Source organism: Mycobacteriales bacterium, from assembly GCA_035995165.1.
Lineage (GTDB): Bacteria > Actinomycetota > Actinomycetes > Mycobacteriales > CADCTP01 > CADCTP01.
Map to the genome: position 1 here is coordinate 1 of DASYKU010000061.1, position 57,671 is coordinate 57,671.

51 protein-coding genes and 1 pseudogene (1 of these 52 running past the window's edge) are annotated in these 57,671 nt (G+C 74.6%); 31 read left to right on the forward strand and 21 right to left on the reverse strand.

The genetic code is table 11. The annotated features are described in order from the left end of the window. Positions 1-793: hypothetical protein (locus VGP36_10120; GenBank protein HEV7655067.1), on the forward strand; the 793-nt coding region annotated here is incomplete at its 5' end. 6 nt (positions 794-799) lie between these two features. Here the strand turns inward: VGP36_10120 and VGP36_10125 are convergent. Continuing rightward, positions 800-1,063 carry a hypothetical protein gene (locus VGP36_10125; protein ID HEV7655068.1) on the reverse strand — a complete coding sequence of 88 codons (264 nt, stop codon included), beginning with the start codon at positions 1,061-1,063 and terminating at the stop codon, positions 800-802. Between the two features lie 408 nt (positions 1,064-1,471). Here VGP36_10125 and VGP36_10130 point away from each other — a divergent pair, with 408 nt between their 5' ends. The 6 genes from VGP36_10130 to VGP36_10155 are packed head-to-tail and all read left to right on the forward strand — an operon-like array spanning position 1,472 to position 9,358. Continuing rightward, on the forward strand, positions 1,472-1,729 hold the full coding sequence (locus tag VGP36_10130; GenBank protein ID HEV7655069.1) for a hypothetical protein: 258 nt from the start codon (positions 1,472-1,474) through the stop codon (positions 1,727-1,729). 34 nt (positions 1,730-1,763) lie between these two features. After that, positions 1,764-2,684 (forward strand): hypothetical protein, encoded by a 921-nt coding sequence (locus VGP36_10135; protein ID HEV7655070.1) that lies wholly within the window; start codon positions 1,764-1,766, stop codon positions 2,682-2,684. Continuing rightward, on the forward strand, positions 2,684-5,344 hold the full coding sequence (locus VGP36_10140; protein HEV7655071.1) for an ATP-binding protein: 2,661 nt from the start codon (positions 2,684-2,686) through the stop codon (positions 5,342-5,344). Before VGP36_10135 ends, VGP36_10140 begins: the two co-directional genes overlap by 1 nt. Continuing rightward, positions 5,341-7,536 (forward strand): hypothetical protein, encoded by a 2,196-nt coding sequence (locus tag VGP36_10145; GenBank protein ID HEV7655072.1) that lies wholly within the window; start codon positions 5,341-5,343, stop codon positions 7,534-7,536. The genes VGP36_10140 and VGP36_10145 overlap by 4 nt, the downstream gene beginning before the upstream one ends. Beyond that, positions 7,533-8,210: a hypothetical protein gene (locus VGP36_10150; GenBank protein HEV7655073.1), complete on the forward strand. Its 678-nt coding sequence runs from the start codon at positions 7,533-7,535 to the stop codon at positions 8,208-8,210. Before VGP36_10145 ends, VGP36_10150 begins: the two co-directional genes overlap by 4 nt. Beyond that, positions 8,207-9,358 (forward strand): bifunctional lytic transglycosylase/C40 family peptidase, encoded by a 1,152-nt coding sequence (locus VGP36_10155; protein HEV7655074.1) that lies wholly within the window; start codon positions 8,207-8,209, stop codon positions 9,356-9,358. Before VGP36_10150 ends, VGP36_10155 begins: the two co-directional genes overlap by 4 nt. A 168-nt stretch (positions 9,359-9,526) precedes the next feature. Here the strand turns inward: VGP36_10155 and VGP36_10160 are convergent, their stop codons facing one another. Continuing rightward, positions 9,527-9,724, reverse strand: coding sequence for a hypothetical protein (locus VGP36_10160; GenBank protein HEV7655075.1), 198 nt, complete (start codon positions 9,722-9,724; stop codon positions 9,527-9,529). Between the two features lie 268 nt (positions 9,725-9,992). Between VGP36_10160 and VGP36_10165 the strand changes: the two genes are divergently transcribed. After that, positions 9,993-11,375, forward strand: a complete 1,383-nt coding sequence (locus VGP36_10165) for an MFS transporter (protein HEV7655076.1) — start codon at positions 9,993-9,995, stop codon at positions 11,373-11,375. Positions 11,376-11,527: 152 nt separating this feature from the next. After that, positions 11,528-12,115 carry a hypothetical protein gene (locus VGP36_10170; protein ID HEV7655077.1) on the forward strand — a complete coding sequence of 196 codons (588 nt, stop codon included), beginning with the start codon at positions 11,528-11,530 and terminating at the stop codon, positions 12,113-12,115. A 28-nt stretch (positions 12,116-12,143) separates the two neighbouring features. Here VGP36_10170 and VGP36_10175 read toward each other — a convergent pair whose 3' ends face one another. Further along, positions 12,144-12,371 carry a WhiB family transcriptional regulator gene (locus VGP36_10175; protein ID HEV7655078.1) on the reverse strand — a complete coding sequence of 76 codons (228 nt, stop codon included), beginning with the start codon at positions 12,369-12,371 and terminating at the stop codon, positions 12,144-12,146. A 355-nt stretch (positions 12,372-12,726) separates the two neighbouring features. On the opposite strand from VGP36_10175, the gene cofD reads away from it, so the two are divergent. The 4 genes and pseudogenes from cofD (at position 12,727) to VGP36_10195 (ending at position 15,909) form a co-directional block, all read left to right on the forward strand. Beyond that, positions 12,727-13,683, forward strand: a complete 957-nt coding sequence (gene cofD, locus VGP36_10180) for a 2-phospho-L-lactate transferase (protein HEV7655079.1) — start codon at positions 12,727-12,729, stop codon at positions 13,681-13,683. An 85-nt stretch (positions 13,684-13,768) separates the two neighbouring features. Further along, a pseudogene (locus VGP36_10185) lies at positions 13,769-14,503 on the forward strand (coenzyme F420-0:L-glutamate ligase). A gap of 108 nt (positions 14,504-14,611) precedes the next feature. Beyond that, the gene (locus tag VGP36_10190) at positions 14,612-15,076 is read left to right on the forward strand and encodes an NUDIX domain-containing protein (GenBank protein ID HEV7655080.1); all 465 of its coding nucleotides are present in this window, start codon (positions 14,612-14,614) and stop codon (positions 15,074-15,076) included. After that, complete coding sequence (locus VGP36_10195; GenBank protein ID HEV7655081.1) at positions 15,076-15,909, forward strand: serine hydrolase domain-containing protein; 834 nt, start codon at positions 15,076-15,078, stop codon at positions 15,907-15,909. The genes VGP36_10190 and VGP36_10195 overlap by 1 nt, the downstream gene beginning before the upstream one ends. Here VGP36_10195 and VGP36_10200 read toward each other — a convergent pair. The 5 genes from VGP36_10200 to VGP36_10220 form a co-directional block, all read right to left on the reverse strand. Then, a complete protein-coding gene (locus tag VGP36_10200) occupies positions 15,906-16,829 on the reverse strand; it encodes a DNA-3-methyladenine glycosylase 2 family protein (GenBank protein ID HEV7655082.1) in 924 nt (307 codons plus the stop codon). The genes VGP36_10195 and VGP36_10200 overlap by 4 nt on opposite strands. After that, complete coding sequence (locus tag VGP36_10205; protein HEV7655083.1) at positions 16,826-17,887, reverse strand: NDP-sugar synthase; 1,062 nt, start codon at positions 17,885-17,887, stop codon at positions 16,826-16,828. Before VGP36_10205 ends, VGP36_10200 begins: the two co-directional genes overlap by 4 nt. Positions 17,888-17,933: 46 nt before the next feature. Further along, positions 17,934-18,818 (reverse strand): glycosyltransferase family 2 protein, encoded by an 885-nt coding sequence (locus VGP36_10210; protein HEV7655084.1) that lies wholly within the window; start codon positions 18,816-18,818, stop codon positions 17,934-17,936. Next, positions 18,815-19,888, reverse strand: coding sequence for a glycosyltransferase family 1 protein (locus tag VGP36_10215; protein ID HEV7655085.1), 1,074 nt, complete (start codon positions 19,886-19,888; stop codon positions 18,815-18,817). Before VGP36_10215 ends, VGP36_10210 begins: the two co-directional genes overlap by 4 nt. A gap of 177 nt (positions 19,889-20,065) precedes the next feature. After that, positions 20,066-21,172, reverse strand: a complete 1,107-nt coding sequence (locus VGP36_10220) for a glycosyltransferase family 1 protein (GenBank protein HEV7655086.1) — start codon at positions 21,170-21,172, stop codon at positions 20,066-20,068. A 107-nt stretch (positions 21,173-21,279) separates the two neighbouring features. Here VGP36_10220 and VGP36_10225 point away from each other — a divergent pair, with 107 nt between their 5' ends. Further along, the gene (locus VGP36_10225; GenBank protein ID HEV7655087.1) at positions 21,280-22,233 is read left to right on the forward strand and encodes a lysylphosphatidylglycerol synthase domain-containing protein; all 954 of its coding nucleotides are present in this window, start codon (positions 21,280-21,282) and stop codon (positions 22,231-22,233) included. Between the two features lie 118 nt (positions 22,234-22,351). On the opposite strand, the gene VGP36_10230 is transcribed toward VGP36_10225, so the two are convergent. Further along, positions 22,352-23,554: a glycosyltransferase gene (locus tag VGP36_10230; protein ID HEV7655088.1), complete on the reverse strand. Its 1,203-nt coding sequence runs from the start codon at positions 23,552-23,554 to the stop codon at positions 22,352-22,354. Between the two features lie 30 nt (positions 23,555-23,584). On the opposite strand from VGP36_10230, the gene VGP36_10235 reads away from it, so the two are divergent. Then, on the forward strand, positions 23,585-24,472 hold the full coding sequence (locus tag VGP36_10235; GenBank protein ID HEV7655089.1) for an NAD-dependent epimerase/dehydratase family protein: 888 nt from the start codon (positions 23,585-23,587) through the stop codon (positions 24,470-24,472). 75 nt (positions 24,473-24,547) lie between these two features. Here VGP36_10235 and VGP36_10240 read toward each other — a convergent pair whose 3' ends face one another. Beyond that, entirely contained in the window at positions 24,548-25,360 is an 813-nt protein-coding gene (locus VGP36_10240) for a class I SAM-dependent methyltransferase (GenBank protein ID HEV7655090.1), read from the reverse strand. 109 nt (positions 25,361-25,469) lie between these two features. Here VGP36_10240 and VGP36_10245 point away from each other — a divergent pair, with 109 nt between their 5' ends. Further along, positions 25,470-28,349, forward strand: a complete 2,880-nt coding sequence (locus VGP36_10245; protein ID HEV7655091.1) for a YfhO family protein — start codon at positions 25,470-25,472, stop codon at positions 28,347-28,349. A gap of 42 nt (positions 28,350-28,391) precedes the next feature. Then, positions 28,392-29,462 carry a lysylphosphatidylglycerol synthase transmembrane domain-containing protein gene (locus VGP36_10250; GenBank protein HEV7655092.1) on the forward strand — a complete coding sequence of 357 codons (1,071 nt, stop codon included), beginning with the start codon at positions 28,392-28,394 and terminating at the stop codon, positions 29,460-29,462. On the opposite strand, the gene VGP36_10255 is transcribed toward VGP36_10250, so the two are convergent. Then, the gene (locus VGP36_10255) at positions 29,463-30,446 is read right to left on the reverse strand and encodes a GDP-mannose 4,6-dehydratase (GenBank protein HEV7655093.1); all 984 of its coding nucleotides are present in this window, start codon (positions 30,444-30,446) and stop codon (positions 29,463-29,465) included. 71 nt (positions 30,447-30,517) lie between these two features. On the opposite strand from VGP36_10255, the gene VGP36_10260 reads away from it, so the two are divergent. Then, the gene (locus VGP36_10260) at positions 30,518-31,267 is read left to right on the forward strand and encodes a class I SAM-dependent methyltransferase (GenBank protein HEV7655094.1); all 750 of its coding nucleotides are present in this window, start codon (positions 30,518-30,520) and stop codon (positions 31,265-31,267) included. Here VGP36_10260 and VGP36_10265 read toward each other — a convergent pair. Beyond that, a complete protein-coding gene (locus VGP36_10265) occupies positions 31,254-32,354 on the reverse strand; it encodes a glycosyltransferase family 1 protein (GenBank protein ID HEV7655095.1) in 1,101 nt (366 codons plus the stop codon). The two genes, VGP36_10260 and VGP36_10265, sit on opposite strands and share 14 nt — an antisense overlap. A 107-nt stretch (positions 32,355-32,461) precedes the next feature. On the opposite strand from VGP36_10265, the gene VGP36_10270 reads away from it, so the two are divergent. The 5 genes from VGP36_10270 to VGP36_10290 all read left to right on the forward strand — a co-directional run bounded on the left by VGP36_10270 (position 32,462) and on the right by VGP36_10290 (position 40,043). Beyond that, positions 32,462-33,271: an ABC transporter permease gene (locus VGP36_10270; GenBank protein HEV7655096.1), complete on the forward strand. Its 810-nt coding sequence runs from the start codon at positions 32,462-32,464 to the stop codon at positions 33,269-33,271. A 49-nt stretch (positions 33,272-33,320) separates the two neighbouring features. After that, positions 33,321-34,541 (forward strand): ABC transporter ATP-binding protein, encoded by a 1,221-nt coding sequence (locus VGP36_10275; protein HEV7655097.1) that lies wholly within the window; start codon positions 33,321-33,323, stop codon positions 34,539-34,541. 127 nt (positions 34,542-34,668) lie between these two features. After that, entirely contained in the window at positions 34,669-36,045 is a 1,377-nt protein-coding gene (locus tag VGP36_10280) for a glycosyltransferase (protein ID HEV7655098.1), read from the forward strand. Positions 36,046-36,063: 18 nt separating this feature from the next. Then, on the forward strand, positions 36,064-39,654 hold the full coding sequence (locus tag VGP36_10285; protein ID HEV7655099.1) for a glycosyltransferase: 3,591 nt from the start codon (positions 36,064-36,066) through the stop codon (positions 39,652-39,654). Positions 39,655-39,806: 152 nt separating this feature from the next. Then, positions 39,807-40,043, forward strand: coding sequence for a hypothetical protein (locus VGP36_10290; GenBank protein HEV7655100.1), 237 nt, complete (start codon positions 39,807-39,809; stop codon positions 40,041-40,043). A 29-nt stretch (positions 40,044-40,072) separates the two neighbouring features. Here VGP36_10290 and VGP36_10295 read toward each other — a convergent pair whose 3' ends face one another. After that, positions 40,073-40,453: a VOC family protein gene (locus VGP36_10295; protein ID HEV7655101.1), complete on the reverse strand. Its 381-nt coding sequence runs from the start codon at positions 40,451-40,453 to the stop codon at positions 40,073-40,075. Positions 40,454-40,475: 22 nt separating this feature from the next. Here VGP36_10295 and VGP36_10300 point away from each other — a divergent pair, with 22 nt between their 5' ends. Then, positions 40,476-40,622: a hypothetical protein gene (locus VGP36_10300; GenBank protein HEV7655102.1), complete on the forward strand. Its 147-nt coding sequence runs from the start codon at positions 40,476-40,478 to the stop codon at positions 40,620-40,622. Here the strand turns inward: VGP36_10300 and VGP36_10305 are convergent. After that, positions 40,607-41,722 carry a phosphatase PAP2 family protein gene (locus tag VGP36_10305; protein HEV7655103.1) on the reverse strand — a complete coding sequence of 372 codons (1,116 nt, stop codon included), beginning with the start codon at positions 41,720-41,722 and terminating at the stop codon, positions 40,607-40,609. The two genes, VGP36_10300 and VGP36_10305, sit on opposite strands and share 16 nt — an antisense overlap. A gap of 308 nt (positions 41,723-42,030) precedes the next feature. Between VGP36_10305 and VGP36_10310 the strand changes: the two genes are divergently transcribed. Together VGP36_10310 and VGP36_10315 are read left to right on the forward strand one after the other, a co-directional pair. Further along, positions 42,031-42,954, forward strand: a complete 924-nt coding sequence (locus tag VGP36_10310; GenBank protein ID HEV7655104.1) for an aminoglycoside phosphotransferase family protein — start codon at positions 42,031-42,033, stop codon at positions 42,952-42,954. After that, positions 42,951-43,562, forward strand: coding sequence for a class I SAM-dependent methyltransferase (locus VGP36_10315; protein ID HEV7655105.1), 612 nt, complete (start codon positions 42,951-42,953; stop codon positions 43,560-43,562). The genes VGP36_10310 and VGP36_10315 overlap by 4 nt, the downstream gene beginning before the upstream one ends. A 162-nt stretch (positions 43,563-43,724) precedes the next feature. Here the strand turns inward: VGP36_10315 and VGP36_10320 are convergent, their stop codons facing one another. Further along, positions 43,725-44,603, reverse strand: coding sequence for a methyltransferase domain-containing protein (locus VGP36_10320; protein ID HEV7655106.1), 879 nt, complete (start codon positions 44,601-44,603; stop codon positions 43,725-43,727). Further along, positions 44,591-45,541 (reverse strand): glycosyltransferase family 2 protein, encoded by a 951-nt coding sequence (locus VGP36_10325; GenBank protein HEV7655107.1) that lies wholly within the window; start codon positions 45,539-45,541, stop codon positions 44,591-44,593. The genes VGP36_10320 and VGP36_10325 overlap by 13 nt, the downstream gene beginning before the upstream one ends. Before the next feature lie 150 nt (positions 45,542-45,691). Here VGP36_10325 and VGP36_10330 point away from each other — a divergent pair, with 150 nt between their 5' ends. Next, positions 45,692-46,813: an iron-containing alcohol dehydrogenase gene (locus VGP36_10330; GenBank protein HEV7655108.1), complete on the forward strand. Its 1,122-nt coding sequence runs from the start codon at positions 45,692-45,694 to the stop codon at positions 46,811-46,813. Between the two features lie 4 nt (positions 46,814-46,817). Here the strand turns inward: VGP36_10330 and VGP36_10335 are convergent, their stop codons facing one another. After that, positions 46,818-47,816 carry a polyprenyl synthetase family protein gene (locus VGP36_10335; protein ID HEV7655109.1) on the reverse strand — a complete coding sequence of 333 codons (999 nt, stop codon included), beginning with the start codon at positions 47,814-47,816 and terminating at the stop codon, positions 46,818-46,820. A gap of 87 nt (positions 47,817-47,903) precedes the next feature. Between VGP36_10335 and VGP36_10340 the strand changes: the two genes are divergently transcribed. From VGP36_10340 to VGP36_10350, 3 genes are read left to right on the forward strand one after another with little or no spacing between them, the layout of a single operon-like run. After that, entirely contained in the window at positions 47,904-48,878 is a 975-nt protein-coding gene (locus tag VGP36_10340) for a glycosyltransferase family 2 protein (protein ID HEV7655110.1), read from the forward strand. 15 nt (positions 48,879-48,893) lie between these two features. Next, positions 48,894-50,651, forward strand: coding sequence for a hypothetical protein (locus VGP36_10345; GenBank protein HEV7655111.1), 1,758 nt, complete (start codon positions 48,894-48,896; stop codon positions 50,649-50,651). Between the two features lie 60 nt (positions 50,652-50,711). Then, the gene (locus VGP36_10350) at positions 50,712-52,496 is read left to right on the forward strand and encodes a glycosyltransferase family 39 protein (GenBank protein ID HEV7655112.1); all 1,785 of its coding nucleotides are present in this window, start codon (positions 50,712-50,714) and stop codon (positions 52,494-52,496) included. Between the two features lie 9 nt (positions 52,497-52,505). Here VGP36_10350 and VGP36_10355 read toward each other — a convergent pair whose 3' ends face one another. Together VGP36_10355 and VGP36_10360 are read right to left on the reverse strand one after the other, a co-directional pair. Then, complete coding sequence (locus tag VGP36_10355) at positions 52,506-53,189, reverse strand: glycosyltransferase family 2 protein (protein HEV7655113.1); 684 nt, start codon at positions 53,187-53,189, stop codon at positions 52,506-52,508. Further along, positions 53,186-54,154, reverse strand: a complete 969-nt coding sequence (locus tag VGP36_10360; protein HEV7655114.1) for a UDP-glucuronic acid decarboxylase family protein — start codon at positions 54,152-54,154, stop codon at positions 53,186-53,188. The genes VGP36_10355 and VGP36_10360 overlap by 4 nt, the downstream gene beginning before the upstream one ends. Before the next feature lie 108 nt (positions 54,155-54,262). Between VGP36_10360 and VGP36_10365 the strand changes: the two genes are divergently transcribed. Continuing rightward, positions 54,263-54,430 (forward strand): hypothetical protein, encoded by a 168-nt coding sequence (locus tag VGP36_10365; GenBank protein HEV7655115.1) that lies wholly within the window; start codon positions 54,263-54,265, stop codon positions 54,428-54,430. Positions 54,431-54,501: 71 nt separating this feature from the next. On the opposite strand, the gene VGP36_10370 is transcribed toward VGP36_10365, so the two are convergent. Together VGP36_10370 and VGP36_10375 are read right to left on the reverse strand one after the other, a co-directional pair. Beyond that, positions 54,502-56,931 (reverse strand): tetratricopeptide repeat protein, encoded by a 2,430-nt coding sequence (locus tag VGP36_10370; protein HEV7655116.1) that lies wholly within the window; start codon positions 56,929-56,931, stop codon positions 54,502-54,504. Continuing rightward, positions 56,928-57,671, reverse strand: partial view of an ABC transporter permease subunit gene (locus tag VGP36_10375; protein ID HEV7655117.1) — the final stretch only. Its footprint extends 1,062 nt past the window's final position; 744 of the gene's 1,806 nt are visible here — the last part of the coding sequence; the start codon falls outside the window, past its right edge — the gene reads right to left on this strand; the stop codon is at positions 56,928-56,930. The genes VGP36_10370 and VGP36_10375 overlap by 4 nt, the downstream gene beginning before the upstream one ends.

Genomic DNA, 57,671 nt, shown 5'->3' on the forward strand with positions numbered 1-57,671 from the left:
CGTCCAGCAAGGCCCGCCGGTCCAGCAGAGCCCGCCCTTCCAGCAAGGCCCGCCGGTCCAGCAGAGCCCGCCCTTCCAGCAAGGCCCGCCCTTCCAGCAGAGCCCGCCCTTCCAGCAAGGCCCGCCCTTCCAGCAAGACCCGCCGGTCCAGCAAGGGCCGCCGGTCCAGCAAGGCCCGCCGGTCCAGCAAGGCCCGCCGGTCCAGCAAGGGCCGGCGGGTTCGCGGGAGCAGGGGGGGCTGGGTTCGGAGGGGGCGGCGGAGGACGAGTGGGCGGCGCGGTTCGGGCAGTTGGCGGCGCAGTTCGACGATCCGGCGCAGGTCGGCGGTGCCCCTGACGTCGCGACGCCCGAGCGCGGCGCCTCCGTCCGCCCGCCATGGGCGGCCGAGCCGCTCCGCGCGGTCCCGGACCAGCCGAACCAGCCCCAAAGGGGGCCCCGCGACGAGCCGCGGCGCCGCGACGAGCCGTTCGGCCACCCGTACGGGCAGCCGCAACCGCCGCCGGGACCCGGCGCGACCGGCCCCGACCCCGGTGAGTCCCAGCGCGCCGCGTCCCGCCAGGCCGGCACCCGCAGCCGCCGCGGCCGCCCCGAGGACCCCCGCCAGGCTGCCGTCTACGACGCGCTGGCGATCAACGAGCAGGTCCTGGACGAGGTCTGGACCAGCCCGTCGGTGGACGTGCTCAAGGTCGTCTCGAGCATCGTCGTCAACGCCCTCGACGCGTACGAGGACGACCCGGCGGAGTACGCGGACTGGGTCGCCGTCCACCGCACCGGCAACTGCGACTGCCACTGAGAAGGATCAGGCCTCCCGCCGGCGCGGCACCGTGACCCCGTTACGGATCCGCTCGACGCCCGCCGGCCCGGGCCCGGGCGGCACCGAGTCGACCGGCGGGAACGGCTGTCCGGCGTTGTAGCGCTCCTCCAACCGGCGCACCTCGGCCGACAGCACCCGACCCGCCAACTCGCTCAGGTTGTACGCCTCCCCCGGTTGCCGGGACGTCGCCTGAACTGCGGCGCGGGCCCGATCGACCAGCTCCCGGGACAGGTAGAAACTGCGCTGCACCCGATCCGGGCTGGTGCGATTGCGTCGCCGCGGCTCAACCTGGTGCGGATCCCCCGTGTCGGACCCCATCCGGCGTCCACTCCTCCCCCGCTCGGGGCCGGCGCCCGCGACGAGGTCTTCGCTCGGGCACCGTCACCGCACCGGTACCGGTGCGACAACGGCGTACCAGCCGCCAAAAGTAGTATAAGTGCAGCAAAACCCTGGTCCGGGCTTCGCCGTCGTCCCCGGCGTCACGAGCGCGTATTCTCGCCAGTGATACGTGCCGGTCCGGGACGGTACGGCAGTCTCGTGGACACCGTCACTCGGCCGGCGTCATAGGAAAGTCGCATTAGACTTCCTCTCACGAGATCCCAGCACGTGCCGTAGTGTCGTCGCAGCGTCGCGTTACCGCCGAAGGGAGCACTGGGCGTGCAGCATCTAGCCGTCCACGTCCTGGCCGCCGAGCCTACGATCAACACGACCGGCGTAGTGGCGTGGATCGTGAAGTACATCATCCCACTGCTGTTCGCCTTCGCGGCCGTGGTCATCATGTCTCGGGCCCACCAGGGTCGGACCCGCGAAAACGCCGTCGTCGCGGTCAACCTCTTCCTCGGGATCGTTCTCATCGCGGCCGGCGGCGCGCTGTTCGCCTTCGGCCAGCAGTTCGTCGACCTGATCCTCGGCTGATCCCGAGCACCGATCGGCCGGCGGAGGGAGAACGATGGCGCTGACCGTACGCCCGGACGACGAGGTCTATCAGTTCGACACCGTCTGGCTCGGGCCGGACGAGTACACGTTGCCGATCCAGGCGCGGTACGTGGCCTGGGGCACGTGGTTGGCCTGCTTCATGGTCGCCGCGGTGATCCTCATCCCGCTCGGCGGCGGCGGGCCGGCCGGCGTGCTCGGCTCGGTGGTCTGGTCGCTGGGCCTGTCGGTGGTGCTGTCCCGCGCGGTCATGCTGGTCGTCGACCACGAGCGGCCGCTGCGGTCGCTGCCGGCGCTGTTCAACGCGGAGGCGCGGGCGGCGCTGCAGTCCCGCCGCCGCGGGGAGCGGTCGCTGCTGATGCGGGCCGGCAAGATCCACGTCCGCGACACCCCGCCGAAGGTGCTCGCGATGCGGGAGCGGCAGCGCAGCCGGGCCGCGGCGAAGGCGGCCCGGGCCGAGCAGGTGCCGGAGCCGAGCGCCGAGGTCGTGCAGCCGGTGCCGGCGGACGAACCGGCGCGGACTGCGGAGCCGGCCGGCGAGGGGTGGCGCGCGCAGCACCCGCCGGCGTGGAGCATCCACGTCGACGAGCACGACGTGTACGAGCCGGTGCCGGTGCCGGTCGAGGACGCCGTCCGGGAGTTCGTCCGCGCACCGGACCCGGAGCCGGTCCCCGCCCCCGCACCCCCGGTCCCGGTGACCGCGGCGGTGGCCGAGCCGGCCCCGGTACTGGCCGAGCCGGCGCCCGTGCTGGCCGAGCCGGCGCCCGTGCTGGCCGAGCCGGACCGGCGGCCGCCGCATCGGGCCGCGGACGATACCCAGGACCGCCCCGCCCAGGACCGCCGGGCCGCCCGCGCCGCCCGGGACGAGCACGCCGCCCGGGACGAGCACGCCGCCGTCGAGGCGCGCATCCTGCTCCCCGCGAGGAAGGACCGCTGATGGCCCGCCGCGAGGAGCCGCGCCCGGCGCCGCTCGCGCTAGCCCTGCGCGAGATCGCCGGCAACATCACCCTCACCAAGCGCAGTGCGTACGCCTGGTATGTGGTGCCGCCCGCCCGCTGGGCCTGGCGCGCCGACGGCGACCGCCGCGGCATGGTCGACGCCGCCGGCATCGCGTACGCGGGGCTGGCCGGCCGGCGGCTGCGCATCCGCGTCACCAGCCGGCCCTACCCGGTGGCGGCCTGGGCCCGCGGCCTGCACGCCCGCACCCCGTCCCCGCTGCCCGGCACCGAGGACAACACCTGGTCGGACAACCTGCTCGCGCAGCAGCGCTACCTGCGTACGTCGGCGACCGCGGAGAAGGAGGTCTACCTCGGCGTCGAGATCGCGCCCCGGGGCCGCCTGACCGCGATGATGGAAAGCCTGATGGGCAAGACCGGCAACCGCGAGCTGGCCCACCTCGACCGCGACGTCGAGCTGATCAGCGAGATGGTCGCCTCCCCCGGCATCGGCGGCGCCCCGGCCGACCCGCGCCGGATGGAGTGGCTGCTGCACCGCTCGGTCGGCCTCGGCCTGCCCGCGCCCGGCGGCCTGATGTCGCCGCCCGGGCTGTCGGCGGAGTGGGAGACCACCGACCTGCACGCGTTCACCGAGGGGGTCGTGGTTCGCCCGACACCCCTCGGCCGCTGCGTGCAGATGGTCGACCGCCGCCCCGACCACGACCCGCTGACCTCGTACGTCGCGGTGGTCACCCTGGGGCGGATGCCGGAGATGATCATCCCGGACCCGCGCGGGCCCTGGCTGTCGGCGACGGACGCGCTGCCGTTCCCGGTCGAGGTCTCCGCGACCGTCGACATCCTGGCCGGCACGGCGACCCGGACCGGCGTGACCAAGGCCCTGCTGCGCATCCGCGACCAGCAGCGGCAGTACCAGATCCACGACGTCGACGAGCCGGCCTCGCTGACCCGGCAGGCCGACCACGCCCGGCGCATCGAGGACGAGATGAGCCACGGCGACGACCTCGTCTCGACCCGGACCGAGGGCTGGTACCGGCTGGCCGTGGCCGGCCGGACCGAGAACGAGTGCATGGAGCGGGTCCGGGCCGTGCGCGACCTCTACAAGCGCCGGCACATGGACGCGGTGCTGACCAAGGGCCAGGCCAGCCTGGTGCGGGAGTTCGTGCCGGGCGAGCCGGTGGCATCCACCGCGTACCGGCGACGGCTGCCGATGCGGTATTTCGCCGCCGGCCTGCCCCAGGTGAGCACCCGGCTCGGCGACCGCCGCGGGCCGCTGATCGGGATCATCGCGTCGAGTGTCCGGCGCCCGGTGATGTTCGACAGCCACTACTCGACCGAGGTGAAGAAGGCCTCCGGGCTGGTCCCGATCGTGGGCCGGCAGGGCGCGGGCAAGTCCGTGCTGGAGGCCGCGATCTGTTACCAGGCCGCCCGCCGCGGGATCCGTACGGTCATGCTCGACCCGTCCGGGCCGCTCGCCGCCCTCTGCGACATGCCGGAGCTGCGGGAGTTCTCCGAACACATCGACCTGGCCAAGGCCCCGCCCGGCACGCTGTCGCCGTGGGCCGTGGTCCCGGAGCCGCAGCCGGGCCACTTCGACAACCAGGAGCAGTACGACGAGGCGATGGACGAGGCCCGCGCCGAGCGCAAGACGCTGGCCATCGACATCGCCCGGATGCTGCTGCCGGCCCAGATCGACGGCAACCCGCACACCGAGCCGCTGCTGCTGCGGGCGATCCGCGAGGTCGGGGCCGAGCCGACCAGCAACTACTGGGCCGTGACCTGGCGGCTGCGGGAGTACGCGGGGCTGCGCTTCGACGGCACCCCGATGGCCGAGGACGACGAGGGCTACAAGCGGCTGCGGGACGAGGGCGCCGCGATGCACGCCCAGACCCTGGCCGACCTGCTCTCCGACACCGCCGAGACCCGGCAGGGCCGGCTGTTCTTCCCGCCGCTCACCCCGTACGGGCAGGAGCTGGCCGCGCGGCCGCCGCACACCGAGGCCGTCCTCACCGTGATCACGATGAGCGGGCTGGTGCTGCCGAACCCGACGGTCCCGCGCGAGCACTGGTCGTTCACCGAGCGGATGAGCGTCCCCGCCCTGCACCTCGCGTCCTGGTACGCGACCCGCGCCGTCTACGGCCTGCCCCGGCACGTCCGCAAGGTGCTGGCCCTGGACGAGTGCCACTTCCTGGCCATGTGGCCGGTCGGCCGGGCGCTGTTCCAGCGCGTCGGCCGGGACACCCGTAAGTACAACGTCTGCTGTCTGGCCGCGTCCCAGGACCCGTCGGACACGCTGAACATGGACGTCGCCAACCACGTCGCGGCCAGCTTCGTCGGCCGGATCGAGGACGAGCGGGTGGCCGCGGACGCGCTGCGGCTGCTCGGCGTCCCGACCGATGCCGGCTACGAGCACGCGATCGGCACGCTGTCCCAGCCCGGTCCGGACGGGACCCCGCCGGACTACCGGGAGTTCGTCTTCCGGGACGCGGACGGCAACGTGGACCGGTTCGTCGCCGACCTCTCCTACAACGAGGGGCTGCTCGCGGTGGTCAACACCGACGCCCGGCAGCCGGGGGAAGGCGACGCCGACCCCTCGACCGTGGACGACTACGCGGACTTCACCGACGACAAGGTGAACGCGTGAGGATGCTGCGCCCGCTCGACCTGCTGGCCGGCCGGGCGGACCTCCCCGACGCTCCCCCACCCGTCGCCAGAGCAGTGCTCGAGCGGCCCGAGAAGCCCACCCGCCCGCGCTGGGTGCGGCTGACCGCGCGGGTGATCAGCGTGTTCGCGCTGGCCGGGGCGACCCTGTTCGTCGCCCCCGGCACGGCCTCGGCGTTGCCGATCGTCGGCGGCTGCACCACGCCGCCGGCGCCGGAGTCGCCCCAGCAGGGCATCTCCGGCTTCTTCATGAGCAAGCCGGACCCGGTCCCGGCCACCGAGGACCCGTTCGCCGCGAACGCCAAGACCACCCCCTTCGAGCAGTACGGCCTGGCCGGCCTGTCCTGGTACACGTACGACCTCGGCTGCGGCGGTGCCGCCCGCGACCCGTCCGGGTCGATCTCGACCTGGGCCGCCCGGCTGATGTTCATCCCGGCCAAGGCCACGGTCGCGGCGCTGACCGGCGTCTCCGAGGCGGCACTGAACCCGACTTACCTCTCGGCGTTCGACCCGCTGCTGAACAGCCTGGTGAGCAGCTTGCGCAAGGCGATCTACACGCCGCTGTTCCCGCTCGCGGTGATGCTCACCGGCCTGTTGCTGATGGCCCAGGCGACCCGGCAACGGGTCTCCGAGTCGACCACCGCGATCGGCTGGTGCCTGCTGGTGACGGTGATCGCGGCCGCCTTGTTCGCCTGGCCGGTCCGGGCCGGGCACGCCGCCGACACCGTGATCAGCAAGGGCGTCGGCGCGGTCTCCTCCGGCATCACCGGCGAGGGCGGCGACCCCGGCGACCAGGTCGCCAACCTGCTGTACGGGCCGTTCCTCTACCGCATGTGGCTGATGGGCGAGTTCTGCGACCCCGATTCGGTCGGGGCCCAGCAGCACGGCGCGGCGCTGCTGCAGGCCCAGGCGCTGAACTGGCAGGAGTCCGAGCAGGCCCGGACCCAGGGCGCCAAGGTCACCGACGCCAAGCAGAAGACGTTCAGCGACGTGGCCGGGCAGGTCAAGAACGACGACCCGTCGGCGTACGAGTGCGTGGCCGGGCACGGCAGCGCCTCTCTGGAGGCGTCGATCCTGGCCGACGTCGGCGTGCTGCTGATGGCGCCGTTCCTGCTCATCGGCGGGCTCATACTCATCGCCGCGTACCTGGTCGTCCGGTTCGCGGTGATCTTCGCGCCGGCCCTGCTGACCGCGGGCGCGTTCTTCCCGCTGCGCGGCATCGTGGTCGCGGCCGGCCGGGTCGTCGCCGCGGCCGTGATCAACGGCATCCTGTTCACGCTGGCCGTGCTCCTGGTCATCCGGGTGGACTCCGCCATCCTCGACCCGTCCACGGCCCTGCCGTCCTGGCTGCGCCTCGTGCTGGTCGGCGTGATCACCGTCGTGATGTGGTACCTGACCAGGCCGTTCCGGAAGCTCACCACGATGGTGACGACCGGCCGGCTGGCCTGGGCGATGGGCGACCGGTCCTACTACGAGCGCGGCGGCGGCTTCTTCGGCCGGCGGCGCGGGCTGGACGCGGCGATCATCGAGGACGACGGCACCGCCGCCGTGCTGTCCCGGGAGGAGTCCCGCGGGCCGGCCGGCGTCCTGCGGCGGGTGTCCGCCGGCGCCGTGGCGTCCCGGCCACCGGCGGCGATCTCCGTTCCCTCGACCCGGCTGGACGGGCCGGCCCCGGTCGGCGCGGCCGCGACCGGAGCAGCGGTCTCCGCCGGCGGGAGTTCCCTGTCCGGCGGCGGCGGATCCGGCGGCGGCTCGTCCGGCAGTGGTGTGTCCGGCGGCAGCCCGAGCCGGGGACCGGCCCCGGCCGGGGCGACCCGGGCCGGCGGCGGCAGCGGCAGTGGCCGGCAACCCCGGCCGACCAGCCCGGCCGCGCGCGGCCCGGGAACAGCGGCTTCGGGTGCAGCGCCGGGCGCGGCGTCGAGCCCGGCCGAGAGCGTGCCGGTGCACTCGCCACCGCCGCCCGCCCCACGTCGCCGGCCCACCCCGAGCCCGGTCCGCGTGAGCAACCGGCGGCTGGACGAGGGCCTGTTCGACGCGGGCGCGCCCGGCCGCCCGTCCCCCGAGGACGACTCCCGCGGCTACCTGCGCCCGGTCCGGGTCGAGGTCGCCGACGACGAGCTCTACCGCCTCTTCGACCCGGCGAGATCGCCTCGCAGCGGGAGCGGCCGACCGTGATCCGGCTGCTGCGGCTGGTGTCCTGGCTGGTCCACTGGGGCACCCGGACACCGCGCCGGGTGATCGGCCTGCTCGCGGTCCCGGTGCTGGTCGGCATCGCGCTCGCGGCCGGCCCGATGCGGGACCGGCCGCAGACGACCCCGGACGTGCTCGCGACTGGCCCGACCACGGCCGCGCCGACGCCGACCGGCCCGGTCCCGACCGTGCTGCCCGGCACCACCGGACCGCCCACGCACGTCCGGCCGGTGCCGGTGTACGGGCTGAGCGCGGAGCAGAAGGCGGCCGCCGTCGGGTACGTCGTCGCGGCCAACACCCACGACGCCCGGCCCGGCGGCGACAAGGCCTTCACCGACTCCTACGCCCGCACCCGGCCGTACGTGACCGACGCGGTCTACCGGTCGGTCACCGCCGACTCCCGCCGCGGCGACTACGAGTGGTCCCAATGGCTGGCCGGCAAGGCGATCGTCAAGGTCGACGTGCTCGCCGCCGGCGTCCCGGACGGGGCCCCGGCGCCCACCGCCACCACCGCGTACGCGCGGGTGGCGTTCCGTCAGATCGTGACCCCGACCGCCGGCGCGGGAGGTCCCACCATGACCACCGGAGCGCTCAACCTGCTGCTGAGCCGTGGCAGCGACGGCCGCTGGCTCGTCTCCCGCCTGCTGGCGGACGTGTGAGCGCGCCCAGCCGGGTCGACACCCGGCCGGAGTCCGGCGCCACCCGCGCGCCCGGCGGCCCGCCCGGGGGCGGCGGCAACCGCAGGACGCTGGCGCTGATCCTCAGCGCGCCGGTCGTGATCCCGATCGCGCTCATGCTGGTGGCCGCGTTCCTGATCAGCGGGCTGGCCGGCGGCGGCAGCGTCACCTCCAACGACGTGCCCGCGACCGGGGTCGTCGGCGGCACGCTCAAGGGCGGCGTCCCGGTGCCGCAGGAGGTGCTGGCGCTGATCGAGCCGTCGGTGGCGGCGACCGGCAACCCGTTCCTGACCGAGAGCGTGCTGGCGGCGCAGCTCTACCAGGAGTCCCACTTCAGCCCCGACGCCGTCTCCCCGGTCGGGGCCCAGGGCATCGCCCAGTTCATGCCGGCGACCTGGGCCAGCTGGGGCAAGGACGAGAACTCCGACGGCAAGGCCGACCCGTTCGACATCCAGGACGCGATCCCGGCCGCGGCGCGGTTCGACGCGGCGATCTCCGACCAGGTCGCGGCGGTGCCGGGTGACCGGGTCGCGAACATGCTGGCCGCGTACAACGCCGGGCCCGGGGCGGTGCTGCAGTACCAGGGCGTCCCGCCGTACGCGGAGACCCAGGCGTACGTGCAGGCGATCATGGACCTGGCCTCGGAGTGGTCGGTCACGCCCGGGCTGGTCGGCGGCGGCGTCGGGCCGATCCCGGCGCCGGAGCCGGGCGAGGTGCAGCTGACCGGCAACGCGATCATCGACACCGCGATGTCGTGGGCGGTCGCGCAGATCGGCTCCTGGTACCAGTGGGGCGGGACCTGCAAGGACCCGTTCGGTTCGGTGATGGGGCGCTGCGACTGCTCCTCGCTCATGCAGCAGGCGTACGCGCACGCCGGGGTCTCGCTGCCCCGGGTGGCGCGCGACCAGCAACACGCCGGCGTCGAGGTGCCCAACCCGGCCGACATCCAGCCCGGCGACCTCATCACGATCCCCGGTGCCGACGGGACACCGACGATCGCCGGTCACGTGGGCATGTACATAGGCCACGGCAACGTGGTGGAGGCGCCGTTCACCGGCGTCCAGGTACGGATCGTGCCGGCCCGCACCTACACCGACATCATCTCGATCCGCCGCATCGTCACCGGCTGACGCTCGTCCCGGCCCGCGCCGAGACGGGCGCCCTGCGCCCGATGCGCCGAGACGGGGCGCCCTGCGCCCGATGCGCCGAGACGGGACGCCCTGCGCCCGATCCACCCCTGCGGGCGGACGAGCCGGCCGGCCGCTCGGCTGACAGCGCCGGGCCCGCCGCGCCGCGCGCTACTCGGTGGTGCTGTCGCGGGGGAGGTTGGCGGCGACGCCGGTGGCCCGGACCGGCGGCACCGCCGAGCGCCGGCTCGCGAGCCAGCCGAGCAGCACCCCGATCGCGACGACCAGCGCGCCGCCGACGCCGAGCTGCCCGCCGCGACTCTCCCTGGTCGCCTTCACCGCGTCCCGCACCGAGCTGCCCAGCCCCATGATTCCTCCCTCGACACCGAGTCCGACAAGAGTTACTACCCACTACCTCCGGCACCTTCACTTAGTTTCCGCTTCGTTTCTTCGCATTGTCCGTGGGTATTTAGCCAGGCTAAGAAGCGCGTTTGTCGCTCCGACGCGCGAATGCAAAGCTTTCCCAAAGCAAGGAGGAACAGCGGTGGCTCTCTCATCGGCCTCCGACCAACGCGTGGTCCGGAGCCTGATCCCGGCACGCATCGACCGGCTCTCGTGGGCGCCGTTCCACACCCGTATGGTCCTCGCCCTCGGCGTGGCCTGGGTGCTCGACGGCCTCGAGATCACGATCGTCAGTGCCCTCGGCCCGATCCTGTCGGACAAGGACACGCTCGGCATGAGCTCCGGCGCGGTCGGCCTCATCGCGACGGTCTACCTGCTCGGTGAGGTCTTCGGGGCCCTGTTCTTCGGCAAGCTCTCCGACATGCTCGGCCGCAAGAACCTGTTCATCATCACCCTCGGCGTCTACCTCGCCGGCAACGCCCTGACCGCGGCGACCTGGGGCAACAGCGCGCTCGCCATCTCGTTCCTCTACCTGACCCGGTTCGTCGCCGGCGCCGGGATCGGCGGCGAGTACGCGGCGATCAACTCGGCGATCGACGAGATGATGCCGGCCCGCTACCGCGGCCGCGTCGACATCGCGATCAACGGGACGTACTGGGGCGGCGCGATCCTCGGCACGCTGCTGCAGCTGCTGCTGCTCAACACGCTCGACCACGGCCTGGCCTGGCGCCTCGGCTTCCTGGCCGGCCCGGTGATCGGCATCGGCGTGTGGAACCTGCGGCGGCACCTGCCGGAGAGCCCGCGCTGGCTGGTCATCCACGGTCGCGAGGAGGAGGCCGAGGAGAGCATCCGGATCATCGAGGACGAGGTCCGCAGGTCCGGCCAGGAGATCCAGGACGTGCCGGACGACAAGGCGATCGAGATCCACCCGCAGCCGCCGGTGCGTTTCCTGCACCTGGCCAAGGTGCTGTTCCAGTCGCACCGCAACCGGACGATCCTCGGCGCCAGCCTGATGATCACCCAGTCGTTCCTCTACAACGCGATCTTCTTCACCTACACCCTGGTGCTGACCAAGGTGTACGGGATCAGCGAGTCGTGGGCGCCGGCGTTCCTCATCGCGTTCGCGGCCGGCAACCTGATCGGCCCGCTGACGCTGGGCAAGCTGTTCGACACGATCGGGCGGCGCAAGATGATCGCCGGGACGTACCTGCTCTCCGGGGTGCTGCTGGCGATCTCGGCGGCGCTGTTCCAGGCCGGCCTGCTCAACGCGTACACGCAGACGGCGTGCTGGGTCGTGATCTTCTTCTTCGCCTCCTGCGGGGCGAGCGCGGCGTACCTGACCGTGAGCGAGATCTTCCCGATGGAGATCCGGGCCCAGGCGATCGCGCTGTTCTTCGCGATCGCGCAGTGCTTCGGCGCGATCGGCCCGTGGTTCTACGGCCACCTCATCGGGGACGGCACCAACCACGGAATGCTGACGATCGGCTATCTCATCGGGGCGGCGGTGATGATCGCCGGCGGCCTGGTCGAGACGTTCCTCGGCATCGACGCCGAGGGGAAGTCGCTGGAAGAGGTGGCGACCCCGCTCTCGGCGGCACCCCAACGCCTGGCGGCATAGCGACCACGGAGGGCCCGGCGCCCGACCGGCCGCGTACGGCGGTCCGGTCGGGCGCCCGCCAGGACGCGCCCCCTGAGCGTCTGGGCGTCGTCGGCGCCGCCAGATGGTCATGAGACGCGCCCGCTCGTACCCCGATCGGGTTATGGTCAGGCGTGGGCGGTCCGGAGTGGTACCTGACGGTGCCCTCCGGCTGGCGCCCGCTGCCGGCCGCCGGAGCGGGCCGCCTGGTCGACCGCCGGGTCGTGCTGGCCGAGCCCCCCGGCGCCTTCCGGTACGACGTGCGCGCGGTCGGCGAGCCGTACGCGGCCGAGGACGGCGAGGTCTACGTCGACGTGGTCAGCGAGCACGACTGGTACCGCTCGCGCATCCGCAAGGAACCGGTCCGGACCTCGCCGTACCGGCTGGACCGAGTCTGGGTCGAGCAGGGCGAGCACCTGACCGCGCCGCCGCCGGACGGGCCGCCGAGCGGCGTCTTCGAGCGGCTGGTCACCCCGGACGTGCCGCCCGAACGGCCGCCGCGGCGGGCCGGCGACGTGCCGGACCTGGCCGGGCGGCGGGTCGTCGTGGTCCAGCCGGGCGGCCCGGTGCGGCACCGGCGCGCGGTCAGCGAGCCGTACCTGGACGCCGACGGGGACGTGGCCGTCACCATCTGCTCCGAGCACGACTGGTACCGCTGGGTCATCACCCGGGAACCGCCGCGGGCGGAACCCTGCCCGCTCTACCTGGTCTGGGTCGAGTAGCGGCGCCGGGGACGCCGCTACCACCGACTCAGACCGCGCTGCGCTTGAGGCGGCGGCGTTCCCGCTCCGACAGACCGCCCCAGATACCGAAGCGCTCGTCGTGCTCCAACGCGTACTCCAGGCACTCGGACCGGACCTCGCACGTCGTGCAGATCCGTTTCGCCTCGCGGGTCGAGCCACCCTTCTCCGGGAAGAACGCCTCCGGATCGGTCTGCGCGCACAGGGCGCGCTCCTGCCATCCCGGGTCTTCGGGCATCCCGAAGGCATCCAGGAACTCGGCCCCCTCGTCGTATATGGGCTCGCTCATCGGGGCCTCTTCCTCACCACTCGACCCACCCCCCGTGTCGGTGTCTCCCCGCTGGTCCGGGGAATCACACCGGTGTAAGTACACCCGTGTCGCTACCGGACCGTCAAGCTGGGATCTGCTACACGATCATGTTCGGTTGTATCCGTCCCCGATCACCCGGCGTGTCGGCCGGACACGCCGTTCGGGTGATGGCACCGGCTTCCAGCCCCGGTCGCGCCGCGGCGGCACACTCTGCCGCACCGGCCCGCCCGGCCCGTTCCGGGGGTGCCGGTCGGCCCGGGCGCCGCGGTGGCAAGATGGCTTGGTGCGGCTGGTGGTTGTGGCGGGCGGGATCGGCGGGGCCCGGTTCCTGCGCGGGGTGCGCGCGGCGGTGCCGGATGCGGAGATCACCGCGCTGGTCAACACCGGCGACGACGTCACCCTGCACGGGCTGCGGATCTGCCCCGACCTCGACACGGTGATGTACACCCTCGGCGGCGGCATCGACCCGGTCCGCGGCTGGGGCCGGGAGGGCGAGAGCTGGCGGGTCAAGGACGAGCTGGCCGCGTACGGCGCGGATCCGGCCTGGTTCGGGCTCGGCGACCTCGACCTGGCCACCCACCTGGTGCGGACCCGGATGCTGGACGCCGGCTACCCGCTGTCCGCGGTCACCGAGGCGCTCTGCGACCGCTGGCAGCCCGGCGTCCGGCTGCTGCCGATGAGCGACGACCGGGTCGAGACGCACGTGCTGGTCGACAACCCCGACGGCCCGGGCCGGCACGCGATCCACTTCCAGGAGTGGTGGGTGCGCCATCGCGCCGCGCTCCCCGCGTACGGGTTCGTGCAGGTCGGCGTCGACGGGGCCAAGCCCGCGCCCGGCGTGCTGGACGCGCTCGCGGCCGCGGACGTGGTCCTGTTCGCGCCGAGCAACCCGGTCGTCAGCGTCGGCACCGTGCTCGCCATCCCCGGCATCCGGGACGCGGTCCGCGCCGCCCCCGGGCAGGTGGTGGGGTTGTCGCCGATCGTCGGCGGGGCGCCGGTGCGGGGCATGGCCGACGCCTGCCTGACGGCGATCGGGGTCGCGACCTCGGCCGAGGCGGTCGGGCGCTGGTACGGCTCGCGGTCCTGGGCCGACGGCGTGCTGGACGGCTGGCTGGTGGACTCGGCCGACGCTGGCGCGACCGTGCCGGGCGTCCGGGTGCAGGCCGTGCCGCTGCTGATGACCGACGAATCCGCGACCGCCGAGATGGCGCGCGCAGCCCTGGCCCTCGCCGGTGTCTGATCCTCCCGGCCCGGATTCCACGCCCACCGCCGGGGCTTCGCCGGCCGCCGGGACCGGGGCGGCGGCGGCCGGCACGGGTGGCGAGCTCCGGGTGATTCCGGTCCGTGGCCTCCCCGATTTCCGGCCGGGGGACGACCTGGGCAAGGCGGTCGCGGCCGCCGCGCCCTGGCTGGGAAGCGGCGACGTCGTCGTGGTCACGTCCAAGGCGGTGTCCAAAGTGGAGGGCCGGCTGGTCGCCGCGCCCACCGACCCGGCCGGGCGGGAAGCCGCCCGGCAGCGGGCGATCGACGGCGAGACCGTCCGGGTCGTCGCCGCCCGCGGCCGCACGAAGATCGTGGAGACCCGGCAGGGCCTGGTCCTCGCCGCCGCCGGCGTCGACGCCAGCAACGTCCGGCCGGGCGAGCTGGCCCTGCTGCCGCTGGATTCCGACGCCTCGGCCCGGGCCCTGCGCGAGACGCTGCGGGCCGAGCTCGGCGTGGACGTCGCGGTCGTGGTCAGCGACACGATGGGCCGGCCCTGGCGGACCGGGGTGGTCGACGTCGCGATCGGCGCGGCCGGGATCCGGGCCGTCGAGGACCTGCGCGGCAGCACCGACACGCACGGGATGCGGCTGGAGATGACCGAGGTCGCGGTCGCCGACGAGCTCGCCGCCGCGGCCGAGCTGGCCAAGGGCAAGCTGACCGCGGTCCCGGTGGCCGTCGTGCGTGGACTGTCGCCTGTGGACGATCCCCGCGGCGCCCGGGCGCTGCTGCGGCCCTCGGCCGACGACCTGTTCCGGCTGGGCACTAACGAGGCCGTCGAGCAGGGCCGGCGGGAGGCACTGTCCGAAGTGGACGAACCGGCCCCGGCCGCGCACGCCGACGCGGTCGCGCTGCTGTCGGGCTGGCGCGACCCGGACGACAGCCAGCAGTCGCTGGCCCAGGCCCTGGTGTCCTACCTGCTGGCCCGGCCGGACGCGACCCGCCGGGCCTGCCGCCCCGGCCACCTGACCGCCAGCGCGCTGGTGCTGGACGCCACCGGCGAGCACGCGCTGCTCACCCTGCACCCGCGGGTCGGCGCCTGGGTCGTGGTCGGCGGCCACATCGAGCCGGAGGACGACACCGTGCTGGCCACCGCCACCCGGGAGGCGTACGAGGAGAGCGGGATGCCCGGGCTGCGGCTGGACCCGGTCCCGATCTACCTGGGGGCGCACCCGGTGACCTGCTCGCTCGGCATCCCGACCCGGCACCTGGACGTGACGTTCCTGGCCGTCGCGCCGCCGGGCGCGCAGCCGGTCCGCAGCGACGAGTCTCTCGACCTGGCCTGGTTCCCGGTCGGCGCGCTGCCGGAGAACGTCGTGCCCGACCTGCCGCCGCTGCTGGCCCGCGGCCTGGCCCGGATGGGCGGCTCCTGATGGGCGTCCTGGACCCGATCGGGAGCTGGCCGGTCGGCAGCGCCGCGGCCGCCGTGGTCGCCGCCGACGGCACCGTCCTGGAGTCGTACGGGGACCAGGACGAGGCCTATCCGCTGGCCAGCGTGACCAAGCCGCTGGTGGCGCTGGCGGTGCTGGTCGCGGCCGAGGAGGGCGCGCTCGGCCTGGACGACCCGGCCGGCCCCGAGGGCTCGACCGTCCGGCACCTGCTCGCGCACGCCTCCGGGCTCGCACCGGACAAGAACATCGCGATCGCCAAGCCCGGCACCCGCCGGATCTACTCCAACGTCGGCTTCGACGCGCTCGGCAACCACCTGACCGCGGTCACCGGCATCTCGTGTGCCGAGTACCTGCGCCAGGCCGTCTGCGAGCCGCTGGGGCTCGGCACGACCGCGCTGGTGGGGCCGCCGCACCGGGGCGGCGTGGCCAGCGTGGGCGACCTGGCCCGGGTCGCGGCCGAGCTGCTCGCGCCCGGGACCGTGGTGCACCCGACCACCGTCGCGGCGCTGGCCACCGTCCAGTTCCAGGGCCTGTCCGGGGTGGTGCCGGGCTTCGGCCGGCAGGCCACCAACGACTGGGGTCTCGGCTTCGAGATCCGGGACTCGAAGAGTCCACATTGGACCGGCGCGGCCAACTCCCCCGCCACGTACGGGCATTTCGGCCGGTCCGGCACGTTCCTCTGGGTCGACCCGGTCGCCCGGCTCGGGCTGGTCGTGCTCACCGACACCGAGTTCGAGCAGTGGGCCAAGGACGCCTGGCCGCCCCTGGCCGACGCGGTCCTGGCGGCCTACCGGGACGACGCCGGGCCGCGCTAGAACGAGCGCATGTCGGTCGGGGAGAAACGCGGCCCGTAGCGCGGCTTGCCGACCCCGGACAGCTCGATCAGCCGGACCACCCGGTGCCGGTGCGGCGCGTACTCGGCCAGCAGCGCCAGCATCCCGTCGTCGTCGACCCGCCGCCCGATGAGGAAGTGCCCGACCAGGCCGGGGATGTGGAAGTCGCCGACCGAGACCGCGTCGGCGTCGCCGAGGGCCCGCTGGGCCGTCTCCGCGGCCGTCCAGACCCCGATGCCCGGCACCACCCGCAGCCGCGCCAGCGCCTGGGCCGGCGACAGCGAGCAGCACTCCTCCAGCCGGGCCGCCACCGTCGCCGCGGCCCGGATCGCCCGCTGCCGCCTGCCGTCCACCCCGGCCCGGTGCCAGTCCCAGGTCGGCACGGTCAGCAGCACGGCCGGCGGCGGCGGCACCCGCAGCCCGGCCGGCGCCGGCCCCGGGGCGGCGCCGCCGTACCGCTGGAGCAGGAACGACCAGGCCTGGTGGGCCTGCGTGCCGGTGACCTTCTGCTCCAGGATCGCCGGGATCATCGAGTCCAGCACCAGCCCGGTCCGCGGCACCCGGATCCCCGGGTGCCGGCGGTGCACGTCGGTCAGCACCGGGTGCCGGGGGTCGAAGCCGTCCAGCGAGTCCCGGGCGCCGAGCAGGTCCGGCACCGACTCGACGGTCCAGGCCGCCCCGGGGCCCCAGGCCGTCGCCTCGACCTCGTCCCGGCCGACCTGCCGCAGCGCCAGCGTCGCCGGACCGGCAGGGGTCAGAGCGGCCCGCCAGAACACCCCGTCCAGCACCCGGTGGGCCCGGTCGCTGCGGCCGCGCAGCAGCGGGCGCAGGGTGCCGCGCACGTCGACCGGCCGGCCCGCCCGCCAGACGGTGGACGCGGTGTCCAGGGCGGCCGCGGTCATGCGTCGGAGGAGAACCGTACGGCGGTGTCCCAGAGCCGCACGCCCGGCCAGACCCGGGCCCCGGCCCGCAGCTCGTTGCGGGCGCCGAGCACGACACCGTCGCCGAGGACCGCGTCCTCGACCACGCAGCCGGGCCCGACCTGGACCCCGCGGCCGAGCACCGAGCGCACCACGGTCGCGTCCTCGGCCACCCGGGCGCCGTCGAAGAGCACGGCCGCGTCCAGCTTCGCCCCGGCGCCGACCACGCAGCCGGCCCCGACGGTCGACCCGCCGGTCAGCCGCGCGTCCGCGGCGACGGTCGCGCCGGACAGGACCAGCGCGTCCCCGGGCCGGCCCGGCAGGGCCTCGGTCGGCGCCACCCCCAGCACGAGATCCGCGCTGCCCCGCACGAACGTCGCCGGCGTCCCCAGGTCCAGCCAGTACGTCGAGTCGACGTAGCCGAGCACGACCGCGCCCGCGGCCAGCAGCCCCGGGAACGTCTCCCGCTCGACCGAGACCGGCCGCCCGGCCGGGATCGTCTCCAGCACCGAGCGGCGGAAGACGTAGCAGCCGGCGTTGACCTGGTCGGTGACCGGGTCGGGCGACTTCTCCAGGAACGCCTGCACCCGGCCGTCCGCGTCGGTCGGCACCGAGCCGAACGCGCGCGGGTCCTCGACCCGGGTCAGGTGCAGGGTCACGTCGGCGTTGCCGGCCCGGTGGGTCTCGATCAGCTTGGGCAGGTCGACCCCGGACAGCACGTCGCCGTTGAAGACGAGGACGTCCTCGGACCGGATCCGGTCCAGCACGTTGCGGATCCCGCCACCGGTGCCGAGCGGCGTCTCCTCGGTCACGTACTCCAGCTCCAGCCCGAGGTCGGCCCCGGTGCCGAAGTGGGCCGCGAACACCTCGGCCTGGTACGACGTGGACAGCACCACCCGGCGTACTCCGGCCGCCTTGACCCGGCTGAACAGGTGGCTGAGGAACGGCACCCCGGCCGTCGGCAGCATCGGCTTGGGTGTGCTCAGCGTCAACGGGCGCAGGCGGGTGCCCATGCCTCCGACCAGCACTATCGCGTCGATGACCCCTCCCGAAGAGCGTCGTTCGATATACGCAGGGTAGTGGAAATCAGCGGGTGTGGCCGGTCGGCTTGGCGCCGGCGGCGACCGCGGGCACCCGGCGGGCCAGCGCGGCCCGGGCGGCGAGACCGACCCGGAGCACGACGCGGACCGGCAGCCAGCGCGGCCCGGCGTACCGGCGGGAGAGGTAGCGCCAGGCGCTGGCATGGTGCGCGTCGGCCATCGGGCGCGGGTCCTTGGACGTGGACGCGGCGCCCTCGTGGGTGACGACCGCGGTCGGCACGTACACGTTCTGCCAGCCGGCCCGGCCGATCCGCTCGCACAGGTCGAGGTCCTCGAAGTACATGAAGTACGCCGGGTCGAAGCCGCCGACGGCGTCGAACGCCTCGCGCCGGATCAGCATGCAGGACCCGGACAGCCAGCCCGCCAGCCGCTCGACCGGCGTCCCGCGCTCCCGGCGGTAGGCCGCGGTCCACGGGTTCGACGGCCACCACCAGCCGCAGAGCGCGTGCCCGACGCCGCGGCCGAGCGAGGGCAGCTCGCGGGCGGAGGGGTAGAGCGTGCCGTCCGGGGACAGGATCTCCGGACCCAGTACGCCGGCCGCGGGCCAGCGCTCGACCGCCTCCAGCAGGGTGTCCAGCGCGCCCGGCTCCCAGCGCAGGTCCGGGTTGGCGACCACGACCCAGTCCCCCGGCGCCTTGGGCACGCCCACGTTGGCGGCCCGGCCGTAGCCGAGGTTGCCGCCGGTGCGCAGCAGGTCGACGCCGGGACGCTCGGCCGCCCGCTCCGGGGCACCGTCGGTGGAGCCGTTGTCGGCCAGGACGACCGCGGCGGTCCGGGTGGTCGCCTTCTCCAGCGTGTCCAGGAACCCGTCCAGCGTGTGGCCGGGCGAGTACGTCACCACGACGACCCCGACGGGGTCAGCAGGGCTCACAGGCCGGCGGCGCGGGCGTACGCGGCGAGGTGCGCCTCCGCGCTGGCGGCCCAGGTGAACTCGCCGGCCCGGGCCACCGCCGCCTCGCCGAGGCGGGCGCGACGGCCGGGATCGTCCAGCAGCGCCGCCAGCGACGTCGCGATCGAGTCCGGGTCGCCCTCGGTGTAGGCCACCGCGTCGCCGCCGACCTCCGGCAGCGACAGCCGCTGCGTGGTCAGCACCGCGGCCCCGCAGGCCATCGCCTCCAGCACCGGCAGCCCGAAGCCCTCGCCGTGCGACGGGTAGGCCACGATCGTGGCGCCGCCGAGGAAGCCGCGCAGGTCGGAGAACTTCAGGTAGCCCGGCCGCAGCACCCGCAGGTTGCTCGGCACCTCGGTGACGGCCTGGTCGATCTCCTCGTCCCAGCCCGACCCGCCGGCCAGCACCAGCGCCAGCGGCTCGGCCCGGTGCCGGACGGCCTCGACCCAGCCGCGGATCAGCGAGGGCACGTTCTTGCGCGGCTCCAGCGTCCCCAGGAAGGCGATGTACGGCGTCCCGCGCAGCCCCAGCCGGGTCTGCACGATCTGCCGCTCGGCGTCGCTGGGCACGTGGAACATGTGCTGGTCGACACCGTGGTACGCGACGTCGAGCTTGGTCGGGTCCGCGTCCAGCACCCGGATCAGCTCGTCCCGGGTCGCCTTGGACGGGACCACGCAGCGGGCCGCCCGGTGCAGCGCGGTCTTGATCGCGGACCGGAAGAACGGCCCCTTGATCGACGTGTGCACGTCGGGCTGGGTGAAGAAGGTCGCGTCGTGGATGGTCACCACGACCGGCTTCCCGGCCCGCAGCGGCATCGTGTAGTGCGGCGAGTGCAGCACGTCCGCGTTCACCTGCTGCACGATCAGCGGTAACCCGGTTTGCTCCCAGGCCAGCCGGGCCGGCCGGTGCGCGACGGCGGCCGGGCCGGGCACGATCGTGGCGTGCGGCGCCATCCGGCCGAACCGTTCACCGTCGGACCGCTGACAGGCGACGGCGAAGTCGGCATCGACGGCGCCGAGCGCCGAGATGAGTCCGTCGACGTACCGTCCCACTCCACCGCGATCGGCGGGGACGGCGGTCGCATCGACGAGCACGCGGGGCGCGCGTCCTGACACGAATCGGCTCCTGCGGTCTGCTCGGCGGTGGTGCGTCTTACCGACGGGTACCCGAGGGTTCCCGTCGCCGGATAGCGTACGCCCGCTGACGCCACTGTCCGTCACGACGGGCCCTCATGTCCCCAGGGTGGAGTAGAGCTGCCACAGCTCGTCAGCAGCGGCCGACCAGGAGTAGCGGGCGGCCCGTTCCCGGCCGGCCGCGGCCCGGGCTGTGCGCACGGCCGGGTCGGCGGCCTCGGCCAGCGCCCGGGCCAGCGCCGGCGGATCGTCCCGGGGCACCACCGCGACCGCCGTACCCCCCACCTCGACCAGGGCCGGAGCGTCCGAGACGACCACCGGGACGCCGGCCGCCATCGCCTCCAGGGCCGGCAGGCCGAAGCCCTCGGCCCGGCTCGGCGAGGCCAGCGCGGCCGCCCGGTGCAGCACCACGGCCAGGTCGGCGTCCGGGATCCGGCCCAGCACCCGGACCCGGCCCTCGGCCAGCCCCAGGTCGCGGCTCATCGCGAGCGGGTCGATGCCGCCCCAGCCGGGCTGGCCGACCAGCAGCAGCGGCAGGTCCGGCGCGGCCGGATCGGCCAGCGCGGCCAGCAGCGTGTCCAGGCCCTTGCGCGGCTCCAGCGTGGCCAGGCTGAGCAGGTACGCGTCCGGCAGGCGCAGCCGCTCGGCCCGGTCCGCCGCGTCCGGCGGCGGCGTGACCAGCGCGTCCGGGACGCCTTCGCCGATCACCACGATCCGGTCCGCCCGCAGCCCGTTCACGTACGCGGCCAGCTCGGTGGCCACCGCGTTGGTCGGCACCACGATCCGGTCGGCGTGCCGGGCGGCCAGGCCGATCGCGGTCCGGTGCCAGGCCACCCCGCGCGGGGTGAGCGTGCCCGGGTGGGTCCAGGGGACCGCGTCGTGCACGGTCACCACCAGCGGGGTCCGGCGCCGGGGCGGGGCCAGCGGGGTCGGCGCGTGCACCAGGTCGGCCTTCGGCAGGCCCGGCCCGGTGCCGCGTTCCCAGGCCGCGACCAGGCCGCGGCGGGGCAGCGGCAGCCGGCGCGGGCCGGCCACCCCCGGGATCCGGGCGGCGTCGCGGTCCCGGTGCCAGGCCGACCAGCCGGTGACGGTCGAGCCCGCGGGCGCGGTCGCGGCGAGCGCCGCGGCCAGCTCCCGCGCGTACCGGCCCGTGCCGCCGGGGACCGGCGCCAGAACCTGCTCGACCAGCACAGCGACCCGCACGGGGCCGGACCCTACCGGGCAAAGACTTCATGGGATTGATCACGGGCGGTGTACGGCCTGCGGCCGAACGGGGGTCACGGGCCCTCGGGGCCGATATCGTCCCGGCCATGCTGCGGGTCGCCCGGGCGGTCGTCACCGTCGCCGTCCTGGCCGCGCTGGCGTACGCGCTGGCCACCCGCTGGGACGAGGTCCGCGGGCAGCTCGGCCAGGTCTCGCCGGCCGCGATCGCCGGCGCCCTGGCGTACGCGCTGCTGGCGCTGCTCGCGAGCATGCTGGCCTGGCGGGCGCTGCTGGCCGACCTGGGCAGCCCGCTGCCGGTCGCGGCGGCGACCCGGGTGCTGTTCCTCGGCCAGCTGGCCAAGTACCTGCCCGGCTCCAGCGTCTGGGCGATGGTCGCGCAGACCGAGCTGGCCCGGGACTTCGGCGTGCCGCGGCGGCGGGCGGCGGCGGCCGCGCTCGTGCTCAACCTGGTCACGCTCGGGGTCGGCATCCTGGTCGCGCTGCTGGCGCTGCCCCGGCTGCTGTCCGACGACGCGCCGGGATGGCTGCACTGGAGCCCGCTGCTGCTGCCGGTGGGGCTGGCCTGCCTGGCCCCGCCGGTGCTCAGCCGGGTCTGCGACCTGCTGTTCCGGGCGCTGCGGCGGCCGCCGCTGGACGTCCGGTTCTCCTGGCGCGGGATCGGGACGGCCGTGCTCGCGCTGCTGGGCACCTGGCTCGCGTACGGGCTGCAGGTGACGTTGCTGGGCTGGAGCCTCGGCGCCGACCCGGCGAGCCTGCTGGTGCCGGCCACCGGGGCGTTCGCCGCGGCCTGGTGCGCCGGCTTCCTGGTCGTGGTGGTGCCGACCGGGGCGGGCACCCGGGAGGCCGTGCTGACCGTGGCGCTGGCGGCCCAGCTGCCGGGCGGGTCGGCCGCCGCGCTCACGATCGCGGTGGTCTCCCGGCTGCTGCTCACCGTCGCCGACGTGCTCGCCGCCCTGGCCGGGATGGCGATGGGCCGGCGGCGGGCTCCGGGGGTGGCGCCCGCCGCCGACGACACTCAGCCCGCGCGCAGCCTGAAGTAGTTGCTGCGCACGCCGAGCGCGTGCTTCAGGGCCGACCCGCTGACCGCGACCGACTCGGGCTTCCCCGCGTACCGCACACGGCTACAACTACCGTGCGCGACACACGATAACCAGGGAGTTATTTATTTTCGTCCACAATTTTGCGGAGGATGTTGCGGTAGCGCGCCCCGGCGGCGGCGATGGAGTAGTCCTCGGCGCGGTAGCGGGCGGCCGCGCCGAGCTTGGCCCGGCGGTCCGGGTCGGCCAGCAGCGTGTCCAGGGCCCCGGCCAGCGCGTCCACGTCGCCGGGCGGCACCAGCAGGCCGCTCTCGCCGTCGACCACGGCCGCGTCGATGCCGGCGATCCGGGAGCCGACCACCGCGCAGCCCAGCGCCATCGCCTCCATCAGCGAGACCGGCAGGCCGTCCTGGTCGCCGGAGGCGGCCGGGACCGAGGGCACCACCGCGACCTCGCCGGCCGCGTACGACCTCGCGAGCTCGGTGCGGGGCAGCGCCCCGCGGAAGGTGACCGGCAGCCCCTCGGCCTGCTTGGTCAGCTGCGCCCGCAGCGGCCCGTCGCCGATGATCTCCAGGGTCCAGCCCGGGGTCTGCAGCTTCCGCAGCGCCTCCAGCAGGACGGCCACGCCCTTCTTCTCCACCAGCCGGCCGACGAACACGATCCGGCCCGGGATCTGCTCGACGCCGGCCCCGGCGGCCCGGACCGCATCCACGTCCGCGCCCATCGGCTGCACGAAGGTCGAGCCCGGCGCGGCCCCCTGCGCGACCAGCCGGTCGGTCATGTCGCTGTTCATCGCGGTCACCGCGCCGGCCCGGGTGAGCACCGCGCGCTTGAGCCGGACGCTGACCGGGTCGGACAACGCGTACACGTCGCCGCCGAGGGTGGTGACCAGCCACGGGACCTTGCGGGCGGCCAGCAGCGCGGCCACCCCCTGGGGCACGATCCAGTGCACGTGCAGCACGTCCGGCTCGAACTCGCGCACGGCCCGGCGCAGGGCCCAGGCCTCGGCCAGCACGAACGGCACCACCTGCAGCCAGCGCGACCGCCGGCCGCGCAGGTTCTCCAGGATCGCGCCGTCGGCCAGGTCCTCCCAGCGGCGCGGGAAGTAGCCGAACCGGCGCACGGTCAGCCCGCCGCGCTCCTCCCGCATCGCCGCGCCCGGCACCCGGGGCACCAGCACGACCGTGTCGAACTCCTCGGCCTCGGCCTGGGCCAGGTCGCGGACGAACGCCGGGGTGCCGTCGTCGGCGGCCGCCGGGTAGGTCGAGGCGAGCACCAGCAGCCGGGGACGCCGGCCGGTTGCGGTGGATCCTGGCTTCAACATCGGCGCGAATAGTATGCGAAGGTGTCGGGCGTGCCGCCAGAGCCTTCATCGATCGCGGTGGTGGGCGCCGGGGGCTTCCTCGGCACGGCGCTGACCTCGGCGGCGACGCTCGCCGGCGTCCCGGTGGATGCGTACACGCGGGCCGAGCCGGCGCTGCGGCCGGACGGGCGGATGGACGCCCGGCTGGCTCGGGCCGGGACCGTGTTCTGGCTCGCCACCAGCGTGAACCCGGCGCTGGCGGAGTCGCACCCGGAGCGGGCCGCGGCCGACCTGGAGACGTTCACCGCGGCGCTGCGGGCGCTGGGCTCGCTGCCCCGCCCGCCCAAGGTCGCGCTGCTGTCCTCCGGCGGCGCCGTGTACGACACGACCGGCCCCCCGCCGTACCGGGAGGAGTCGCCGACCCGGCCCCGGGGGGCGTACGGGCGGTCGAAGCTGGCGCTGGAGCAGGCGCTGGCGAGCGCCGGGCTGCCGGCCGGGCACGCGGTCTCGCTGCGCGTCTCCAACCTCTACGGCCCCGGCCAGCCGTCGGTCGGCGGGCAGGGCGTGATCGGCTACTGGCTGCGGGCCGCGGCCGCCGGTGACCACCTGACCGTGTACGGCGACCCCGGCACCACCCGCGACTACGTCTACGTCGACGACGTGACGTCGGCGCTGCTGGCGGTGCACGCGGCAGCGACACTGCCGCCGGTGGTCAACCTCGGTGCCGGCCGGGGCACGTCGCTGCGGGAGCTGGCCGACCTGCTGCTCGGCATCGTCGACGACCCGCGGCTGCGGCTGGAGCTGCGGCCGGCCCGCGGGTTCGACGTACCGCACAGCTGGCTGGACGTCCGGCTGGCCGAGTCCGTGCTCGGCTGGACCGCGCGGACCGGCCTGACCGAGGGCCTCACCCGCTGCTGGGACTCCGTCCCGGTCGCCTGACCCCCGCCGGACCGGCGGGAGCGGGCCGACTCAGCGGCGGGGGCGGGCCGGCTCAGGCGGCGGGGGCGGGCCGGCTCAGGCGGCGGGGATTCCGTCGACCGGTTTGGGGGCGACCCGGGTGACCGGCCCGCGCGGCGCGTCGGTGCCCTTGGTCCCGATCCAGATGTACGTCGGGATGATCGGGTTCAGCGCCCTCCAGACCGCCGGCGGGGCCGAGCGGACCTGCCTGGGCACCATGTCCTCGGCGTGGAAGCGGTCCGGGTCGGCCAGCACGGTGCCGGTGTAGTCCCAGACCCGCAGCCCGCGGCAGAGCTGCCGCAGCCCGGCCCGGGTACGCAGCCGCTCGTGGTACTTGTCGGCCCGCCCGGTCGCCGCCACGTACCGGTCCGCGGCCGCCGGCGGCAGCCAGGACAGGAACGGCAGCTTGTAGTGCGGCTCGATGAGCCCGAGCCGGTTGGGCATGCCCAGGTAGACCGCGCCGTCCGGGCGCAGCACCCGGCGGACCTCGGCCAGCACCGCGTCCGGGTCGACCACGTGCTCGTAGACGTGGTTGCAGATCACCGCGTCGACGGACTCGTCGGCCCAGGGCAGCTTGGTGCCGTCGGCGTTGACGAACTCGATCCGGTCGCCGAAGCGCTCCCGGGCGCGCTCCAGGCCGGGCTCGTCGATGTCGACGCCGGTCACCTTGGCCCCGGCCCGGCTGAGCTCGTCGGAGATGAAGCCGGTCGAGCAGCCGAGGTCGAGCACCGACCGGCCGCCGAGGTCGGCGGTGCCGAAGAAGTGCTCGAGCACGGCGACGATCTTCTGCGCCTTCGTCCGCCGCTCGCCCTCGATGAGCATCTTGGACTGCAGCTCCGAGTACGCGAGCTGCTTCTGCCGTTCTGTCACCGTGGGATCTCCTCGTCGCGGGTTGCGGACGGGGAAGGAGCCTACCGTCCCGCAGGGCAGCGGCCGGTCTCGTACCCGCCGTCCCTATACTGCTCGCCGTGGTGGACGCGTGACCTCTCTGCGCCGGCCAGAGGCGACCCCGGAGACCGAGACGGGGGACGCGACCCCGGCGCCCCCGGCCCGTCGCCGCCGGCCTTCTCTGCTGACCCTCGTCGCGCTCCTGGGCGCGGCCGCCTTCGTGCTGATCGGCATCGGCACCCCGCTGCTGGGCAAGGCCTCCTTCAGCGGCGCCGACCTGATCCAGGTCCGCGAACCGTGGAGGTCGCTGCAGCCCAGCGACTTCGTGCCGCACGTGCCCTCGGTCAGCGACACCGTCGACTCGGTCTTCCCGAACCGGCACTACTTCGCCGAGGAGCTGCACCACGGCGAGGTCGCGACCTGGAACCCGCTGGGCAGCGGCGGCTCCCCGCTCGGCGGGATCGTCACGTTCGGCTTCTACACCCCGATCAACCTGCCGTACCTGTTCCTGCCGACCTGGCTGGCGCCGGGGTACGCGAAGTTCCTCGAGCTGCTGGTCACGATCGGCTTCTCGTTCCTGTTCCTGCGGCGGCTGCGGCTGTCCCGCCCGGCCGGGCTGGTCGGCGGCGTCGTCTTCGCCGCCTCCGGCTTCATGGTCAGCTGGACGAACTGGCAGCAGACCCAGGTCGGGGCGACGATCCCGGCGCTGTTCTGGGCGGCGGAACGGTTCGCGCAGAAACGGACCGTCCGCTCGGCGCTGCCGATCGCCGGGGCGATCGCGTTCATGCTGCTGGGCGGCTTTCCCGCGGTGGCCGGGTACGCCTGCTACGCGGCCGCGCCGTACCTGATCATGCGGCTGTGCCAGGAGACCGGCTGGTCGCCGCTGCGGATCCTGCGCGGCTCGGTCACCGCCGGCGTCGCGCTGGCCCTCGGCGTCGGGGCGGTCGGCGTGGTGCTGCTGCCGCTGGCCGCGCAGCTGTCCGAGTCGGACTACCTGGCCCAGCGGGGCCAGACCGCGGCCACCCACATCCCGCCGCTGATGCTGCTGACCATGCCGGTCTGGCGGGCCTTCGGCGACATCGTGGGCTCGGGCTACTGGGGTCCGTTCCCCCAGATCGAGGGCCTGTCCTACATCGGCTCGGCGGCGCTGGTGCTGATCGGCTTCGGGCTGTTCCGGACGCCCGGGCGGGACACCCCGCGCGGCCCGCGGACCTACTTCGCGATCGCGGCCGCGGTCACGATCGTGTTCGGCTACTTCGGCGGCCCGCTGCTGGCGCTGGCCCAGCACTTCCCGGTCTTCTCCAACAACCCGGTGTTCCGGATCCGCTCGATCCTCGGCTTCTTCCTCGCCGTCCTGGCCGCGTACGGCTTCGACGCGCTGGTGCGCCGGTCGGAGGCCCGGGACCGCAGCCGGCTGCGGATCGCGTACGAGGTCCTGGGCTGGGCGGTCGCGGCGGTGGGCGCGTTCGTCGGGGTGCGCAAGCTGATGGCGATCGCCCGCGACGCCGACAAGGTCGCCTTCACCGAGCGGCAGCTGCTCTACGCCGGGCTGTTCGCCGGGTCGGTGTTCGTGCTGGGCATGCTCGCGACGGTGCTGCGCCGGCGGACGGCCGGCGACAACGAGGACGACGAGGACCGGTCCGGCCGCGGGCGGGTCCGGACGCTCGCGCTCGCGATCGTGCCGCTGATCGTGGTGGTGGAGAGCCTCGCGGTGGTGCTGCCGTTCTGGCCGCGGATCCCGAAGGACGAGTTCTACCCGACCACGGCCGCGCACCGGTTCCTGCAGCAGAACCTCGGGCACGAGCGGATGGGCGCCCGCGGGCTGACCCTGTTCTCCGGCACCAACGTGTTCTACGACCTGCGCAGCGCCACCGGGCACGCGTTCACCGAGACCGAGTGGCGGGACCTGGTCCAGACGGCCGACCCGAAGTCGTTCGCCAGCCCGACGTTCTCCACGTTCAGCCGGGTCGCGGACGAGAAGACCGTGCAGTCGCCGATGCTCGACACCCTGTCGGTGAAGTACCTCGCGACCGCGATCACCGAGGACATCTTCGGCAGGTCCACCCTGCAGGGGACCGCCGGGACCGGCCTGCGGCTGCAGCCGAACCAGCCGGTCACCGTGCCGCTCGGCGCCGGCGGCGTCCGCGGGGTCGGCCCGGTGCTGACCGCCGCGGCCGTCCCCACCGACCAGTTCGCCGCGCTGGACCTGGACCTGCTCGACGCGAGCGGCACCGTCGTCGCGCACAGCTCCCGCCGGATCTACACCGCGGTCGGGAGGGGCCCGCTGACGGTGCCGGTGGCCGGGGAGCAGACCCGCGCGGTCTCGGCCCGGCTCACCCTGCACTCGAACGCGCCGCTGGAGGTGGCCGGCACCGGCGGCCGCCCGCAGCTGAAGGTCGTGCGGGCCGAGGCGAACGACGGGCTCCGGCTGGTCTTCGCCGACGGGGCGGTCCTCTACCAGCGGACCACGGCGCTGCCGCGGTTCCGGTGGGCCGACCACACCCAGGTCATCCCGGACAAGGTCCAGCGGCTCACCGTGCTGGACAACGTCCGCGACCCCGGCCGGGTGGTGCTGGACGCGCCCGGCCCGGCCCCCGCCGACGGCAAGCCGGCCACCGTCACCGTGACCGACGACGGACCCGACGACATGGCCGCGACCGTGAACGCCCAGGGCGCCGGCTACCTGGTCGTCGGCGACGCGCTGCAGACCGGCTGGAACGCGACCCTGGACGGCAGGTCCGTCCCGCTGGTCAAGGCCGACCACGCGATGGTCGCGGTGGCGGTACCGGCCGGGCAGCACACCATCCGGCTGGACTACGACCAGCCGGGGCAGCGTACGGGCGGGGTGGTCTCGATCGTCTCGCTGCTCGGCCTGCTGCTGATGGGTATCACCGGCGGGCTGGTGCAGCGCCGGCGGCGGGACGGCGAGCACCGGCGGGAGCCCGTCCCGGCCCAGGTCGAGGGCGAGTGACGCCCCGATCGGGGCGTCCGGCGCTGTTCTATCCTCGGCGCCGTGGCTGCTGACCGTGAGCGGCGGAGCGGCGGGCCCGTGACCGACCCTGCGCTGGACGAGGCTGCGGCCGACGGGGAGGCCGCGGCGGAAGCCGTCGACGGCGCCCCGGCCGTTCGCCGGCCGCCGTCGCGCAAGCGGCAGGTGGTCCGGGGTCTGCTCGCCCTGGTCGTGCTGGTGTTCATCGTGCTGGCCATCCGCAGCCAGGGCCACGAGATCGCGGACGGCCTGAGCCGGCTCTCGATCGGCACGATCGTGCTCGCGTTCGTCGCGGTGGTGGCCGGCCAGGTCGCGACCGCGCTGTCCTGGCGGGCGATCCTCACCGGGCTCGGATCGCCGCTGCCGATGGCCGTGGCCGGGCGGGTGTTCCTGCTCGCGCAGCTCGGCAAGTACCTGCCCGGCAGCCTGTGGCCGGTGCTGGCGCAGGCCGAGCTGGGCCGGGACCACGGGGTGCCGCGGGCCCGCAGCGCGGTCGCCGCGGTGGCGGTGCTGGTCGTCGGCCTGGTGGTCGGCGCGGTCGTCGCGGTCGGGTTCCTGGCGCTGTCGGCGACCGGCGCCCTGCGGACGTACTGGTACATCCTGTTCGTGCCGGTGCTGGGGCTGGTCGTGCTCTCGCCGCCGGTGCTGGGGCGGCTGCTCACGCTCGCGTTCAAGGTCACCCGGCGGGCGCCGACCGACACCACGATCGGCACCGGCCCGCTGTTCACCAGCGCGGCCTGGTCGCTGGCCCAGTGGCTGTTCTTCGGCGCGCACGCCTGGCTGCTCGCCCGCGGCCTCGGCGGCGACACCTCCGGCCGGCTGTTCCTGCTGGCCACGGGGGCGTACGCGGTGGCCTGGGTGGTCGGCTTCCTGATCGTGTTCGTGCCGGCCGGGGCCGGCGCCCGGGAGGCCGCGCTGGTGCTCGTGCTCGGCCCGTCCATCGGTTCCGGCAACGCGCTGGCGCTGGCGCTGGTCAGCCGGGTCCTCACGATCGCCGGCGACCTGCTCACGGTCGGCGTCGCGGTCGTCTCGGCCCGCATCTACGCCCGCCGGCAGCCGGCGCCCGGCAACGGCGCCGGGCAGCACCGGGCCTGATCAGACCCGGCCCTTCTCCCGTTCCAGGTCGGCGTCGACCATCGACTCGATCAGCTCCGGGAAGCTCACCGTCGGCCGCCAGCCCAGCCGGTCCCGGGCCTTGCCGGCGTCGCCGGTGAGCACGTCGACCTCGGCCGGGCGCAGCAGCCGCGGGTCCTGCACGACGTACCGGGGCCAGTCGACGATGCCGACCCGCCCGAACGCGACCTCCAGCAGGTCCCGGATCGTGTGCGTCTCCCCCGTCGCGACCACGTAGTCCTCCGGGGTGTCCTGCTGCAGCATCGCCCACATCGCCCGGACGTAGTCGCCGGCGAAACCCCAGTCCCGGCTGGAGTCGAGGTTGCCCAGCGACACCGAGGGCTGCAGCCCGAGCGCGATCCGGGCCACCGCCCGGGTCACCTTCCGGGTGACGAACTCGGCCCCGCGCAGCGGGGACTCGTGGTTGAACAGGATCCCGGAGCAGGCGAAGGCCCCGTACGACTCCCGGTAGTTCACGGTCATGTAGTGGCCGAAGGTCTTGGCCACCCCGTACGGCGAGCGCGGGTGGAACGGGGTCGTCTCCCGCTGCGGGGTCTCCCGGACCTTGCCGAACATCTCCGAGCTGGAGGCCTGGTAGAAGCGGATGCGGTCCATGTGCCCCTGGGTCTGGATCCGGATCGCCTCCAGCATCCGCAGCACACCCATGCCGGTGATCTCGCCGGTGAGCTCGGCCTGCTTCCAGGACAGCCCGACGAAGCTGATCGCGCCGAGGTTGTAGACCTCGTGCGGCTCGGCGATCTCCAGCGCGCTGATCAGGCTGGGCAGGTCGCGCAGGTCGCCCTCGACCAGCTGCACGGACGGGACGTGCCGCTCGACCAGCTCGATCTTCGGGTTGGACTGGCCCCGGACCATGCCGAAGACCTCGTACCCCTCCGAGGCGAGCAGCTGGCCCAGATAGAGGCCGTCCTGGCCGGTGATCCCGGTGATGAGCGCGCGCCGCTGCACCAGCCGTCCTCCGCTCGGTGAGCCCGCCGCTGTCGTGAATAGACTGCCGCATCCCGACCGGAAGGACAGCGATGAGCGAGAGCCTGCGGCTGCGGCACCGCCAGGGGGCGGCCCGGGTCGTCGACGGCGTGCCGTACTCGGACCGCGAGAGCACGTCCTCGCTGCTGCCCGGCGCGACCGTGGGGCGCTGGCTCGCGACGCAGGCGCCGCGGGTGCGCGGCCGGCTGATGGACCTCGGCTGCGGCAACCAGCCCTTCAAGATCTGGTACGGCCCGCTGGTCGACGAGATCGTCCCGGTCGACGCGGCCCCGATCCCGGGTGTGGTCGTGGTCGACCTGGGCGAGCCGCTGCCGTTCGAGGACGACAGCTTCGACACCGTGCTGTGCACCCAGGTGCTGGAGCACGTCGGCAACGCCGAGCTGGCCATGGGCGAGATCGCCCGGGTGCTCAAGCCGGGCGGGCACGCGCTGATCACCGTGCCGTTCCTCTACCCCACCCACGAGGCGCCGTACGACTTCCAGCGCTTCACCCACTACGGCATCTCCGGGCTGGCCAGGCGGCACGGGCTGGAGGTGCTCGACCTCGGCGCGCAGGGCGGCCCGGTGCTGATGGTCGCGCACTACGCCGTGCTGGCCCTCAGCCAGGCGCTGCGGGCCCTGGCCCGGGTGCTCGGCCCGTTCGGCTTCCTGGTCGACAACCGGGTCGTCCGGCTCGCGCTGGCCGCGCCGCAGGAGGCGCTGCGCACGAAGGTGTCGACCCGGCTGTCCGGGCCGGCCAAGATCGCCAGCCTCGGCTACCTGCTCTCGGTCAGGAAGCCCTAGCCAGCTCGTACGCCTCGGCCGTGCGGGCCGCGCAGGCGGCCCAGGTGAACCTGCGGGCCCGGGCCCGCAGGTCGGCCGCGGCGGCCGGCTTGGCCAGCGCGGTCCGCAGCGCCTCGGCCAGCGCGACCTCGTCGCCGACCGGGGCCAGCGCCGCCAGCTCGCCGGTGACCTCCCGGATCACCGGCAGGTCGCTGGCCACCACCGGCACCCCGGCCGCGAACGCCTCCAGCGGCGGCAGCCCGAAGCCTTCGTACCGCGACGGGTACGCCAGCAGGCTCGCCCCGGCGACCAGCCGGCGCAGGTCGGCCGTCTCCAGGTAGCCGGCCGGGACGACGGCGCCGGCCGGCAGCCCGGCCGGCTCCAGCGCGGGACCCCAGCCGGGCGGGCCGGCCAGCACCAGCGGCGGCGTGTCCGGGTCGTCGTCGTGCAGCAGGCGGAGCGCCGCCAGCAGCGCCGGCAGGCCCTTGCGCGGCTCGACGGTGCCGACGAACAGCAGGTAGCGCGGCGGCAGGCCGCGTTCGGTCAGCTCGGCGGCCGGCATCGGGACGGCGGTGAACCAGGCCTCGTCCACGCCGAGCGGGGTGGCCCGGACCCGGTCGCCCAGGCCGTACTCGGCGCGGACCTCGGCGGCGACCGCGTGCGACGGGGTGAGCACGACCGCGGCCCGCCGCAGCCCGCGCGGCACCAGCGTCCGGTAGCGCAGCGACGCCGCGCTCACCGTCTCCGGATAGCGCAGGTAGGACAGGTCGTGCACGGTCAGCACGCCCGCGGCCCGGCGCAGCGGTGGCAGCACGAAGTTGGTCCCGTGCACCACGTCGGCCCGGCCGGCCAGCCACTCCACCGGCGGCAGCTCCAGCCGGTCCCAGGCCGCCTGCAACGCCCGGGCCGGGGCCGGCCGGTGCCGGACCCGGACCGCCGGCGGCACCGCGGCCGGCAGCGCCCCGGCCCCGCGCAGCGTGAACGCGGTCGCGACCAGGTCGAGCGAGCCGAGCGCGGCCAGCTCCCGGACCAGGTTCTCGACGTACCGGCCGACGCCGGTGCGCGGACCCAGCAGCGGCGTCGCGTCGAGGACGACCCTGGTGACCACCGTCGCAGCCAACCAGAGCCCGGACGCACACACCCAGCCGGGTCACCGCCGGTGGCCCGCCACGAGGTGCCTTTGATGAGGTCGGGGGCCCTGCGTACCCTCGCGCCGTGAGCTCGCTAGGAGATGTTGCGGCCTCGCGCGAGCTGCTCTGGAACCTGACGCTGCGGGAGCTGCGCGGGAAGTACAAGCGGTCCGCGCTCGGCTGGTCGTGGTCGCTGGTCAACCCGCTGGTCACGATGGCGATCTTCACGGTCGTCTTCGGGGTGTTCCTCAAGGCCGGCCCGGACAAGGGTGACCCCAGCGGCCTGGACGTCTTCGCGCTCTGGCTGCTCTGCGCGCTGCTGCCCTGGAACTTCGTGGCCAACACCCTCAACGGCGGCGCGGTCGCGCTGGTCGGCAACGGCAACCTGATCAAGAAGGTCTACTTCCCGCGCCAGACGCTGGTCGGCGCGGTGGTCGGGGCCAACCTGGTCAACCTGCTCATCGAGCTGGGCGTGCTCTGCGTGGCGCTGCTGGTCGTCGGCAACAACGTGCTGGTCTGGATCCCGGGCGCGCTGGTGGTGACCGCGCTGCTGGTGGTCTTCACGCTCGGGCTGTCGCTGGCGCTGTCCGTGCTCAACGTCTACTTCCGCGACACGCAACACTTCCTGGCGATCTTCCTGCAGCTCTGGTTCTACGCGTCGCCGATCGTCTACCCGTCGAAGCTGGTGCAGGGGCACGTCGCCGGCGGCTGGTGGAACCTGTACGAGGCCAACCCGTTCTTCCGCTTCGCCGAGGCGTACCGGAACCTGCTCTACGACCTGCGCTGGCCGGACTGGGGCACGCTCGGCCTGCTGGTGGCCTGGTCCGCGGTCAGCGTCGTCGCCGGCTGGTGGATCTTCGGCCGCCTCGAGGGCCGTCTCGCGGAGGAACTGTGAGCGGGAGAGAGGGCGCGCCCGCCCGGGAGCGAGCCAGGGGAACAGTGCTGTGAGCGACACAGCGGTCCAGGTTCAGGACCTGTCCAAGCGGTTCCGGATCTACCACGAGCGCAACCAGTCGCTGAAGGCCGCGGTCATGCGCCGCGGCCGGGCCTCGTACGAGGAGTTCTGGGCGCTGCAGGACGTGAGCTTCGACATCCCGCAGGGCGTCACGTTCGGCCTCATCGGCGAGAACGGCTCGGGCAAGTCGACGCTGCTCAAGTGCATCGCCCGGATCCTGACCCCGGACAAGGGCCGGGTCGTCACCACCGGCAAGGTCGCGGCGTTGCTGGAGCTCGGCTCGGGCTTCCACCCGGAGCTGTCCGGCCGGGAGAACGTCTTCCTCAACGGCTCGATCCTGGGCCTGTCGAAGTCCCAGATCACCGCGCGGTTCGACGACATCGTCGGCTTCGCCGGGCTGGAGCGGTTCATCGACACCCCGGTCAAGAACTACTCCTCCGGCATGTACGTCCGGCTCGGCTTCTCCGTGGCGATCAACGTCGACCCGGACATCCTGCTGGTCGACGAGGTGCTGGCCGTCGGCGACGAGAGCTTCCAGCGCCGCTGCGCGGAGAAGTTCTCCGACTTCCGCCGGGCCGGCAAGACGATCGTGCTGGTCAGCCACGCGATGGGCCAGCTGCGCAACATGTGCGACCAGGTCGCCTGGCTGGAGCACGGCTCGGTCAAGGAGGTCGGCTCGCCCGGCAACATCGTCGACGACTACGTCGGCGAGGCCCACACCGAGCGCGAGTCGGTCACGGTCTCCGAGGACTCCTCCGAGGACGCCCCACACGAGAACCGCTGGGGCTCGGGCGAGGCCCGGGTCGACTCCTTCGAGCTGCTGGACGCGGCCGGCCGACCGACCAGGCAGGTCAAGACCGGCGACCCGGTCACGGTCCGGCTGCACTGGTCGGCCAAGGAGCCGGTCGAGCGGCCGGTGTTCGGCGTGGCGGTGCACTCGCTGGAGGGCATCGAGGTCACCGGCCCGAACACCCGCGACGCCGAGCTGGTCCCGGAGAAGATCGACGGCACCGGCGTGGTCGACCTGCGGGTGCCCCGGCTGCTGCTGCTGCCCGGCACGTACGACCTGTCCGCGGCGATCTACGACTACACCCGCCAGCACCCGTACGACCACCGGCACCGGGCGTACCGGTTCGACGTGGAGCCGGGCATGCCGCGGGAGGAGCACGGCCTGACCTCCCTCGGCGGCACCTGGAAGCTGGACTCGTGAGCAGGAGGTCGGGCGCGGCGGCGTCCGGACCGGAGCGCCTGCCGGCCACGAGAAGGCAGTCACCGCACCGGCGCGGAGGGAAGACGCCGCCCGGGCCGCCCGGCCGGGAGCGAACGGAGGCAGCACGGTGACCCGCGTCGTCGTCGCGACCGGGGACGTGCTCGGGGACAAGATCGCGGGGCCGGCGATCCGGGCCTGGCAGATCGCCGAGGTCCTCGCCGCGGCCGGGCACGAGGTCCAGCTGGTCACGATCCTGGAGTGCGACGCGGCCAGCGACCGGTTCACGGTCCGGCACGTCGAGGACCGCGACCTGCGCGAGCTGGCGGCCTGGTGCGACACCCTGGTCTTCCAGGGCAGCCTCATGCACGAGCACCAGTGGCTCCGGGACTCGACGAAACCCCTGGTCGTGGACGTGTACGACCCGTTCCACCTGGAGCTGCTGGAGCAGGCCCGGGACGAGGGCGAGCAACGCCGGCGCGACATCGTGCACAACGCGGTCGTCGTGCTCAACGACCAGCTCCGCCGGGGCGACTTCTTCCTCTGCGCCAGCGAGAAGCAGCGCGACCTCTGGATCGGCTCGCTGGCCGCGCTCGGCCGGGTCAACACCGGCACGTACGACGGGGACGAGACGCTGCGCAAGCTCATCGCGGTGGCCCCGTTCGGGCTGGACGCGAGCCCGCCGGCCCGGACCGGCCCGGGCGTGAAGGGCGTGGTCGACGGGATCGGGCCGGAGGACAAGCTGCTGCTCTGGGGCGGCGGGATCTACAACTGGTTCGACCCGCTGACGCTGATCCGGGCGGTCGAGGTCCTCTCCAAGGAACGCGACGACGTCCGGCTGTTCTTCATGGGCCTGGCCCACCCCAACCCGCGGGTGCCGAGGATGCGGATGGCGGTCGCGGCCGAGCGGCTGGCGGCCGAGCTGGACCTGCTCGGCCGGTCGGTGTTCTTCAACCAGGGCTGGGTCCCCTACGCCGAGCGCGCGAACGTGCTGCTCGACGCCGACCTCGGGGTCTCCACCCACCTGGACCACGTCGAGACGGCGTACTCGTTCCGGACCCGGCTGCTGGACTGCCTCTGGGCCGGGCTGCCGCAGGTGGCGACCCGGGGCGACTCGCTGGCCGAGCTCATCGACGCCGAGGGGCTCGGGCTGACCGTCCCGCCGGGTGACGTCGAGGCGCTGGCCGCCGCGATCGGCCGGCTGCTGGACGAGCCGGCGCTGGCCGCGGATGCCCGGGCCGCGGCGCGGCGGGTGGCCGCGGACTTCACCTGGGCGACGGTGCTGGCCCCGCTGCTGGAGTTCTGCGCCGACCCGCACCGGGCCCCGGACCTGCTGGACCCCGACCTGGTCGGGCGGATGACGCCGGCCCTCCCGATCGTGTCGCACCGGCCGGTCGGGCTGCGCGCCAACGCCGCGCTGGCCAGGGACTACCTGCGCGCGGGCGGGCCGGCCCTGGTCGCCCGGAAGGTGGGCTCCCGCCTCCGGAACATGGCCGCGAGTCGTTAACCGATACCCTCGCTCCCCGTGGAACACCTCCTGCGGGCCAGCTTCGATCAGTTCGCCCGGTACGTCTACTTGTGGCGGATCCGTCAGGACTGCTTCGGCGAGCAGCCGCTGCGGATCCTGGACGTGGGCGACCCGTTCGGCACGATCGCGCCGCTGTTCCCCGCCGACACCACCGTGTCCATCGACCTGTACGCGGACCACCCCCACCGGGAGAACCACACCCCGCTGATCGGCTCCGGCTTCGAGCTGCCGTTCGCGGACGCGTCGTTCGACATCGTGGCCTGCCACGACGTGTTCGAGCACCTGCCGGCCGACGGCCGCAACGCGTTCGTGGCCGAGATGATGCGGGTGTCCAAGGGGCCGGTGCTGGTGCTGGCGCCGTTCGCGGACCCGCGGGTGGCCCGCAGCGAGCTGCTGGTCAACGGCTACTTCACCGCCCGGGTCGGGCACAGCCTGCCGGCCCTGGACGAACACTACGACTTCGGCCTGCCCACGATGGACACGCTGACCGGCTACCTGGACCGGGAGCAGATCGACTACCGGCTGCACGCGGACGGCTGGCTCTACCACTGGGTCGCGTTCTGGGCCCTGAAGACGCACCTGGTCGCGGAGCGGCGCGAGGACGACCTGCACCGGGTGGACGCGGCGTTCAACACGCTGCTGCGCGTCGCCGACCGGCGCGGGCCGCACTACCGGCGGGCCGTGGTGATCCGGCCCCCCTCGCCGTACCCGGAGGACCTGCCGCCGGTGCCGGGCCCGGCCGAGCCGGGCGACATGGACGAGGACCTCGAGCAGCTCACCGACCTGGCCCTGCAGATGCAGCGGGCGCTGCCGCGCGGCTGCGACCCGTTCGCGCCGGACTCGGACCTGCGGGCCTGGATCGAGCGGCACCGCGGCGGCGAGCTGGCCGCGGCCGGGCAGCCCCGGGGCATGGAGTGGCCGAAGGTGGCCGAGGCGCTCGCGGTCGCGCTGGACGCGGCCCAGGCCGAGCAGCCGGGGCCGGTCGACTCCCCCCCGACCCGCGACGACGACCTGGAGCTGCGCTCGGTCGCGGCGGTGATCGTGAACCTCAACAGCGCCGAGGACATGCGCACCTGCCTGGACTCGCTGCTGGCCCAGGACTACCCCGGCGAGCTGCTGGACATCATCGTGGTGGACAACGCCTCCACCGACGGGTCGCTGGAGCTGCTGGCGGCGGAGTACCCGTCGGTCCGGGTGCTGCCGCAGGCCACCAACACCGGCTTCTCCCCCGCGGTGAACACCGGCGCGCGGGCGGCCGAGGCCGAGTGCCTGGTGCTGATCAACAACGACGCCCGGGTCGAGCCGGACTTCGTCCGCGAGCTGGTCCGCGCGTACGACCCGGCCAGCGGGGCGGTCTGCGTGGCCGCGCACATCGTGAACTGGGACGGCACGACGCTGGACTTCGGCGAGGGCGCGGTCAACTTCTACGGGATGGGCCAGCAGCTCGGCTACGGCACCCCGATCGCCACCGCGGCCATCGACGACGGCAAGGAGCTGCTGTTCGCCTGCGGCGGCGCGATGCTGGTCAGCCGGCGGGTCTTCCTGGACTCCGGCGGCCTGGACGAGGACTTCTTCGCCTACTTCGAGGACGTCGACTTCGGCTGGCGGCTGTGGGTGCTCGGCTACCGGGTGGTGCTGGCGGCACGGGCCAAGGCGTACCACAAGATGCACGGGACCTCGTCCCGCTTCCCGCTGCACCAGCGCTTCCTGCTGTACGAGCGCAACGCGCTGCGCACGATCATCAAGAACTACGACGACGCCAACCTCAACGCGACGCTGGCGCCCTCGCTGCTGCTGCTGGTCAAGCGGGCGCTCATCCGCGGCGGCATCCCGCGCTCCCCGTACGACATCGGCGGCGACGGCGCGGTCAACGAGTCGGTGCCGCGGCTGGCGCTGGCCCACCTGCACGCGGTCGGCGACGTCGTCGACGACCTGGAGTCGCTCTACGAGCGCCGGGCCCAGATCCAGCGGGCCCGCAAGCGGGCCGACAAGGACATCCTGCCGCGGTTCAACCGGCCGCTGTGGCCGGTGCTGCCGGAGCGGCCCTACCTGGAGGCGTCGGCGACCGTCACCGACATCTTCGGGCTGGACCAGCTGTTCTCGAAGAGCCGCGCGGGCACGGTGCTGGTGATCAGCAACGACGCGATCGGCGACAAGATGAGCGGCCCGGCCATCCGGTCCTGGGAGATCGCCAAGGCGCTGGGCGGCGTGGCCGAGGTGACGGTCGCGGTGCCGGCGCCGACCGACAAGACCGCGCCGAACGTGAGCTTCGCGGTCTACGAGGACCCGGACTCGCTCACCGCGCTGGCCGAGGCGGCCGACGTCACGCTGGTGCAGGGCTACACCGTGCACCGGGTGCCGGCGCTGGCGAAGGTCCCGACCCTGCTCGTCGTCGACCTGTACGACCCCTGGCTGTTCGAGAACCTCGAGCTGCACACCGGGGACCCGGGCGCCGACGCCGCCCTGCAGTTCGACGCGGCCGTGCTCAACGAGCTCATCGACGCCGGCGACTTCTTCGTCTGCGCCTCCGAGCGGCAGCGCGACTACTGGCTCGGCCTGCTGTCCTCCCGGGACCGGCTCACCGAGGGCCACTACGAGATCGACCGCGACCTGCGGCTGCTCATCGACGTGGTGCCGTTCGGGCTGCCCGACCACGAGCCGCGGCACACCAAGCAGGTGCTCAAGGGCGTGCACCCCGCCATCGCCAAGGACGACCTGGTGGTGCTCTGGGGCGGCGGCAGCTGGGACTGGTTCGACCCGGTAGGCGCGGTCGAGGCGTTCGCCGAGGTGGTCCGCGAGGTGCCCAACGCCAAGCTCTACTTCCTCGGCTTCCAGCTGGCCAGCGCGAACGTCAAGCCGATGCGGGTGGCCGAGCAGACCCGGCGCCGGGTCGAGGAGCTCGGACTGGACAAGTCGGTGATCTTCGGCGACTGGGCTCCGTACGACGAGCGCGAGGCGTACCTGGTCGAGGCGGACGTGGCGCTGTCCGCGGCCCGCGACCTGGCCGAGACCCGGCTGTCGTTCCGGACCCGGGTGCTGGACTACCTCTGGGCCGGGCTGCCGATCGTGGCCACCACCGGCGACGTGCTCTCCGACCTGGTCACCGAGGAGAAGCTCGGCCTGGTCGTGCCGCCGGGCGACACCCGGGCGCTGGCCACCGCGATGATCCGGCTGCTCAGGTCGCCGGCGCTGCGGGCCGAGTGCACGGCCAACTCGACCACGGTCGCGGCCCGCTTCACCTGGCCGTCGGCGGTGGCGCCGCTGCGCCGGGTGATCCTGGAGCCGTGGAAGTGGGCCGACGCCCGCAAGCTGCGGCCGCGGCACCGGGAGCTGACCGAGGAGCTGCGCGGCCTGCTGGCCGATCGCAACCGGCTCAACGGCGCGTACGGGGTGGGCAAGCTGCGCGGCCGGATCCTGTTCCGGGACCGCGAGTTCGGCTCGCTCGACCAGTACGTGGCCGAGCTGGAGGCGACCGTCCAGCATCTGGACCGGCGGATGGAGATCCTCCGCCGGACCCCGGTCTACACCGCGTTCAAGGCCGCCCGGCGGGGCCGGAACTGGGTACGGGGACACACTCCCGGCCACTGACCGCTAACTCCTCGTGTCTCCGCGCTAACTCAACGCTAGCGAAGGTCCCCTGTCCGTGACTCGATGGTCACGGACGGGGATCTTGCGGTAGCGCCTGCGCCGGTTCTGCGGGAACCGGCCTCCGGTTCGCGCCGCGGCGGCTGCCGGCGATCGTGCTGACGCTGGTCACGGCGTTCCAGCTGGCCGGGCTCTGGCTGACACTGCGGGTCTACTGGCTGCCGGCGGACGGGTTCCGGCCGCGCCGGGTCGCCGCGGCCGGGCACAACATCCTGGCCTGGTCGCCCTGGCCGCCGGTGGTGGAGCTGCCGCCGCCGGTCGGGACCGCGGTCGTGGGGGTGGGCACGCTGCTGGCGGCGTACCGGCCCGGCCCCCCGGTCCCCGCGCGCTAGATCGGGTCACTCCCGCCGGCCCGTGCGCGTCAGACCGGGTCGACGCGGGCGCGCAGGAGGCAGAACTCGTTGCCCTCGGGGTCCTGCAGGACGTGCCACGACTCCTGGCCGGTCTGGCCGACGTCCGCCGGCCGGGCGCCGAGCGCGAGCAGCCGTTCCAGCTCGGCGGGCTGGTCCCGGTCGGTCGCGTTCACGTCGAAGTGCAGCCGCAGCTTTCCCCGCTTGGGCCCGCCGGCCGGGCCGAACACGATCGTCGGCTGTGGGCCGTCGAAGCCGGCCTTCGGGGCGATCTCGACGCTGCCGTCGTCCTCGCGCAGGAGCACGGTGTAGTCGAGCACCTCGCACCAGAACGCGGCGAGGGCCTCGGGATCTGCGCAATCCACCACGAGCTCGCTGATCCTGCACGCCATCGCGGGACCGTACCCTGCCCGCGTGCGCAGCGATCAGCTCGTCGACCTGCTGAACCGGATCGAGCCGCTCGGACCCAGGGTCTGGTTCCGGACCGGCTTCACCTGGCGCGACGTCGATCACCACGACGTGGCCGTGCTGCGGGAGCTGGTCGATCAGGGCTTGGCGTAGACGGTCAGGGCGCCGCCCTCGGTCCCGGCCACCGCCAGCTGCGTCGGCCGGTTCCGCCGCCGCACCACGACGAAGGCGACCACCGCGGCCAGCGGCTTGCCCAGCCGGTCCTGGTAGCGGGCCCGGACGTCGACGAACTCCGGGTACGCCCCGACGCTGAGCGTGTTGACGAACACCGTGTCCTCGACCGTGCCGACGTCGGCGCGGACCGCGGTCCCGGCCCGCAGCGCGGCGATCGCGTCGGCCGGCCCTGCCAGCCCGAGGTCGGCGGCGAAGTGGTTGACCGTGCCGCCCGGGACGACCAGCAGCGGCAGGTCCCGCTCGATCGCCACCGCAGCCGCGACGCCGATCGTTCCATCGCCGCCGACCACTCCGAGCACCTCGGCGTCGGCGTCCCGCAGCAGCGCGGCCAGGTCGTCGCCCGGCGCCGGCGCCAGGATCCGGGCGGCCGGCAGCTCGCGCCGGACCAGCCCGGCGACCCGGCCGGCCGACCCGCCGCCGGCGCGCGGGTCGACCACGAGGACGACGCCCGCGCCGTCCGGACGCGGCGGCTGGGGCTCGACCGGACGGGTCCGGTCCGGGGTACGCCGGCGCTGGGCCAGCGCGACGCCGGCGCCGAGCGCGGTCCCGGCCAGCACGTCGCCCGGGTAGTGCACGCCGGTGTAGACGCGGGAAAAGCCGACCGCGGCCGCGATCAGCCCCAGCGGCAGGGCCAGCTCCGGCGCCTCCAGCGCGACTCCGGTCGCGAACGCGGCGGCCGAGGCGGCGTGCCCGGACGGGAACGAGTTCGACGGCGGGACCCGGTGCGGGCGGCGCCCGACCGGGACGGTGTCGAGCACGGGCCGGCGGCGCGGCAGCACCCGCTTGCCGATCTGGTTGGCCGCGACGCTGGCGACCGCGATGGCGGCCAGGCCGTGCCGGGCGGCGCGGTGCAGGCGGCGGCGGCGGGTGGCGAGCAGGGCGCCGCCGATCACCATCCAGAGCGTCGAGTGGTCCGCGGCCCGGGTCAGCGGCGGCAGCGTCGCGTCCAGCGCGGGCGAGTGGTGCGCCGCCACCCGCTCGAACGCAGCCCGATCGACCGCGCCCACCCCCCGCGCCACACCCCGCCACCCCATCCCCGGACGCTAGCCCGCCAGCTCACTCCTGGACGCCAGCCGGGCCTGCCGCCGCGCCCGCGGCCGCCGCTCCCGCCCCGCCGGCCGGGCCCGGCTCGGCCCGCCGCGGGCCGACAGGGGTTCGCCGGCGCGTACGCCTCTGCCTTGCCCGGCGATGCCGAGGCGTACGCGCCGGCCGAGAGGTCCGGAGCCCGGCGGAGGCGACCACTCCCACGCCCGCTCATCCGGTCGGCCGGTCCGGCTGCGGCGGGACCGGGTGGAAATCGGCTGGACCGGCGGGGTGGGATGAGAGCGTGGCGACGGTGGAGGTCCCGGAGACCGTACGGAGCACGGCCCGGGCCGAGGGCGCGGACGACTGGCTGGCCGGGCTGCCGGCATTGGTCGGGCGGCTGGAGCGGGACTGGGAGATCACGGTCGGCCCGGCGTACGAGGACGCGACCGAGGCGTACGTGGCCGCGGCGACGCTGGCCGACGGCACCCCGGCCGTGCTCAAGCTGCTGGTCCGGCGCGGCTCCGGCCGGCACGCCTCCGAGGAGCTCACCGTGCTCCGGCTGGCCGACGGCGACGGCTGCGTCCGGCTGCTGCGCCACGACGAGGACAGCGGCGCGATGCTGCTCGAGCGGCTCGGCCCGTCGATGTACCGGCTCGGCGTCCCGATCGAGCAGCGGCACGAGATCCTCTGCCGGGTCGCGATGCGGCTGTGGCGCCCGGCCCCGGACAGCGGCCTGCGGACCGGGGCGGAGAAGGCCCGCTCCCTGATCCGGTACGTCGAGGGCGCCTGGGACCGGCTCGGCCGGCCCTGCTCGGAGGCGGCCGTGGACCAGGCGCTGGAGCACGCGCAGCGGCGGGCCGCCGCGCACGACGACGAGCGCGCGGTCCTGCTGCACGGCGACGTGCACCAGTGGAACACCCTGCTCATAGAGGGCGGCTCCGGAACCACGGACTGGAAGCTGGTCGACCCGGACGGCGTGCTCGCCGAGCCGGAGGGCGACCTCGGCGTGCTCATGCGCGAGGACCCGCTCGAGCTGATCCAGGGCGACCCGCGCGACCGGGCCCGCTGGCTGGCGCGACGGACCGGCACCGACCCGGTGGCGATCTGGGAATGGGGCACCATCGAGCGGATGGCCAACGGGCTCTACGGCCTGGAGACCGGCCTGGAGCAGCACGGGCGCGACTCGCTGGCCGCGGCCGACCGGGTCGCTAGCCTCACCCTGTGACCGACCCGTCCGTCGACCAGCGCCGCGTCTTCTTCGACCAGCTGTATGTCAGCGGCGAGCAGATCCCCTGGGACCGCGCCGGCGCCCCGCAGCCGCTGCTCGCGTCCTGGGCGGCCGAGCACGCGATCCTCGGCGCCGGGCGGACGGCCGTGGTCGTGGGCTGCGGCCTCGGCGGCGACGCGGAGTTCCTGGCCCGGCTCGGGTTCGTCACCACCGGCTTCGACTTCTCCGGCCCGGCCGTCGAGGCGGCCCGCCGGCTGAACCCCGGCTCCCCGGTCGACTACGCCGTGGCCGACCTGCTCGACCTGCCCGCGGACTGGCTCGGCCGGTACGACCTGGTGCTGGAGAGCCTGACCGTCCAGTCCCTGCCGCGCTCGCTGCGGCCGCGGATGGTCGCGGCGGTCCGGTCGCTGGTCGCGCCGGGCGGGTCGGTGCTCGTGATCGCGGCCCAGCGGGGCGTCCGGGAGGAACGACCGACCGGTCCCTGGCCGCTGAGCCGGGCCGAGGTCGAATCCTTCGCCCGCGACGGCTTCACCACGACCCGCCTGGAAGAACCTCCCGGCCCGGACGGCCTCCCCCGCTGGCGCGCCGAGTTCCACCGCTCCTGACAGGGCGAGGCCCCGGCGACCGTGTGGTCGCCGGGGCCCGGATGCGCCGGTGGGGTCAGCGGGAGCCGAAGTCCTGGGTCCAGTAGTAGCCGTAGGAGCCGCCGCGGGCCAGGCCGGTGCCGGCGGACTTCAGGCCGCACTTTCCCCAGCCGCGCCCTCTGGTCACTGACCAGTCCGGTAGCGGCTCACCACGATCGAGGCCGTCACCCGGACCGGCTCCGGCAGCGCGGCGACCCGGGCGTCCAGGTCCGCCAGGTGCCGGGCGGACGGCCCCATCGCGACCGCCCGGACGGCGTCGGTCGTGGACAGTTCCAGCTCCCACCGGTGCTCGGTGCGGTCCACCGGGGTGAGATGCGGCTGCAGGGTCGCCGCCAGCCGGCTGTCCTTGGCCTGGTCGACCTGCAGCCCGCCGAGCACGTCGACCAGCCCGGCCAGGTGGTCCGGCCCGGGCGTGACGACGACGAGCAGGCCGCCGGGACGCAGCACCCGCGCGGTCTCGGCCCCGTTGCGGGGCGAGAACACGTCCAGCACGACCGCGATCGCCCCGGTCCGCACCGGCAGCCCGGCCCAGGCGTCGGCGACGACCGCCCCGATCCGCGGATGGGCCCGGGCCGCGCGCCGGGCCGCGTACCGGGAGACGTCCAGGGCGAGACCGACCGCGGCCGGCGCCGCGTCCAGCAGCGCCGCCAGGTGCTGCCCCGTTCCCGCCCCGACGTCGAGCACGACGCCGCCGGAGGCGGCCGAGCCGGCGACGGGACCGGCGAGCACGGATGCGCCGGGGCCGACCGCGGCGACGACCGCCTGCGTCAGCGGCGCGTAGTGGCCGGCCGCGAGGAAGCCCGCGCGGGCCGCGACCATCGCGGCGTCGTCCCCGCCGGGACCGCGCGCCCCGGCCGGCAGCAGCGTCGCGTAGCCCTGCCGGGCCAGGTCGAACGAGTGCCCGTTCCCGCACCGCAGCGCACCGTCCACTTCGGACAACCCGAGACCGCAGTACGGACAGGCCAGGCAGTCCACCACCGCCGGCAGCATCAGCCGGCCCACTCCCGCAGCAGCACCGTACGGTCCACAGTGGACATCCGTCCGACCGCGCGCCGGGAGCGCAGCGCCCAGGGCAGCAGCCGCAGGACCGAACCCAGCACCCGCAGCCGCAGCCCGAGCCGGAAGTGCGGCGCGGACGGCACCGGCCGGCGCCGCAGCCGGGTCACCGCCAGCGAGGCGGTCGTCAGCCCGAACCGCAGCAGCTGCCGGACCGCGAACCCGGCCGGCGCGCACCGCAGAAGCATCAGCAGCCGGTTGCGCTCGTTGTGGAAGGAGAACAGCGCCGACGTACGGTCCGAGCTGGCGGCGTGGGCGTGCCGGACGACCGCGCCCGGCGCGTACCCGATCCGGTGGCCGGCCAGCCGCAGCCGCCAGGACACGTCGGTGTCCTCGTAGTAGAGGAAGAACGGGGCCGGGAAGCCGCCGATCGCCCGCAGCGGCTCGACCGCGAGCAAAGCGGCCCCCCCGGAGAAGCCGAACACCTCGGCCGGGGCGTCGTACGGCGGCCCGTCGGGCGCGTCCAGGCCGCGGTCCGCGCCGTACCCGTCGGAGAGCAGCAGGACGCCGGCGTTGTTCACGGCTCCGGTCGGCAGCAGCATCCGGGAGGTCACCGCCGCGTGCCCCGGCAGCGCCGCCCGCAAGGCCGCGAGCCAGTCCGGGGCGGGCTCGGCGTCGTCGTTGAGCAGCGCCACGTACGGCGTCCCGACCGCGCCCAGCCCCGCCGCCACCCCACCGGCGAAGCCGAGGTTGCGCGGCAGCCGCAGCACCGTCGCGGCCGGGAACCCGGCCAGGAGCGCGGCGGTCCCGTCGGTGGAGGCGTTGTCGACCACCAGCAGCCGGTGCTCGACGGTCTGCGACGCCAGCGCCGCCAGGCACCGGGCCAGCAGGTCCCGGGCCCGCCAGGTGACCACGAGCACGGTCGTGTCCGGCCGCTGGGTCACAGCGGGCGACACTACCGGCGGCCCGGCGGGCCGGGATGACCGGAACCCGGTAAGGACCGACCGGTGATCGCCTAGGCTCGTACCGGTCGGCCCTGTCCGTCCTCGACGTCCTCGGACGTTCCCGATGCACCCCCGAGGGAGCCCGCTGGCATGCCTGACCCGGTCGACTCCGGCCGCCCGCTGCTCGTCGCCGGGCCCGGTTCGGTCGGACGGCTCCCCGAGGTCCTCTCCTGGTGGCGTCCGCAGCGGGTGCTGCTGGTCGGCAGCCGCCGCGCCGTGACCGCCTCGGCCGCCCTCGGACTGCTCGGCGACGCCGCCGTGACCTGGTACGACGCGGTCCGCCCGAGCACCGGCTGGGTCCAGGTCGCCGACCTGGTCCGGCTGGTCGAGAAGTCCAGGCCGGACGTGGTGGTGGGCCTCGGCGGCGGCTCGGTGCTGGACGCGGCCAAGCTCGGGCGGGTGCTGCGCGAGCCGGAGCCGCGCCCGAAGCCGCGGCTGCGCAAGCGGCCGGCGCGGCTGGTGCTGGTGCCGACGACCGCGGGCAGCGGGGCGGAGATGACGCGGTTCGCCGCGTTCGGCGCCGGCCCCGGGCGACGCGGCGTCGACCACCCGGCGATGCTCGCCGACGTCGCGATCGTGGACCCGCGGCTGACCGACTCCTGCCCGCCCGCGGTGACGTACCCGGCCGCGTTCGACGCGCTCGCGCACGCGCTGGAGTCGTTCTGGAGCGCCCGCTCGACCCCCGCCTCCCGGGCGCTGTCCTGGCAGTCCGCGACCGAGCTGGCGGACGTGCTGGCGGCCCCGCTGGACGCACCGGCGCCGAAGCAGCGCAACCGGCTGGCGGCCGCGGCGACCCGGGCCGGGCGGGCGGTCGACTCGACCCGCACCGGCGCCGTCCAGGCGTACGCGGGCTGGCTCAGCGCCCACCGCCAGGTCCCGCACGGGGTGGCCTGCCTGCTCACGCTGAGCTGGCTGCTGCCGTACAACTGCCTGCACCTGGCCGAGGGGTGCACCGACAAGCGCGGGCCCGGGTTCGCCGGGGAACGGCTGCGGACGGTCTGCGGGGTGCTGGCCGGGCCGGGTGCGAGCCCGGAGGCGGCGGCCGAGGCGCTGGGCGCGCTGGTCCGGCAGGCGGGCTGGTCCGACCGCCTGGGCGCGTACGGCCTGGCCGCCGGGACCCTGCCCGAGTACGTCGACGCGGGCCTCGCCGCCGGCAACCCGGTCGCCCTGGAGCCCCACCGCGTCGCCGCGGCGATCCAGGTGCAGCTCTGAAGGATCAGCGGCTGATGAGGGACTCGGCCCAGGTGATGTACTCCAGCGGCAGCTTCTGCAGGACGGTCCAGTCCCGCCCGGCCGCCGCCGGCTCGTCGAAGACCGCGGCCGCCGACGCGGCCAGCTCCCGCACCTGCGTCAGCGTCTCGTCCACGAACGGCCCCTGCTTGAGCGCGGCCAGCACCTTCTCGACCTGGCCGTCGGCGAGATCACGCCCGTCCGAGACGAGCACGTCGCGGATCCAGGCATGCTCCGGCTTCTCCAACGCCCGCAGCAGCGGCACCGTGTACGTCCCCTGTCGCAGGTCGTTGCCGACCGGCTTGCCCAGCAGCTCGGTGGTGGAGACCAGGTCGAGCAGGTCGTCGAGGACCTGGAACGCGGCCCCGAACCGGTCGCCGTAGCGCCGGGCCAGCTCCAGCTCGGCCCCGGCGACGCCGGCGGTGAGCGCCCCGATGACGCAGCCGGAGCGGAACAGCGTCCCGGTCTTCAGCGCGATCGAGCGCATCGCGCGCTCCTCGGTCCGGCCCAGGTCGTACGCGTCGCGCATCTCCATGACCTGGCCCTCGATGAGCTCGACCAGGGACTGGATCAGCTCGGAGGCGACCTGCGGGGAGACCGAGAGCGCGGCCTGGCCGGCCCGGGCCAGCAGCCGGTCGCCGACCATGACGGCCATGCTGGTGCCGTAGTCGGCGTTGACCGTCCGCACCCCGCGGCGCTCGGTGGCCTCGTCCATGAGGTCGTCGTGCGCCAGCGAGCCCGCGTGCACCATCTCGACCGCGGCGGCCGCGGTGATCTCGGTCCCGTCCGGCACGCCGCCGAACGTGCGGTGGGTCAGCAGCAGCAGGACCGAGCGCATCCGCTTGCCGCCGGTGGCCAGCAGCTGCCCGACCGCGGCGTCCATGCCCGCGACCTCGGAGCCGGCGGCGAGGCGGTGCACCTCGGCGTCGACCAGCACGAGCTCCTCCTGCACGGCAGGCAGCGCGGAGAGGGGGACGGTCGTCACCTAGCGAAAGTACATCGCGCCCTGATCGGATGCCCGCCGGACTCCGCGGTCCGGGCGACCAGGGTCCGGAGGGTACGATCCTCCGCCGTGAGCATTGCCCAGCCGCTCGACAAGCCGGCCCCGTCCCACCCGCACAGCAGCGAGACCCTCGCCCCCCGCCGCGGTGGTCCGAACACGCTGGATGTGACCGTCGTGCTGCCCTGCTACAACGAGCAGGAGCACGTGATGGCGGAGATCGAGCGGATCACGGTGGCGATGGAGGCGAGCGGCTTCAGCTACGAGCTGCTCGTCATCGACGACAAATCGACCGACAACACGCTCGCGGTGCTGCAGGAGGCGCTGCCCCGGTTCCCGAACATGCGGCTGATGCCGTTCCGCCGCAACGGCGGGTCGGGCACGGCGCGCCGGATCGGGACCGGCGATGCGTACGGGCGGATCGTCGTGTGGACCGACGCCGACATGACGTATCCGAACGAGCGGATCCCCGAGTTCGTGCAGTACCTGCTGGACAACCCGGACGTCGACCAGGTCGTCGGGGCCCGGACCACCGAGCAGGGCACGCACAAGTTCCTGCGGGTGCCGGCGAAGTGGGTCATCCGCAAGGTCGCCGAGCGGCTGGCCGCGACCAAGATCCCGGACCTCAACTCCGGCCTGCGCGCGTTCCGCCGGGACGTCTCGCTGCCGTACCTGCGGCTGCTGCCGCCCGGGTTCTCCTGCGTGACGACCATCACGATGTCGTTCCTGAGCAACCAGCACGCGGTCGACTACCTGCCGATCGACTACGCGAAGCGCGCCGGCACCTCGAAGTTCCACTTCGTCAAGGATGCGTACCGCTACATCCTGCAGGTGCTGCGGATGGTCATGTACTTCAACCCGATCAAGGTCCTGATGCCGCTGGCGCTCTGGCTGATCTTCTTCGGGATCGTCAAGGGCATCTACGACGTGATCCGGTACGACTTCCGGGTCACCACCAGCACGCTGCTGTTCTTCGTGAGCGGGCTCATCATCGGGTCGATGGCGCTGCTGGCCGACCTGATCGTGCGCTCGCGCGCCGACACCTGATCGGGCCGGTCACCCGTGGGTGCGCCGGCGGCACCGCCGGACGAGGACGAGGACACCGCACCTGCCGACGGGACCCCGGACGATGAGGTCGCCGGGGAGCCGGACGAGACTCCCGGCGAGCCGGCGGACGAGGACGATCCGCCGGCCCGCCGGCGCCGGCTGAGCGGACTCCGGAGCCCGTTCCCGGACCGGGTCTTCCTGATCCTGACCTGGCTCGTCGTCGCGGCCGGGATCGGGCTGCGGCTCCGCCAGTGGTGGTACGGCCGGGCCTTCTGGCTGGACGAGCTGCTGCTGATCAAGGCGATGTCCGAGCAGCGGATCACCGAGGTCCTCCGCCCGCTCGGCCTGGACCAGTCGGCCCCGCCGGGCTGGCTGCTGGTCGAGCACGCGCTGATCGCGCACGCTCCGGGCGAGCGCGGCGCCCGGCTGCTGCCGCTCGTCTTCGGCGTCGGCTCGCTGGTGGTCACCGCCCTGCTCGCCCGGGTCCTGCTCGGCAGTCTGGGCGCGCTCGCCGCGACCGCGCTGGCCGCGCTGTCGACGCAGCTGATCACGTACTCGGCGGAGCTGAAGCAGTACTCGGCCGACGCGTTCTGGATGCAGCTGGTGCTGCTGCTCGGTGCCCGGCTCGCCCTGCGCCGCGGCCACCCCGCCCGCGACCGGTACGTCCTGGCCGCCGTCGCCGCGGTCGCCGTCTGGTTCAGCCACGCCGCCGCGATCGCCACCGGCGGCGTGTTCCTCGCGCTCGCCCTGCAGGCCCTGGCCACCCGGCGCCGGCGCGAGCTGGCGGTTCTGGTCGGCTGCGCGGTCCCGTTCGCCGCCGGGCTGGGCGTGGAGTACGAGACGCTGCTGAAGGCGAACACCGCGAACCCGGTGCTCAAGACCTTCTGGGCCAGCACGTTCCCGCCCGAGGGCCCGCTGACCTGGTCGATCGGCTGGGACTGGTTCACCGAACGGACCCGGTCCGTGGTGCTGAACCCGCTGTACTGGGACTACCGGGTCGCGCTGCTCGCCCTGATCCTCGGCGGCCTCGTCGTCATCGGGATCCGTACGCGCTGGGGTCTGGCCGTGTTCCTGCTGCCGGTGGCCGCCGTGGTCGCGGCCGGGCTGGTCGGCGCGTACCCGATCGCGAACCGGCTCGCCCTCTGGGTCATCCCGCTGGCGGGGATCGCCGTCGCGGCGCCGCTGGACCTGATCCAGCTGGCCGCCCGGATCCCCCGCCCGCGGGTGGAGCGCTGGGCCGGGGTCGCGGTCGCCGCGGTGCTGGTCGTGCTCGCCGGCGGCCAGCTGGTGACGATGTCCCGGGACGCCGTCGACAGCGACCGGGCCTTTCTGGTCCATCCCCGCGAGCAGGAGGAGTCCCGCACCGCGCTGGCCGCGGTCGCCCACCAGCTGCAGCCCGGCGACCTGGTGCTGGTCGACTGGGGCGGCACCCGGTTCGCGGCCCAGTACTACGCGCCGAAGGTCGGGATCAGCAGCTACCGGCTGCTGCGCGCCAACCGGGTCAACTCGCAGTGCCCCCCGGTCTGGTTCGGCTCGACCCTGCGCCATGCCCGCTCGATCAAGCGGGTCTGGCTCGTGTACGTGCACACCGGGGCGCGGCTGGAGGTCATGTACGAGGACCACCTGAGCCAGTTCGGCCCGGTGGCCGAGCGGATCCCGGTGACCGGCGGCGGCGCGCTGCGGTTCGACCGGAGCGCGTCCACACCCGCGCCGCCGGAGGCCCGCATCCAGCGCTGCCTGACGCTGGAGGCGCCCGGCGACTCGACGACCTGACCAGCGGTAAGGCCGCGTCCGTAGCGTCCTTGCGACGGTCGGCTCGGTCGAGGGGGTGCGATGGCTGCCTTCGTCGAGGTCGACAGTCCCGAGCCACCCGGGCCCGAGCCGCCCGAACCCGGGCCGCCCGAGCCGCCCGAACCCGAACCGCCCGAGCCGCCCGAACCCGAACCGCCCGAGCCGCCCGAACCCGAACCGCCCGAACCGCCCGAACCGCCCGAACCCGAACCGCCCGAGCCGGCCGAGCCGCCCGAGCCGGTCGGGCGCTCCTGGGCCGACCGGCTGCTGCTCGCGGCCACCTGGCTGGTCGTCTGCCTCGGGGTCGCCCTGCGGGTCCGCCAGTGGCTGGCCGCCCGGTCGTTCTGGGCCGACGAGGGCAGCCTCTGGCTGGTGACCGTGCACGCCGGCTACGGGCGGCTGACCCGGCCGCTCGCCGCCGGCCAGGCCGCCCCGATCGGCTGGTTGTGGTCCGAGCACCTGGTCATGTCGATGTTCGGCACCGGCGAGCGGCCGGCCCGGCTGCTCCCGCTGCTGTTCGGCTGCGGCGCGCTGGCGCTGTCCGCGCTGCTGGCCCGCCGGGTGCTCGGCGCCGTCGCCGGCCTGGCCGCGACCTTCCTGGTCGCCTGGTCCCCGCTGCTCGTCTACTACTCGAACGAGTTCAAGCAGTACTCGGCCGACGTCTTCTGGTCGGTGCTGCTCCTCCTGCTCGGGGTCACCCTGCTCGACCGGCCGCCGGCCCGGGTCCGGCAGGTGGCGCTGCTCGGGACCGGTGCCGCGGCCTGCGTCTGGTTCAGCCACGCCGCGGTGCTGACCGCCGCCGGCGTGTTCGGGGCCCTCGGCCTGCTCGCGCTGATCGACCGGCAGTGGCGCCGACTGCTGCTGCTCGTCCTGGCCGCGGTCCCGCTCGCGGTCAGCGTCACGGTCGAGTACGTGGTGGCGCTGTCCAAGACCGTCGGCAACGAGACCCTGCAGCGGTTCTGGGCCGAGGGCTTCCCGCCGGAGCCGCTGGCGCCGGGATCGTTCGCCGGCTGGGTCCGGGCCAGCGGCCCGCGGCTGCTGGACCGGCCGCTGCAACTGGGGCACGGGTGGCTGGTGCTGACGCTGCTCGGCGCCGGGCTCGTGGTACTGGCCGCCCGCTGCGCCCGGCCGCTGGTGGTGCTCCTGCTGCCGCTGCTCGTGCTGCTGGCCGCCGCGATCCGGCATGCGTACCCGGCCTCGGACCGGCTCGCGCTGTTCGCGGTGCCGACGGTGCTGCTCGTGCTGTGCGCGCCGGTGAGCCTGCTGCGGCGGTATCCGCGCCGGGCGGTGACCGCGCTGGCCACGGTGCCGGCGGCGGCCGCGATCGCCGGGATCGCGGTGCTGGCCGCGCCGAGCGTCGACCAGGCGCTGACGTACACGGCCCATCCGCTGCTCAAGGAGGAGACCCGGCCCGTCCTGCAGTACATCGCCGACCACTACCGGCCGGGCGACCTCGTGCTGTTCGACCAGTTCAGCATCCCGGTCTCGGTGTACGGGCCCCGGGTCGGGCTGCCGACCGCGGCGGTGCGGATCGTGACGCCGTCCCACGGGGCCTGCCGGCAGCCCGGGGCGACCGAGACGACGATCAAGGCCCGGTACGGCCGGGTCTGGTTCGCCTACGGGCACCAGTTCTCCGGGCTCCCGGCCGACACCCGCGACGGCTACCGGGCCCACCTGGCGACGATCGGCCGGCACGTCGACACGCTGCGGGAGACCGGCGCCGGCGCGGACCTCTACGACCTGCGCGCGCCGCCCGACGACCCCGGCCGCAGCGCGCCGATCCTGCGCCTGGCCGTGGTCCGGTGCCTGGCCGTACGGGGACTGTGAGGGAGCGGGTCAGCGGAAGAAGCGGATGCGGCCCAGGATCCAGACCGCCTCGACGCCGTCGCGCCAGGTCAGCTTCTTGCCGTCGGCCCGGCTGCGGGCGCGGTAGCTGATCGGCACCTCGTACGGCCGGACGCCCTGCTTGAGCAGTTTGCCGGTGATCTCGGCCTCCATGCCGAAGCCGGCCGAGCGCACGTCCAGGGACCGGTAGAGCGCCAGCGGCATCAGCTTGAAGCAGGTCTCCAGATCGCTGATCCAGGAGTCGAACAGCGCGTTGGCGATGAACGTCACGCCCTTGTTGCCGAGCACGAACCAGAACGAGTACGCGGTGTGGCTGGTGAACGAGCGGGTGCCGTAGACGACCTCGGTGTCGCCGTCCAGGACCGGGCGCAGCAGCGCCGGCAGGTCCTCCGGCGAGTACTCCAGGTCGGCGTCGCACATGACGACGTGGGTGCCGGTCGCCAGGGCCGCGGCCGTCCGGATCGCGGCGCCCTTGCCCCGGTTGGCCGGGTGGGTGTGCACGGACACCCGCGGGTCGTCGACGCGGGCCAGCCCGGCCGGGGTGCCGTCGGTGCTGCCGTCGTCGACGATCACCAGCTCCACGTCGCACGGGTACGGCACGTCGAGCACCCGTTTGACGACGATCTCGACGGTCTCGACCTCGTTGTAGACCGGCATGAGGATGGACAGCTTCACTGCGAACCTTCCGTGTCGGCGCCGACGGCGTCCCGGATCCAGGCGATCGTCGGCTTGAGCCCCTCCTCCAGCGGCACCATCGGCTCCCAGCCGAGCTCGGCCCGGGCCAGCGAGATGTCCGGCTGCCGGACCGAGGGGTCGTCCTCCGGGCGCTCGACGAACTCGATCGGCGACCGGGAGCCGACCGCGTCCCGGATCAGCTCGGCCAGCCGCAGCACGGTGAACTCGCCGGGGTTGCCGATGTTCACCGGCCCGGGCAGCCCGGAGGCGGCCAGCCGCAGGATGCCCTCGACCAGGTCGTCGACGTAGCAGACGCTGCGGGTCTGGGAGCCGTCCCCGGCCACCGTGATCGGCTCGTCGGCCAGCGCCTGCCGGATGAACGTGGGGATGGCCCGGCCGTCGTCCGGCCGCATCCGGGGCCCGTACGTGTTGAAGATCCGTACGATCGCCGTGTCCACGCCGTGGGTGCGCCGGTAGGCCATGGTGAGGGCCTCGGCGAACCGCTTGGCCTCGTCGTACACGCCGCGGGGGCCGACCGGGTTGACGTGCCCCCAGTACGACTCCGGCTGGGGGTGGATCTGCGGGTCCCCGTACGTCTCCGAGGTGGAGGCGAGCAGGTAGCGGGCCCGCTTCTCGCGGGCCAGGCCGAGCGTGTGCAGGGTGCCGATGGCGCCGACCTTCATCGTGTGGATCGGCAGCCGCAGGTAGTCCACCGGGGAGGCCGGCGAGGCGAAGTGCAGCACCAGGTCGACCTCGCCCGGCACGTGCACGTAGTCGGTGACGTCCGCGCGGACCAGCCGGAACGGCCCGGTCCCGGCCAGGTGGGCCACGTTGGCCGCGTCACCGGTGATGAAGTTGTCGAGGCAGAGCACCTCCCAGCCGTCCCGCAGGAGATGGGCGCACAGGTGCGAGCCGAGGAACCCGGCCCCGCCCGTCACCACCGCCCGCTGCCGCCGTGCCGCCACCGATCGACCTCCGCTCGTCCGTCCGCCGGGTTACCCCGGCAGAGGTCGGACAAGCGTAGCGGCGATGCCGCACCGCCCTCGCGGGCGGCACCGCCGCACGCGTCAGCGGTGCCAGCCCTCGATGTCGAGGGTGGTGCCGCGGCCGACCAGGTCTTGACCGCGCCGGGCGGGCAGTTCCGGGTCACGACGATCCAGGCCGTGCTGCCGGTCAGGGTCGCGGTGATCCGCGGCCCGGTGGCCGCGGCGTACGTTGCCTCGCCGATGTCCGGTTCGTGACTGGAGTGTCCGCTGGGACACGGCAACGCTGCCTCACGGGGCGGCACGTGTCAACCCAGAGTAGTCAGTTGCTACGATTCGTAGTCGGCCGTCAGTCGGGCCGCGAGCGAGGTCACCTCCGCCGGCCGGTCCAATCGGTCCTGCCAGGGAGCCAGCGCCGCCCGGGCCAGCTCCCGGTGCTCGGCCCGGGTGCGCTCGTCCCGGGCCAGCTCGGACAGCCGGGCGTGGGCGAGCGCGGCGCCGAACCCCGGCCGGCCGCCGCGCAGCCGGACGCTCTGCCGCAGCAGGATGGTCGCCTCCTCCGGATCGCCGGCCAGCAGCAGCGTGGCCCGGTGCTGCAGGCAGCGGGCCTGGCCGTCGTGGTCGTGCAGCTGCTCCCACAGCAACTGGGCGTCGGCCCAGTACGACGCCGCCTCGCCCGGGTCGTCGCCCCGGGCCGCGACGACACCGAGCAGCTCCTGCGCGTGCGCGACGCCGGCCGGGTCCCCCGCGTCCTCGGCCAGCGTCCGGGCCTCCAGCGCCAGCCGGGCCGCGACCGCCGGCTGCCCCTGCCCGAGCCGTACGGCGGCCAGGTCGAGCTGGTCGACGACCCGTCCGACGACGTCCCGGCGGGAGCGGCGGGCCAGGTTGTGCTCGAACTCGGCCCCGGCCGCGGACCGGTCGCCCAACGCGTACGCCATCTCACCGCGGGCCACGGCCACCCGCGGGTCGGCCGGGTCGGCGAGCTGCCGGGCCAGTGCCAGATGGCCGGCCGCCGCGGTCAGCTCGCCCGCCGCCCGGTCGACCGCGGCCAGCCGCAGCAGCGCGGTCACCCGGCCGCCGGTGTCGCCGAGCGCGCCGGCCGCCTCGGCCGCGGCCACGGCGGCGATCCGGCGGTCCTCCAGCCGGCCGTCCCGGCCGTACCAGACGTCCAGGGCGTCGGCGAGCAGCGCGACCCGGGGCGCGGCCGGGCGGCCGGCGTCCCCGGCGATGCGCAGCAACGCGAGCAGCGCGTCCTCCTCCCGGCGGAACCAGGCCCGGGCCTCGGGCTCGGAGCCGGACCGGGCGCCGCGCAGGGCCTCGCGCTGCTCGGTCGCCTCGCCCGAGTACAGCGTGATGAGCCGGCCGAGCGCGGCGGCCCGCGCGTCCGGCTCGGCGCCGAGGCCGAGGGCGCGGGCCTCCCGCGGCACCCGGAACCGGCTCGGCGTCATCGTCACCAGCAACCCGCTGCGGACCAGCTCCTCCGCCACCGGCAGCGCCTCGGCCCGCGGCCGGCCCAGCAGCGCGCCCACCGCCGCGTCGGTGAGCCAGGTCAGCGGCACGTACGGCAGCAGCGCGAGCAGCTGCCGGGCCGGCGCCGAGACGCCCTGGGTCTGCAGGGTCAGCACGGTCCGCAGCAGCTCCGAGGGCTCGGCCACGCCCACCGGCCCGGTCCGGCCGTCCAGGTCGTCGAGCAGGGCCCGGATGCCGACCCGCGGGTTGGCCGCCAGCCAGGTCCGCAGCGCGACCACGACCACGGGAAACTTCAGGTAGCGCCGGGCCAGGTCCTGGGACTCCCGCCGGGGCAGCGCCCGCGGCGCCACCGCCGGGTCGGCCCGCAGCAGGGCCAGCCCGTCGTCGGGACCGAGCGGACCCACCGGCAGGTCCGCCGGCCCGGGCCACGGCGGTAGGTCCCCGGCCAGCAGCACGTACGCGCCCGGGATCGGGCGCTCCAGCCAGGCCACCTGGTCCCGGGTGCGGACGTTGTCCACGACCAGGACCCGCCCGGTGTCGCGCAGCTCGGTGGCGACCGCGTCGTACAGGTCCTCGTCGGAGATCGTGACGTCCGGCGGGAGGCCCAGGGCGGCCAGCACCCGGGCCCGGGCCCGGGACGGCGGCTCCGGGCGGCCGGCCTGGCTCGCCCGCAGATCCGTGTACGTCCCCGGGCCGGTGCCGGTGCCGGCGGCCAGCTCGGCCGCGGCGGCCAGCGCGAGTGCGGAGGTGCCGATGCCGCGCGGGCCGTGCACGAGCAGCACGCCGTGCTGGCGGACCTTGTCCAGCGCGGCGGCGAGCCCGGCGGAGCGGCCGATCAGCTCCGGCGGCGCCGGCAGCGGCACCGGCTGGTCGCCGCGGCCGAGCTCCTCGATCTGCCGCTCGGCCCGGCGCCGCAGCAGCAGCTGGCCGATCCAGGCCAGCAGGCCGGCCACCAGCAGCCCGGTGGTCAGGAACGGCACCCCGCTCAGCACCCCGCCCAGCGTGTCGCTGAACACCAGCGCGCCGAGCCAGACGACGCCGCCGAGCAGCAGGGTCGGCAGCTCCCAGCCGGAGCCGGGCAGGAACCGCCGCCAGCCGGTGCGCCGCCGGGCGGTCCGGCCCGGGGCCGAGTCGGCGGCCGGCTCCGCCGCCGGCCCGGTGGCCGGCTGCGTGGCCGGCTCGCGCGTGCCGGCCGCCTTGTCGGCCGCCGGCGGGGACGCGGCCTCCCGGTGGGCGGGCGGGTCGAGCTTGTCGCGGTCGCCGCCCCGGTACCCGCCCGCGCTCGTCACCGGGCCACCCCCGCCGCCAGCCCGCGGATCAGCCGGCGTCCGGTCACCAGCACCAGCGCCAGCGGCACCGCGGTCACCACCACCGCGCCCGCCGCCAGCGGACCCACGTTCGTGGCGAACTCCCGGGACTCGGACAGCAGCGCCAGCGTGACCAGCCGGCTGCCGGGCGTCCCGACCAGCAGGCCGACCACGAGGTCGTTCCAGACCAGCACGAACTCCAGCACCGCGACCGCGACCAGCGACTCCCAGCGCTGGATCAGCACCACGCCCGCGGCCAGCCGCTCCCCGCCGTCCAGGCGTTGCCGGATCACCTCGCCGGCCGGCACGGTCGCGAACGCGCCCCGCAGCAGCAGCACCGCGAACGGGGTGCCGGCCGCCGCGTGCACGCCGGCCAGGGCGCCCGGCGAGCCGAGCCAGCTCTGCGCGGACAGCGCGTCCCCGAGCGGACCGGCGTACACCTGGACCGGCAGCACGGCCAGGACCGCGCAGACGGCGGCCAGCCGGCGGACGTCGCGGCGCGGCAGGCCGCCCCAGGCCAGCGCGTACGCGGCCGGGACGGCGAGGATCAGCAACGCCAGCGTGGCCGCGACCGCCCGCACGGCGGTGGCCCCGATCGCCCCGCCCAGCTCGCCGCTGGCGAACGCGTCCCGGTACGAGCCCAGCGACAGGCCCGTGCCCGTCCACCACCAGCCGTGCAGCGCCGCCGTCGCGGGCGCCCGCAGCGAGGTCAGCACCAGCGC

Coding starts and splice junctions, on each gene's coding strand:
- VGP36_10160 (HEV7655075.1), bottom strand. CDS start 9,724: ATGGGGCTGGGCAGCTCGGTGCGGGACGCGGTGAAGGCGACCAGGGAG.
- VGP36_10135 (HEV7655070.1), top strand. CDS start 1,764: ATGGCGCTGACCGTACGCCCGGACGACGAGGTCTATCAGTTCGACACC.
- VGP36_10260 (HEV7655094.1), top strand. CDS start 30,518: ATGAGCGAGAGCCTGCGGCTGCGGCACCGCCAGGGGGCGGCCCGGGTC.
- VGP36_10230 (HEV7655088.1), bottom strand. CDS start 23,554: ATGTTGAAGCCAGGATCCACCGCAACCGGCCGGCGTCCCCGGCTGCTG.
- VGP36_10195 (HEV7655081.1), top strand. CDS start 15,076: ATGGGCGTCCTGGACCCGATCGGGAGCTGGCCGGTCGGCAGCGCCGCG.
- VGP36_10330 (HEV7655108.1), top strand. CDS start 45,692: ATGCCTGACCCGGTCGACTCCGGCCGCCCGCTGCTCGTCGCCGGGCCC.
- VGP36_10350 (HEV7655112.1), top strand. CDS start 50,712: ATGGCTGCCTTCGTCGAGGTCGACAGTCCCGAGCCACCCGGGCCCGAG.
- VGP36_10225 (HEV7655087.1), top strand. CDS start 21,280: ATGCTGCGGGTCGCCCGGGCGGTCGTCACCGTCGCCGTCCTGGCCGCG.
- VGP36_10200 (HEV7655082.1), bottom strand. CDS start 16,829: ATGACCGCGGCCGCCCTGGACACCGCGTCCACCGTCTGGCGGGCGGGC.
- VGP36_10165 (HEV7655076.1), top strand. CDS start 9,993: ATGGTCCTCGCCCTCGGCGTGGCCTGGGTGCTCGACGGCCTCGAGATC.
- VGP36_10175 (HEV7655078.1), bottom strand. CDS start 12,371: ATGCCCGAAGACCCGGGATGGCAGGAGCGCGCCCTGTGCGCGCAGACC.
- VGP36_10295 (HEV7655101.1), bottom strand. CDS start 40,453: ATGGCGTGCAGGATCAGCGAGCTCGTGGTGGATTGCGCAGATCCCGAG.
- VGP36_10140 (HEV7655071.1), top strand. CDS start 2,684: ATGGCCCGCCGCGAGGAGCCGCGCCCGGCGCCGCTCGCGCTAGCCCTG.